The sequence below is a fragment of the Syntrophales bacterium genome, assembly GCA_023229765.1.
Lineage (GTDB): Bacteria > Desulfobacterota > Syntrophia > Syntrophales > UBA5619 > DYTH01.
Genome location: JALNYO010000010.1, coordinates 366 through 58,036, shown reverse-complemented (window position 1 = coordinate 58,036; position 57,671 = coordinate 366). Strand labels below are relative to the sequence as shown.

The following is a 57,671-nucleotide window of genomic DNA, read 5'->3' as shown; positions in this document are numbered from 1 at the left end:
CGGCAGCTACGTCGGGGTCAGAAGCCAGGGGAAACTCCGTCTCGAGGGCAAGGAGTATATTGTTCAGGACGGCGAGATCATCAATTTCCGGTTTAATGTGTAAATATCGATGCCGCACGGCGCTAATGAAAAATTTTCCTCCGGGCTTTGATACTGCATACAAAAAACTTGACATTATTTTTTAAATCTGTTTGTAAGTCCCGACCGAGTTTGGAGTGTTGGAATGGTTCTTATGTCATAAATCAGGTTTTTCCTTGGGTCGCTTTTCAAAGGGGCCGCCAGAGTTGTATTCGTTACTGAAACCATGGCATAAATATTAATGTAGCAAAGCTTTATAAATTTAACCAGTATTTAAGTCTTGGCCTTGTGCAGGCGCAGGCCGTTTTGCATGAAATGCATGATCCAGTTAGATAAGTATTTAATCTACAACGGGTTCAGGCAATCAAGAAGGGGGAAAAAATGAGGTACGGAGAGACAGGTTTTAATTTAGAGATTGATCTATCCCAGGGAAGCATTGACAGGGTCGAAACTGACCCGAAATTAACCGAGCTTTTTCTGGGTGGTCAGGGCACTGCCGACAAGATACTGTGGGACAGGGTTCCTGCGGAAGTTGAACCCTTCTCCCCCGAAAATGTATTAATTTTCAGCTCAGGTCTTTTAGTAGGAACCCCTGTTCCCGGCGCCAACCGCACCATTGTTAATACCTTTTCCTCCCAGACCAACTTGCATGCCCATTCATTATTGGGGGGATATTTTGGAGCGGAACTCAAGCATGCCGGTTATGACAAAATAGTCATCAGTGGCAGATCATCCGAGCTGGTTTATTTGTGGATAAACAATGACAAGGTGGAAATACGCGATGCCAGTCATCTGCGGGGTATGGGCTGCCAGGAAACTGCCGAACAAATTAAAAGAGATTTGAAGAGCGAAAAAATTCAGGTGGCGGCTATCGGCCCGGCCGGCGAAAACAGGGTCAATATGGCTTCCATCGATCACAGCCACTCCAGCGCGGCCCGCGGCGTAGGCTCGATCATGGGCGATAAACGGCTGAAGGCGATAGCGATTCGCGGGACGAAGGACCTGAATATCGCAAGGCCGACAGAGCTTTTTGAGATGTGCCAAAACCTAAGGAAGTCAATTGCTGAAAACCCGTATGTCGGAGACTGGATGGCGACTGATGAGGATGACAGTTTTCACCACAACAATTTTTCCTGGGGCAATGCGCGGGTGCGAAGAAGGGATTTCTGGAGCAAGGAACTCGAAGAGAGATGGCGCAATCTCAAATATAAGTATATGAACCGGCAGACAAGCTGCTATAACTGCCCCAAGGTCTGCCACAATGTGATCTCCTTTCCGGGAAAACCAACATTCTCCTATAAATGCTACGGGAAAGACACCTATCATATGGCGGCCTTTCAAGAGTTGGACTTCAGTTATGAGATACTCGGCATTTCTCAGGAGTACGGTTTGGACTCATACTCAACGCCGCAGGTTATCGCCTTTGCCCTTGAGCTGTACGAAGCCGGCATTTTGAAAGACCATGATTTTCCGGGAATGCCGGTAAACGTCAGGGAACGATTCTTCTATCTGCTGGAAAAAATTGTTCACCGGGAAGGGATCGGGGATATCTTAGCCAATGGCGTTTCTTTGGCGGCGCGTCAGATCGGCAACGGCGCCGAGGCGTATGATCATAACACCATCAAAAGATTTGAGCAGTTGCCTATCAAGCTGGGAAGGCTGAATCCCGTTTATTTTCTCATGTTGGCCACGGGTGAGAAGATGGCGATTACCCAGATTGAAGGCTCCTTCCCCCAGGATCCCCTTCCCACCATAGAGCAGAGAAAAGAGTTTGTAAATGGGTGGGTTTCGGTGCCTGATGAAAAGTTTAAAAAATATTTTATGGAATGGGAAAAGCGCGACACCATCTCCAATGAGGCGTCTTGCGCCATTTGCGATTGGAACGAGGCGATGCATTACCTGGATGATGCCACCGGGATCTGCGGATTTCTTTCATCATTCCGAGGCGGTCAGTTTGGCGGAAGGTCGGCTTACCATATCCATAATATGCCGCCTTTAATATCGTTTGCGACAGGGATAAAGATGGATGAAACCCTGCTGTGGGAAGTGTTTCAAAGGAACCGGACCCTGGTCAGAGCCCTAAATGTCCGAAGGGGCATGAGAAGAATTGATGAAAAGCCTCCTGAAGACCATTGGGCAATCAGAGACCATGATTATGAGCAAAAGCTGCTTGACGATTATTATGAATTCAAGGGATGGAATAAAGACGGTATTCCTACCAAAGAGACGTTGGACAAACTGGGCTTGGACTACGTCAGCGAAGACTTCCTCCAGAAGGGAATCCTGAAGGATAACGAAGCTGCTTCGGCCGGAAAAGAGAAAAAAGCGTAGCTTCATGTTCATCAATAAAGTCTATGGGGGTGCTAACCGTGAATGGTGGGGTAAAAAAGAAAACAGTTAAAGAAATAAAAGTTAATGTTGATAAGTGCACTGGCTGCCGGGCTTGTGAGCTTTCCTGCGCCGCATTCCACGCTTCGCCAAGATATAGCAGCATTAATCCGGCGAGGGCCCGGATTCGGGTTTTCATTTATGAACGGACTGATTTGTACGTTCCGGTGCGCGCCACTAATTATACGCCAGCCGAATGCAGCGGCAGACAATCTTATATTATCGATAAAAAAGAATACAGCCAGTGCAGCTTCTGCGGCGCTTCCTGCCCCTCCAGGGATCACTTTAAGGAACCCGATTCAGGTCTTCCTCTAAAATGCGATATGTGTGAAGACGAACCGCCCCTGTCGGAGCCGATGTGCGTGCAGGCTTGCACTTTCGGCGCCCTGACTTATGAAGAAACGTTTGAGGAAGAGGGGAAGGAAAAAGAGGCAAAGCCGGAAGATTTGAAAATAGGCTTGGAGTCCTTGGTAAACAAATATGGCTCGCAGAAGGTAACCGATGCCGTTGCCCGGATGTCCATGTCCCAGAAGGGCTGAAATTATTAAGGCGAAACAAGAGCATAGAGGAACGCAATGGAGACAGTAGCTCCTTACAGGGAGATAATAGACGTCATCAAGGAAAACGGCGGAGAGGTTTTCAAGTTCTGCTATCAATGCGGGATGTGCGACTCTGTCTGTCCGTGGAACCGGGTGATCAAGTTCAGCATGCGCAAGCTCATCCGCCAGGCCACCTTCGGTTTGACGGAGATCGAAAGCGACGATATGTGGCGCTGCACCACCTGCGGCCGCTGCCCGCAGCGTTGTCCCCGCGGCGTCAAGATCATCGAGCTGGGGGTTTCCCTGCGCCGGGTTGCCACGGAATACGGGGTGTTCCCCACTTCCGTCCGCCCGCTCCGCGGCATCAGCTCCAGCCTGATGGCCGAGGGCAATCCGTTGAATGAAAAGCGGGAGAAGCGGGGGGACTGGGCAAAAGGTCTGTCTGTAAAGACGTTTGCCGAGGGGATGGAGCTGCTTTATTTTCCCGGCTGCTATCCCAGCTATGACCCCCGGATGAAAAAGGTTGCGGTCGCGACGGTTAATATCCTCAACAAGGCAGGGGTTGATTTCGGGATTCTGGGTGCGCAGGCAGGCTGCTGCGGGGAGAGCATCCGCAAGGCGGGGGATGAGGAGTTATTCAAACGTCTGGCCCGGGCCAACATCAAGACTTTTATCGAAAACGGGGTGAAGAAGATTCTGGTTTCCTCGCCTCACTGCTACCACACCTTCAAGAACGAATATCCCGAATTCATGGTGCACTTTGAGCTGGTTCACAGCACCCAGTACCTGTTTGAGCTGATCAATTCAGGCCGGCTGAAGCTTGCGAAGGGTTACGAAAAGAAGGTTGCCTGGCATGATCCCTGTTACCTGGGACGGCACAACGGGATATACGACGAGCCGCGGGAGGTTTTGAAGAAGATAGACGGACTGGAGCTTTTGGAGATGGCCGATTACCGGCAGGACAGTCTGTGCTGCGGCGGGGGCGGAGGGCGGATCTGGATGGAGACGCCCAAGAGCGAGCGGTTCTCCGATCTGCGGTTGGCGCAGGCGGTGGAGGCAGGGGCCGAGGAGCTGGTAACGGCCTGTCCTTACTGCATCACCAATTTCGAGGACAGCCGCTTGAACATGCAGGATAGCGAAGCGCTGGCGATTAAAGATATTACGGAAATCATCCAGGAGCTGATTTAGGTAACCGAAGCAACCTGATAAGGACAGATAAAAATGGGAAAAGAAGCAGTGGCGGGACAGCCTTGCAAAAGTCTCACAGAAAGCAATTGGGGCGATGTGATGGTCGTCGGCGCAGGGATCAGCGGCATTCAGGCTGCCCTCGACCTTGCGGATATGGGGTTCAAGGTTTATCTGGTTGAGAAATCAACGACAATTGGCGGCAAGATGTCCCAGTTTGATAAGACGTTCCCCACGAATGACTGTTCCATGTGCATTGAATCGCCAAAGTTTATCGAATGCGACAGACATCCCAATATAGAGATCCTGACCTACACGGAAGTTGACAAAGTCAAAGGCGTAGCAGGGGACTTCAAGGCCACCCTGATTAAAAAGCCCCGGTACGTTGATGTGGACAAATGCACGGGCTGCACGGCCTGTTCAGAGTACTGTCCGGTGAAGGTCCCTGATCCATATAACCAAAAATTATCGTTGAGCAAAGCAATCCACATCCATTTTTCTCAGGCAGTGCCGCTTATCTCTTACATTGACCCGGAAGCCTGCCTTTACCTGAACGACGAAAAATGCAGCATTTGCCTGGGAATATGTAAGAACGGCGCCATAGATTTTACACAAAAGCCGGAGGAGCTGGAAATAAGCGTTGGGGCAATAGTTCTGGCGCCGGGTTATGAGATATTTGATCCCAAGCCACGGGGCGACTACGGCTACGGTCAGATGCAGAATGTAATAACCAGCCTTGATTTTGAGAGGCTGCTGTCTTCCACCGGGCCGTTCGCAGGCGAGGTTCTGCGTCCTTCGGACAGGAAGTATCCCCACAAGCTGGCCTGGATTCAGTGTGTCGGCTCCCGACAGGTTGTCCCGGGCGGACACAGCTATTGTTCCGCTGTCTGCTGCACATATACCCAGAAACAGGTAATTTTAACAAAAGACCATGACCCGGCAGTCGAGTGTACGGTATTTCATAACGACATCAGGGCCTATGGCAAGGATTTCGAGCGATTTTACCAACGGGCGGAAGGGCTTCCCGGGGTGCGATTTATCAGAAGCTATGTATCGATAGGAAAAGAAATCCCGGACAGCAAGAATGTAACGATCCGGTACTCGACTCTCGAAGATGGGGTAAAGGAGGAGGAATTCGATCTGGTGGTATTATCCGTAGGATTAACGCCTCCTGCCGGCGCCGTGGAATTTGCAAATAAATTCGGCATAGAGCTTAATGCCCAGGGATTCTGTAAAACCAACCCTGTTAACCCGATGGAGACCACTCGTCCGGGGATTTTTGTAAGCGGCGCCTTTCAGGGGCCGATGGATATCCCCGAATCGGTTATGGGGGCCAGCGGGGCTGCGTCCCTTTGCGGTCAAATTCTTGCCTTTCAGCGGGGGGACCTGGCCAGAGCAAGAATGTATCCCGTGGAAAAGGATGTCTCGGATGAGGAGGCGCGGGTAGGCGTCTTTGTGTGCCGCTGCGGGACCAATATCGGAAGAGTTGTGGATGTTCCCTCTGTGGCGGAATATGCTTCGACCCTGAAAAACGTTGTTCATGCTCAGGAAAGCCTCTTTGCGTGCTCTACTGACAATGCCCGGCAGATCTCGGATACAATCCGGGAAAAAGGACTCAATCGCGTGGTTGTCGCCGCCTGCACCCCCCGCACCCATGAGCCGCTCTTCCGGGATACGGTTCGTGAAGGGGGGATTAATCCCTATTTCTTTGAATTTGCCAATATTCGGGAGCATTGCGCCTGGGTGCACTCCCGCGAGCAGGAATCTGCCACCAAAAAGGCAAAGGATTTAATCCGGATGTCGGTATCGCGGGCTTCGCTTTTGCAGCCGCTCCAGGAATTTGAGCTGCCGGTTGACAAAAGGGCTTTGGTGGTCGGAGGGGGCATCGCCGGCATGACCAGTGCGCTCGCCTTGGCCAATCAGGGATTTGAGGTTTATCTGCTGGAAAAAGACAAGGAACTGGGAGGGGTGGCGCGCAGACTTGCATACACCCTGGAAGGTTTGGATGTTCAAGAATATTTGCGTGACACGATCCGCAAGGTTTATCAGCACCCCCTCATTCATGTATCCAAGGGCGCCGCCATCATGGAAGTTTCCGGGTTCGTGGGGAATTTTACAACCAGGGTAAAATCCGGGGGAAGCGTCAAGGAGCTACATCATGGGGTATCCATTATTGCTATAGGCGCCGAAGAATATAAGCCTGCCGAGTACCTCTATGGCAAAGACGACAGGGTATTGACCCTGCTGGAATTAGAGGAGAAAATCGTCAAAAAGGAAGAAAGGCTGATGAACGCTCAGAGCCTGGTGATGATTCAGTGCGTCGGTTGCCGACAGGCAGATCGCAATTACTGCAGCCGGGTCTGTTGCAGCCAGGCTGTCAAGAATGCCCTGAAGTTAAAAGAGATAAACCCCCAGATGGATGTCTATATTCTCTTTCGGGATATGCGAACCTACGGGTTCAGTGAGGATTATTACCGGGAAGCGGCCAATCAGGAGATAAAGTTCGTCCGCTATGAGGCCAATGACAAACCGGTTGTGGAGGCCGCCGAGGAGGAGGGCCGGAAAATCCTCCGGGTTACCGTCACCGATCCGGTTTTGGGAAAGAAGCTGGCTCTTGATGCTGATTTGCTTGCTTTGGCCGCTGCCGTCATTCCGGCGGCGACGAGTGAAGAAATATCACAATTCTTCAAGGTGCCTTTGAACCAGGACGGCTTCTTCCAGGAAGCCCATGTAAAATTAAGGCCGGTTGATTTTTCTACGAGCGGCGTTTTTCTGTGCGGGATGGCCCATTATCCCAAGCACATATCCGAGACGATCAGCCAGGCTTATGGGGCTGCCAGCCGGGCGGTAACTATTCTCGCGCGGGATACGCTTATCGCCTCGGGCGCTGTTTGCGAGGTGAATGAGAACGAGTGCATTGCCTGCGGGGCGTGTCTTTCTGCCTGTACGGACGGCGCTATAGAGTTTCATGAGACGCCGCAGGGCAGCAGGGTGCGGGTCAACTCCATCCTCTGCAAAGGATGCGGGCTTTGCAACTCAAAGTGTCCGGTAGGCGCTATCTCCCTGAAACACTATACCAATAAAGAGATACTTTCCCAGATTAACGTGGCATTCCCAGCTCCTGTAGAAGTGCAATAATGGGAAAAACAGGGATTACTGCCAAGGAATGGAGTTAAGAATGGCTATTGGGCACAAGTTTGAACCGAATATTTTGGGATTTTTATGCAATTGGTGCTGCTACGCCGGGGCAGACCTTGCGGGGGTTGCGCGGTATCAATATCCATCTAACATAAGAGTGATAAGACTGATGTGCTCCGGCAGAGTCGATCCGGAATTTATCCTTCAGGCCTTCGCCAACGGGGCAGATGGGGTTTTTATCGGCGGTTGCTGGCTTGGTGAATGCCATTATGGCGTGGAGGGGAATTACCATGCCTTGAGCATGATGCATATACTAAGAAAATTGCTGAAACTGCTGGGGATTAACCCTGAAAGGCTAAGGATCGAGTGGGTCTCTGCCTCTGAGGGGATCCGTTTTGCCGAAGTAGTAACTGACTTTACGCATAAACTCAAGGAGTTAGGCCCAATCGGCGCGAGCGAGGGGATGGACAGGGATGAATTGAATTTCAAACTGGAAACAGGGAAAAATTTGGTTCCCCAACTCAAGCTGGTCGAAAGGGAACGGCTGAGGGTTCATTTTGAAACAGTTGAAGAATATGATGAGTATTTCGCCAGCGACGATGTCGAGATGATGTTTCGGGAGTTAGTTGCAGAGAAATTGGCAATCGCCCAAATTATGTTTTTGCTGCGAAAAAGTCCCCTTTCCGCAGCAGAAATATCCAGTACTTTAGGCATAAACCCCTCTGACGTATCCAGACACCTGAAGGTTTCGGCAAGACAGGGCTTAGTCCGGTTCGATGAAAGCCGGAAGCGCTTTTCTCCCGTCTTAAAGTGAAGGAGTATGCATAGGGATTATGGGAAGGAAGAAGGTGAAAACAGTAGTTATGGATGACGATAAAATCGATCAGATTGTTAATAAATATCAGGGTGATGCCGGCTCACTGATCCAAATATTACTGGATATTCAGAAAGAACATCATTGGCTTTCCAAGGAAGTGCTGGAGAAGGTCAATAAGGAATTGCAAACTCCTTTGCCGTTAAGCAAACTACAGCATATAGCAAGCTTTTATAAGGCCTTTAGTTTAATGCCCAAGGGACGTCATGAAGTTCAAATTTGCATGGGCACTGCCTGTTATGTGCAGGGTGCGCCGCGCATCCTCGCTGCAGTTGAGGAAATGCTTGGCATTAAACCGGGGGAAACGGATACAGAGCTGAAGTTCAGTCTGGAGACAGTTAACTGCCTCGGCTACGGTGCGCCCGGTCCGGTAATGATAGTGGATGGAAATTATTACAGCAATATGACCCCCGACAAGGCAAAAGATATATTGAAAAACTACGATTAGAGGAAGATTATGCCGAGGATAAATTCACCTGCCGAATTGGAAGAAATCAGGAAAGGCGTCTTATCGAAAAGAAATCCCGATAAGCCTTTTCTTGCGATATATGACGGAACCGGCTGCATCGGCCTCGGTAACGATAGCGTTATCAGCGCCCTTGAAAAAGAAATTAAAAAACAGGATTTACAAAACAAGGTTGATGTCAAAAAAACTGGCTGCCCTGAATTTGGGGAAAAAGGACCTATCGTTATTATTTATCCCGAGGGGATCTGCTATCTGGGTGTAACTCCGGAAGATGCCCCGGAGATTATTTCTCAGACTGTAGTTGGGAAGAAAGTCATTGACCGGCTGCTCTATACTGACCCCCATACCGGCGAAAAAATAGTGCATCAGCAGGAAATACCCTTTTACAAAAACCAGTTGCCGCTTCTTATCGGCGACAATAACAAGATTGATCCTAAAAGTATCGATGATTATCTGGCGATAGGCGGCTATTCCGCTTTGGTGAACGCGCTCCTGAACATGTCGCCGGAACAGGTGATCGCCGAAATCAAGCAGTCTAACCTGCGCGGACGCAGCGGCGGCGGTTTTCCTGCCGGCATAAAGTGGGAAGCGTGCCGCAATGCTGAGGCTGAAACCAAGTATATTATCTGCAACTGTCATGAGGGCGACCCGGGCGCTTTTGTCGATAGAAGAATGATGGAAGGAAATCCTCACAGTATTTTAGAGGGGATGATAATCGGCGCCTATGCTATCGGGGCGAATGAGGGATATGTCTTTGTGGGGGATGAATTTCCCCTGACTGTAGAAAATACCCAGACCGCCATTAAGCAAGCAGAGGAGTACGGCCTGCTGGGTAAAAATATTTTAGGTTGCGGTTTTGATCTCAATATCCGGATTAGCATCGATGGCGGGGGCTATGTCTGCGGAGAATCGACGGCGCTTATGGCTTCAATGGAGGGCCGGGTAGGCGAGCCCATCACAAAGTATGATCACGCGACGGAAAGGGGTCTGTGGGCTAGCCCGACCGACCTGAACAATTTACAGACATGGGCCAATGTTCCGCTTATAATCAATCGGGGCGCTGATTGGTATGGGAAGATAGGAACCAGCCGCAGCAAGGGAACAAGGGTTTTTTCGCTGGCCGGGATGATTAACAACAGCGGCTTGGTGGAAGTGCCGATGGGAACGACCTTTAGAAAGATTGTCTTTGATATCGGCGGCGGCATTCCGGGAGATAAAAAATTCAAGGCAGTCCAGGTAGGCGGCCCCTTGGGAGGTTTCGTGCCGGAGAGCATGCTTGACTTGCCGGTTGATTTTGAGGAATTGACGAAAGTCGGCTTGACAATGGGGCCTGGTTTGATTGTCACGGCCGAAAATACCTGTATCGTTGATATGGTTAAATATTTTCTGAAGTTCCTGTCGAATGAATCCTGTGGGAAGTGTACCCCTTGTCGGGAAGGCCTCCGGCAGATGATAAAGATTCTGAATAACATTACCGAGGGCAAGGGGAAAAAAGGCGACATCGCGCTTTTAGAAATGATAGCTGCGGCTCAGCAAGGGGCGGCATTATGCGCTCTGGGCAAAGGCGCCGCTAACCCACTGCTCAGCAGCCTTAAATATTTCAGGGATGAGTATGAGGCTCATATTGAGCAAAAACGCTGCCCAGCGCTTGTATGCAAGGAATTGATATCTTCTACTCCATCATAATAGACAAGTGAGGTAAAAAAATGGGTGCAGTCACCTTGAAGATTGATGACAAAGAGGTAAAAGCAAAAGAGGGCATGACCGTTCTTGAAGCGGCGCTCAGCGCCGGCATCGCCATCCCTACCCTTTGTCATCATGAGAAGTTGAAACCCTATACTGCCTGTAGAATTTGCACGGTGGAAATAGAAAAAAAGGGTAGAATAAATCTCGACACTGCCTGCTCCTGCCCGGTAGAAGATAATTTAGTGGTAAGAACAAAATCGGAGAATGTAATCAATATTCGCAGAACCATTCTGGAGCTGATGCTGGCACATGCCCCTGATGCGCCGGTTTTGCAAGCATTGACAACGGAGTATGGGGCAGACAAAAACCGCTTTGGGAAAGAGCCTTCTTTTTGCATTCTTTGCGGCCTATGTGTAAGATATTGCGCTGAAATAAAGAAGAAAAACGCTGTTACTTTTGTTGACAGGGGGACGACAAGAGAGATAGTTTTTGTGCCGGAGATAGCCTCTAAGGAGTGTGATAGCTGCAAGGAATGCTTCTCGCTCTGTCCTACATCGGCCTTGCAGTCCGCTTTCGTCTTAGCCGAAGCGTTTGCGTTTCCCCAGATTTCCCAGGCGTCGGCTGCGGATAAATAGGAAACAGTCTCTATCGAGTTTTTTTAAAAGCGGTGTGAGACAAGACCCGGGTTAGGGTGTCTGTCTCACGCCGCTTTTATCAGGTTTATCAAAAATCCCTGGCGGCAGGAGCGGTTGGATGCCGACCATTGAAGATCGACATCCGCCTTCCGCTTTTCTAAATCTTTCTTATTGAACACATCAGTGATTTCATATCCGGATAGCCCATGATGGGCTCCAGACATTTAACATCCGTAAGCAGATTGACGTTGGCCTTACCGGTCCAGCCGTGCGGCACAATCACCATTCCTTCTGCAACCCTTTCGTCCACGTGGGCTTTCATCGTCACTTTACCCCGATTCGTTTCAACCTCCACTCCATCTCCATCCATAACCCCATACTGCGCAGCGGTAAGGGGACCCATTTCAAAGAAGGGCTCCGGATTCTTTTCATGCAGCTCCGAAATTCCCCGGTGCTGGCTGTGGGTGTAATAGAGACTTCTTAACCCGGTAGAAAGTATCAGCGGATATTTCTTCAGCGATGCCGGGGAACTGTTCACCGGACTTCTCAACGGCTCCAGATAGGTGGGGAGCGGGTCGAACCCGACCTTCTCCAGTGCCTCGCTGTAGATTTCTATCTTTTTCGAGGGGGTTGAAAACTGGTCGCTCTTGAAGCCGTATTCCTTCTGTTGATAGTAATCTCCTTCGGGCTTTTCATGAAGCAGGTAATCGAAGGAAAGGCCTGTCTTGGAAAGTTCAAAAGCCACAAGCTCTTCTTCCGTCTTCCAGGGAAAGAATTCGTCCAAGCCCAGTCTCCGGGCAAGTTCGGTAAGAAGCTTCCATTCCGACCAGCTGTCGTAATACGGCTCAATGCATTTCTTCCGCAACATCAAAAAAGGCAGGCAGTGGCAAACATTGTAGGTATAAGCCACTCCCCATTTTTCGAGATGGGAACAGGCCGGAAGCACATAATGGGCCTCCCGGGCGGTATCGGTCATGAACAGGTCGTGCACCACTAAAAGATCCAGCTTCCGGAAAGCTTCCGTGAAGGCATTTGTATCAGGCATGGAGACAAGGGGATTGCCGCCTACCACAATGAATGCCTTCAGCTTGTCGGGGATGCTTTCGGGAACCAGCGTCACCACCCCATAGGGGCTTTTGCGGCCCCATACCTCAAAGAAGAGAGGATACTTATGTGAACCTATCGGATCTCCATCCACACGAATCCCCGCGTTGCCAAAGGCAATGCGCGGGCTGATTGTCCAGGCGCCGGGAACATTGATGTTGCCCGTAATGATTTGCAGGATCGCAAAGGCGCGACTGTTCTGCGTGCCATTGGCCGTCTGATCCTGCGTGCAGGTGCCCTGAAAGATGCTTGCCCCTTTTGTGCCTGCGAACATTCGGGCTAACTTCCGGATATCCTCCGCCTTGACCCATGTGATCTTCTCTGCCCATTCCGGGGTGTATTGCTGCACATGCGGAACCAGCTTGTCGAATCCCATCGTGTACTTATCGATGAAATCCTGGTCATAAAGCTTCTCATTGATGATTACATTCATCATTGCCAGGGCCATGGCGCCATCCGTTCCCGGCCTGATCTGCATATACATGTCGGCGCGGTCGGCAAGCTTGATGCGCCTGGGATCAATGACAACCAGTTTGGCGCCCTTGGCTAAATTCTCCTCAAGGGCAAGCTCGAGTGGAAAATCCGATTGCTCGGGGTTGTGTCCCCAGATAATGTAAAGCTTGGAATCCAATTCTTCAGTAGGGTATTTGCCAAAGGTGATCTGTCGGGTGCGAATGCGCATCCGGTAGCAGACGCTTTCCACCGAGAAAAAATTGGGCGATCCGAAAGCGGCCTTAAACAACTGCACCAGGCTTGCCATCTCCAGATTCTCCACGCCGATCGAACCGGAGAAAACACCCAAAACCTGGGCGCCAAACTGCTCCTTGAGACCCTTAAGTTTAGCCGCAATCTCGTCCAGGGCTTGATCCCACGAAATCTCCTGAAATACCCCTCCCACCTTCTTCAATGGGTGCTTTATCCGTGCCGGGCTGTACACATTATCCAGCGTGCCTAATCCCTTCGGGCAGAGCTGACCATGGTTGAGAGGATGCGACTCCAGACCCTCAACCTTTACTGCCTTCCCATCCTCCACGGTGACTTTGCACCCGCAGCTATGATAACATAGACTGCAATCCGTGAGCACTTCAACTGTTTGCGCCAATTTCCTATCTCCTTTCTATCTCTGTTGGTTTCCGAAACCCTGCCGGGAAATATCTCTCCTGAAACGACACCCTCTCAGACAAAACAGGCTTTGGGACAGGGGTTCCTTTATGCCTTACGTATTAACGCTCTCCATCTGCTGCAAAGAACCTTCCTTTTCTAAAAACAATTCCATTATATTTAAAGCAATAGGCATGCCCATGGGAGAAAATAATTTTTTTGCATTTAATTTCATATAATTATGAAATAATAAGCATTGAATAAACTTAAAACTAAGTCGTAAATATATGATATGCTATCATCATGATACATAATACGCTATCACTTTGATAATTTTAATGTGGTCGTACGCTAACCGCCGCATCTGGGCATAATATTATTCCCGTCCGCCGCAATTGTACAGAAAAAAGAGGTAATTGCAAAACTCCCCATTCTTGTCATGCCCGCAACGATTCTGAGCGGGAATCTGGTTCTAACTGCTTGAAAAACCATATTATGAACATTAAGCTTCGCTTTCCCGATAGAGACATTCGGGAATGACAAATGGTTTTGCAATTGCCTCGAAAGTAAATTTACTTTTTGCTTGCATTTGAAGCGGGGGATATACTACTCATAAACAAAGTAAGGTCTTCACGAATTAACTGCCGTGATATTTATATTTTCTTAATTCACAAAAACCGTTTTTTTGTAGTGCTGAGCAGATGCTCCCTGCAGAGGCAGAACCCTTATGGCATACGACTATAATTTAAAAAAAATGACCACACCTTCGAATAGCTCTGTTCCGGAAGCGGAAAAATTTGAGGCGGCAATGCCAGACGTCGAGGGAAGGCAGCAGGCGGTCCTTCAGAATATTGAAGAGGGTTACATAGAGGTTGATCTTAAGGGCAGACTGGTATTCTGGAATGATTCGTTTCGCGACATTATCGGATATCCGGAGGAGGAGCTTCTTGGCCTTGATTTTCGCAAGTACATGGAAGAAGGTATGGCGACAGTCGTTTATGACGCATACAATAAAACCTTCCGGACGGGAATGCCCAACAAGTCATTCACATACGAAATAAATAGAAAAGACGGGATCAGCCGAAATATCGAAAACTCAATCTCTCTGATAAAGGATTCGCAAGGCCGGCCGGTTGGGTTCAGAAGTGTTGTGAGGGATATTACAGAGCGGAAGCGGACCGAAGAAGATTTGGAAAAACACCGCAATCTCATGCAGGCAATTTTTGGAAGCGTAAAAGATGCGATAATTACCGTAGATAAGGACGGGGTGGCGATTGAGGCAAATGATGCCACCAATAATATTTGCGGGATAGAGCGTAAGACGATTATTGGGGAGCGATTCAGCGAATGCCTGACAGACTGCAATAAATCCTGCCTGGAATTATTTAATCAGCCGTTCAGGAAGGATGCCAATGTCAAAGAATACAGAATTGAATGTGAACATGCAAAAAAACCGCTCCAGATAGTCGTCGCAACAAGTTTGCCGCTGCTGGGAAGGAAAGGTGAATTCAATGGGACGGTTCTTGTCATAAGGGATATAACCCACCTCAGCAACCTGGAGCGTGAGCTCAGAGAGAGACACCAATTTCAGAATATTATTGGCAAGAGCAAAAAGATGCAAAACATCTATGAACTGCTGGAAGATCTGGCTAATTTAGAAACCAATGTCCTGATTACGGGAGAGAGCGGAACGGGGAAATCATTGGCGGCCAAGGCCATCCATTACAGCGGCAATAGGGTTCTCAAGCCCGTGGTAACGGTGAATTGCTCCGCGTTGCCGGAAACATTACTGGAAAGTGAGCTGTTTGGCCATGTCAAAGGGGCCTTTACAGGCGCCATAAAAGACTCCCAGGGTCGCTTCCTGTCTGCGCAGGGCGGGACGATCATTTTAGACGAAATAGGCGACGTTTCACCCAGAATACAGTTGAAGCTTTTGAGAATCCTTGAAGAAAAGGAATTTGAAAGGGTTGGAGAATCTATCCCCATCAAGGTTGACGTGCGAGTTATTGCCTGTACAAACGCAAACCTGAAAGAAAAAATCAGGTTGGGGGAATTCCGGGAGGACCTTTATTATCGTCTGAAAGTAGTCGAGGTGCCGATGCCGCCGCTCCGGGAAAGGCTCGACGACATTCCTCTGCTGGTTGGCAGTTTCTGTAATTTGTTCAACAAGAGATTCCACAAGAATGTAGAAGGGGTTTCGGACCGGGTGTTTAAGGCATTTATGAGCTATCCCTGGCCCGGAAACGTTCGAGAGCTGGAGCATAGTTTGGAAAGCGCTTTTGTCATTTGCCGGGGACCGCTGATAGTTATTGAGAACATCCCACCCGAAATAACAGCATATTTGACAGGCAAGATGTCGATACTCAAAAAAGAGTCCAAAGAGGGACCGGGAGCGATTATCGAGGCGCTGCACAAGACCGACTGGAACAAAGCAAAAGCTGCCCGTCTTTTAAGAATGGATCGAAGCACCCTGTACAGAAAAATCAAAATGCATCATATCTCAAAACCCGAGAATGTGTAGTATGCGACAAAGATGTAGTGATACACAATTGTTGCATGCGACATTATCCATCCCAATTGTGGTAATCCGCCGTTATTTTCTTTGTTTAATATCGTTCAATCATTAGATAAAAAAACTTACCGCTCCATATCTTTCTTTTGGTATTCCGATTGCATACGCCAGGCATGAAACGCTGTAAATTTACAAAATGAGCTGGAACCGGAAGGGAAAATGTCCATGAAAAGATAGCCTGTCAAAGCTGTGAGTGAATGCTCATGCCTCTGCAAGCCAGGAACGGCGAGAGATTAGATGATCCTTGTAGAAAAAACCAATGAAAATGAATTTTCAGACAGCGAAAAGACAATCGCTTCCCTTGGGTTGGATGAATTCGAGGAGAAGGTTCTTAAAGACAGCAACCCGGTATTGGTTTTATTTATGCGCCATGACCCAGAATTCAAAGAACAAATAGGCTCCATTAAAGATATTTGCACAAACTATGCAGGAAGATTGAAGGTATATTTGTTAGGGGATGAGGCTTTAAGAACATTCAGGGAAAGTTTTGCTGTCAAGGGGACTCCGACTTTCCTGCTATTTATGAATGGAATTGAAAAAGGCCGTCTCCTGGGGCAGGTGGACTCAACGGATTTGAACGATTTTTTGTCCCGAATGTTGCAACTTTAAAGAGGATGAGGGAAAGGCAATGGCAGAAAAGTTTATCAGTTTGAGAAATCTTCAATTTTTATTGCACGAAATGTTCGATGCGACCGCGCTTACAAAATATCCCTATTTTGAGGATCACAGCAAAGAAACATTCGATATGGTTATAGATACAGCGATGAGAATGGGAAAAGACTTGCTTTATCCATACTTGAACGAAATGGACAAGAAACCTCCTGAGTTCAGAGAGGGAAAGGTGTTTGTGCATCCTTTGGCCGCGCAGGTTATGAAGGCCTGCGGCGAGGGGGGGTGGATCGGCGCGCAGGATTCGTATGAACACGGAGGGCAGCAGATTCCCAATATAATAATGACATCCTTCTGGGGGATCTTTTGCGCGGCTAATTACTCGGCTTCCGTTTATCCTTTTCTGACAGCCGATGCCGCCCATCTTATCACCTCCTTCGGCTCTCCCGAACTGCTTAAAACTTATGTACCTAAGATGTTTGCGGGCGAGTGGCAGGGAACGATGGCCCTGACAGAGCCTCAGGCCGGCTCTTCGCTTACCGACCTCACTACTACGGCCTATCCTACCTCTGAAGGCTATTACAAAATCAAAGGGCAGAAAATATTTATCTCCTGTTCCGAATATGAATCAACGGAGAACATTGTAAATTTACTGCTGGCCAGAATTGAGGGAGCGCCTCCCGGTGTAAAAGGGATATCCCTTTTTGTTGTCCCTAAAAAGAGACCAGATGGGAACGGCGGGATAATTACCAACGATCTGGAATGCATAGGGATATACCATAAGCTCGGTTACCGCGGCGCCCCGATAACCCAACTTTCTTTGGGCGACAACGACGACTGCCGGGGCTGGCTGGTCGGTAAACCCAACAATGGATTGAGTTATATGTTCCAGATGATGAACGAAGAGAGAATCTATGCGGGGATGGGGGCGGCGGCGATCGCCTCCGCAGCCTATTACGCGTCTTGGGAATACGCAAAACAGAGACCTCAGGGCCGCCCAGTAATGGCCAAAGAGCCGCTGACGCCTCAGGTTCCGATCATAGAGCATGCCGATGTAAAAAGGATGCTTCTCTTTCAGCGCGCGGTCGTCGAAGGTTCGCTTTCCCTGACTCTCCAATGTGCACGCTATGTTGATTTGTCGTCCGTTACAACGGGGGAGGAGCGGGAAAGATATTCGCTCCTGCTTGATCTTCTCACGCCGATCGCCAAGAGCTATCCGGCAGAGATGGGCATTCTCTCGGTCAGCCAGGGTCTCCAGTGCCTCGGCGGATATGGCTACTGCGACGAGTTTCCCTTGGAGCAGTACTACCGCGATGTCCGGATCCACCCGATCCACGAAGGAACAACCGGCATCCAGGGGATAGACCTTTTGGGACGCAAGGTGGTCATGAAAGACGGCAAGGCGTTCCTTTTGTTTCTGGGAGAACTCGAAAAGACCATCGCGGCAGGAAAGGCCATTCCGGAGTGCGAGAGTTGCGCCGCAGCCTTAGCCGAGGCGATGGAAACTCTAAGGGAAATCACGACAGCGTTGTTAGAGATAAGGTCAAAAGGCGAAATGGAGCTGTTCCTGGCGGACGCCACCCTTTACCTTGAACTATTTGGAATAATTGCAATATCTTGGCAGTGGCTGTTGCAGGCGGTAACGGCAGCCGGCGCCCTCCCTGCAGCGCCTGCCGAAGCTGACATCAATTTCTACAACAGCAAGCTCCATACCTGTCGCTATTTTTTTGCCTATGAATTGCCAAAAATCAAAGGCCTTGCTGCCTGTCTTCAGAATAGCGGCGATGGACTGACGGTGAAAATGAAGCAGGAGTGGTTTGAATGAAGCTGCTGTTTATTGAAGGTTGTCGGGGAAGGAAAAAAACGTATCGATAAGTTAACAGGGGCAAGGCAATGACCGAAAAAGACAAGGCAGTAAAATGCGACATCCAGCAAGGGATTGCTTATGTGGTTATTGATCGTCCCGCTGCTCTGAATGCCTTAAATAATCAGGTAATTAGAGAGATCGGGGAGATTTTTTCCGAACTGGAAATAAACCCTGCTGTTAGAGCGGTTATTCTGACCGGCGCAGGAACGCGGGCATTTGTCGCCGGCGCCGATATCAGCGAAATGAAACAATTTTCCGTCCTGGAAGCCCGGGAATTTGCCCTGCGGGTCAACCATGCTCAGGCAAAAATCGAATCTATTGCCAAACCGGTGATCGCTGCCGTTAACGGGTTTGCCCTGGGAGGCGGCTGCGAACTGAGCCTGTGCTGCGATATAAGAATCGCCTCCAGCGCCGCTAAGTTCGGCCAGCCGGAAATCAACTTGGGGATCATTCCGGGAGGAGGCGGAACCCAGAGATTTGCCAGGCTGATCGGGATAGGCATGGCGAAGGAACTGGTTTTTACGGGGGATTTAATTGATGCGCAGCGCGCTTATGAGCTTGGGCTTGTAAGTAAGGTAGTTCCCCCGGAAACACTGATGGAGGAGGCTCAGAAAATAGCCGCCAAGATTGCCCGGAAATCACTCCCCGTTTTAAGATTGGCCAAAGAGGCGTTTAACTATGGCTACAGTATGGATCTTGAAAAGGCCTTGAAATTTGAAATAGAGTGTTTTGCCAATTGTTTCGATGCGGAAGACCATAATGAAGGCATGTCGGCTTTTCTCGAAAAGCGAAAGCCTGTTTTTCGGGATCTCTGATGCAAAAGAAAGGGGGCAAGCAATAATGGAATTAAAGAAAATTGGCATTGTCGGAGCGGGAGCGATGGGCAGCGGCATAGCCCAGGTTTGTGCCGTCGCCGGCTACCACGTCATCATCCGTGATGTCTCAACGGAAGCCCTGGATAAGTCCAAAGCTTCCATTGAAAAAAGTTTGGGGAAGTTGGTTGGCAAAGAAAAGATTACCGAAACGGAGAAAAATACGGTTCTTTCTCGAATCCACTGGACAATAGACTTGGCGGAAGCGTGCAAAGAAGTTGATTTAATAATCGAAGCCGTTTTCGAAAACCTGGGACTCAAGCAGGAGATGTTTAAACAATTTGAAAAATTATCCGCGCCGGAGACCATTTTAGCCACCAATACCTCAGCGCTGCCCATCACAGAAATCGCAAGTGTCACCAACCGGGGGGGGAAAGTCATAGGCATCCATTTTATGAACCCGGTCCCGCTTATGAAAGGGGTAGAGGTTATTCCCGGCCAGTTGACCTCTGATGACACCTTGAAGACAGCTCTGGAATTTGTCAAGACAATCGGCAAAGAGGCTGTACTCGCTGTTGATTATGCGGGATTTATTGTGAGCAGGCTGCTTGACGTGCTTATGAACGAGGCCGTCAAGTTGGTGGAGGAAGGCAATAAGCCGGAGGAAATTGACAAGGCCATGGTTATTTGCGCCGGCCATCCCATGGGACCGTGCCGTTTGCTCGACTTGGTCGGCGCGGAGATTGCCATGCATGGGATGGAGACCATGGAAGGAAATTTTGGAGAGAGGTATAAACCTCATCCCTTGTTGAGAAAAAGGGTGATGGCCGGGTTGTTGGGCCAAAAGACGGGACAAGGTTTCTACAAATATTGAATATTTAACGTTTTTCACAAGGGCAGGGCGGGCTTAATCTCATGAGACATATAAGGGAATTATTTGATTTGTCTGGTCAAGTGGCCATTGTGACGGGGGGCGCTACCGGAATAGGGCGGCAAATAGCGTATGCCCTGGCGGAAGCGGGGGCCCATCTGGTGATAGCCTCAAGGAAATTAGAGCAATTGACCGATGCAGCTAAAGCCATGGAAAAAGAGACAGGCGCCAAGGTGGTTCCCCTGCGCTGCGACATCTCCATCCCCTCAGAGATAGATAACCTTTATGCTCAGGTTATGAATGAATTCGGCAGGGTTGATATTGTGGTCAATAATTCCGGCGTAACATGGGGCGCGTCCGCCTTGGAATATCCGCTGGAAGGCTGGCAGAAGGTGCTCAATACAAACGTGACCGGCGTCTGGCTGATGTGCCAGGGGGCAGGCCGGATTATGGCTAAGCAGAAGTATGGAAGAATTATCAATATTGCTTCACTGGCGGCTTTTGTCGGCACCTCTGCGGAATTTATGGATGCGGTAGCCTATCAAACGAGCAAGGCCGCTATTGCCGGTCTAACGAAGGACTTGGCTGTTAAATGGGGCCAATACAGGATTACAGTCAATGCTATAGCGCCTGGCTGGTTTTCGTCAAAGATGTCCCAATATACTTTAGATAATCACAGTCAGGAGATGTTGAAGTTCATTCCGGTCGGGCGCTTCGGGGGAGAGGATGAGTTAAAGGCCGCTGCCCTTTTTCTGGCGTCGCCCGGTGCGGGCTATTGTACAGGCGTAATATTGAGCGTCGATGGCGGCTGGGTGGCCATGTAATTTTTAAAGGAGCTGGATATATGGATTTCCAAAAAAGCAAAAATGATATCGTGTGTGTAAGCGCAGTAAGAACCCCTTTTGGACGTTTTGGCGGTTCCCTGAAGGATATTGATATTTTTGATTTAGGCGCCGTTGCAATGAAGAGCGCCCTGGATAAAATCACAATGGCGCCCGAATTGATTGATGAGGTATGGTGGGGCAATGGGGATACCACCAATACAAAAGATCCTTATACGCCGGTTGTGGCCAGGCAAACCATGATGAAAGCTGGGATCCCGCCGGAAAGACCGTCGGTCAGCTTCGATCAAGCCTGCATTTCTGCAATGAATGCGGTAAATTACGCGTCAAGGAGCATTAAATTAGGGGAAGCAAAAATTTGTATGACCGGCGGTTCAACCAGCTTCAGCACGGTTCCGTTTCTACTGCGCGGCATCCGCTGGGAGGGGAGGCGCCACTCCTCATTTCTTGTGGAAGATCCCATTATCCCCTTGGGATATAAAGACTATGCCCCCGTTGCCCTGGATTCAGGCAATGTTGCGGTTGAATATGGAATATTGAGGGAAGAGCAGGATGAGTTCGCTTTCCAGAGCCATAGGCATTATGGAATGGCGTGGAATCGTGGCTTTTTTAAGAAGGAAATGGAACCTTTCCAGATAATGACAAAAGGGAAAAAGGATTCCCCTGCCTCGGCAAGGATGCTGGAAATTGATGAGCAGTATCGCCCGGATATTTCTTTAGAGGCCCTCGCCCGGTTAGCGCCGGTCTTCGGCAATCCTACCTGCACCGCCGGCAACTCCCCGGGGATGAACGATGGAGCGGCGGCGCAGATTATAACCAGCAGGGAACAAGCTGATAAATTGGGGCTCAAGATTATTTACACCATCGTGGCTATGTCAACGGTTGCCCTTCAGCCGCGCATTATGCCGGTGGCGCCAGGTTTTGCGCTGAAAAAATGTCTTAATGAAACAAATTTGAGCATTGACGACATGAAGTTTGTTGAGATCAATGAGGCCTTTGCCTGCATCCCCCTCGTATCCTCCAAGCTGCTGTCGAACGAGAGATTTTTGAAAGCCGCATATGGCGATATGGTCAAAGAGGCTTCTTTGCAACCCATCATGGACTACGATGAACGGCAATATCAGGATTTAAAGCAGCGGCTGAATGTTAATGGCGGCGCTGTTGCCACCGGCCATGCTAATACGGCAAGCGGCGCACGGATCATGATGACTGCCGCCTATAACCTTATGGAAAATGCTGGAGGCTATGCGGCCGCTGCAATCTGCGGCGGCCTGACCCAGGGAGCGGGGGCCATTATTTGGGTGGAATAATTATTTAAAGGGATTTAGCCGTCAGCTTTTATTCTATCCCAACACCGGGGCGTATGTGGCATGCGACATATATGTAGTGCCACATAACTGTGGCGTACTACGCTATTTTTGCGCTCCGAAGGATATTCCGGCGTTTTTCGTTTGTTAACATTATTAAACCATTAAACAAATGACTTTCAGCTTTATACCTTCGGGTTGGCACTCTAGTTGCGTACACTATAAAATTACAAATAAATGAGGTAATTGCAAAACTCCGTGTCATGCCCGAATGCTTTTGTCGGGCATCCATGATTTCAAATAGTTAAAAACTGGATTATGAACATTAAACTTCGTTTTCCCGCTCAGAATCGTTGCGGGAATGACAGTAATGGGGAGTTTTGCAATTACCTCGATAGATATTAAAAAATGGAATAGAAATATTATGAGCTTCCGATCATAGGTTGCCAGATCAAGAATACTGAATAAGGAGGCGTAAGTATGGAGGAAATGCGGGATAGGCTGGTCGCATCCGTCTCGACGGTTGAACTTGAAAGAAGATGGAAGGCGGCCCGCGAGATGATGCGCGACCGCAAGATCGACGTTCTATTGATGAGGCAGGATGAAGAATACTTTGGGGGTTATGTGAGGTGGTTCAGCGCCATTGTTCCTCGCCACAGTTATCCTTTTACCGTGATTTTTCCCTTAGACGAAGAGATGACAACTATTGCCAGCGCCCCGCCGAACGAGGGCAAGCCCCCCGAGTGGGCGGTGCGCGGGGTAAAAGAACGATTGGGCGCCCCATATTACCCTTCCCTTCATTATACAAATACCTATGATGCCGAGTTGGCAGTCGGCGTGCTCCGGAAAAAGAAAGCAAAGACTATTGGGGTTGTGGGAATGTCATCCATGCATGTTCCCTTCTATGACTATTTGACAAAAAATCTTTCTGGGGTGACATTTGTTGATGCAACTGATCCAATTGACTGCCTGAAGGCGATCAAAAGTCCTGAAGAGATCAAACTGATAAAAGGCACTGCCGCGCTTCAGGATGCGGCTCTGGAGTATATAAAACCAAGGATTAAACCCGGGATGAAAGACCTTGATATCAATGCCGAGGCGGACTATATATCAACGAAACTTGGCGCTACGCGGCTTCAGGTTCTGATCAGCTCGTATCAACCCGGGGAACCGCCTGTGGGATTTATGGGGCGTCATTTCATGAACCGGACAGTGAGGGAAGGCGACCAGCTGGTCGTGCTGCTTGAAGGCAACGGACCCGGCGGTTATTACACGGAAATTGCCCGAGTCTTTTCACTGGGAGAGCCCAACCAGGAGGCAAAGGATGCCTTTGCCTGTGCTGTTAAGGCCAGGGAACTGACGCTTGGCATGCTGAAACCGGGGGCAAATCCGAAGGATATCTGGGACGCAAATAACGAGTTCCTCCAGAAGAACGGTTCCGGTCCCGAGGGAAGGCTTTATGCACATGGGGAAGGTTATGAATTGGTGGAGAGGCCGGCCATCCGCTACGACGAACCCATGAAGGTTGCGGCTGGCATGAACCTGGCCGTACACCCTATCTGGAAAAACAGCAGAGTCTGGATCATGCTCTGTGACAACTATCTTGTAACGGAAAAAGGCGTTACCCGCCTCCATAAAACACCTCAGGAAATCATCATCTTATAAGGAAAGGCGCCTATGTACACGCTCTTAGCCATGCCGGACGCGAATTCTTACAAGAATGATCTGGAAGCGAGATTCCCCGATATCTCCTTTTACACCGCCCTTTCCGAACCGGCGATCGGCGACCATGTAGAAAAGATGGACATCCTGATTACTGTTTATCGGGTTGCCGATGAACTGCTCAAAGAGGCCGCCCGCCTGAAGTGGATTCAAGTAACGACTTCGGGTGTCAACTACCTGCTCAGCCGTCCTTCGCTGAAGAGGCATGTAATTATAACAACCTGTCGCGGCGTTCACGGTCCCCAGATGTCGGAAATGACTTTCCTGCTCATGCTCGCGCTGAACCGGAATTTTCCTCAAGTAGTGCATAATCAGGATCAGCGGCTCTGGGAGAGATGGCCGGGCAGGCTTCTCTATGGTAAGAAAGCCGGAATCCTTGGCGTCGGGGTCATTGGAGAGGAAATTGCGCGGAAGTGCAAGGCCTTCGGGATGACCGTATTCGGTATAAACACGACTAAAAGAGAAGTAGCATCGGTGGATTTCTTTTACAGCCCCGAGGAACTGCTGCGGGTGGCCGGTGAGGTAGATTATCTTATCGTTGCGGCGCGTTCCACCCCGGAAAACGAAAAGATCATCAACGCCGAAGTGCTTGCAGCCATGAAACCGACCGCGTACCTGATTAATATTGCCAGGGGAGAGATGGTGGATGAGGAGGCATTGATTCAGGCCCTGGAAGGGGGTAAAATAGCCGGCGCAGCCTTGGATGCGCTATCCAGTGAGCCGTTGCCCAAGGACCACCCTTTGTGGAAAACAAAAAACCTGATTATCACCCCCCACGTAGGGGGAATGAGCGATAATTACAGGGAGCAGGTGATGCCGATTATCGAAGAAAATCTCCGGCGTTTTCTGCAAGGCGAGAGGCGAGACCTGATCAATTATGTGGAGCGATAGCGTCGGGGGAGTTTGAGCCATGAAAATGATTCCCCTGACCGTTTGGGGTGTGCCTGATTGGATGGCTATTCCAAAAGGCAGACGAAGAAGGGGGAAGGCCCCTTTACATAACAGCAAAATATAAGGAGGGTTGTGCAATGAAAAGATTTTTTTGTGCGCTGGCGGTTCTTTTGTCAATTACGCTGATCCCGCAGATGGGTTTCAGCGCGGCGCCCTTCTACGAGGGGAAGACGATAACCATCATGGTCGGCTACTCGGCTGGAGGCGGATTTGATAATGTGGCGAGGATTATCTCCCGGCATATGCCCAAGTATATACCTGGAAAACCTGCCATCATCGTTGAAAACGTCACAGGCGCCGGTGGACTGATCTGCGCCAACAGGCTCTATAAGGCAACGGAACCGGACGGTCTCACCATCGCCCATATCAGCGGCGGCATCCTTTTTGCTCAAGCCCTGAAGCAGCCGGGCATCGAATTTGATGCCCGGAAATTCGGATATCTTGGTTCTCACGCCGCGGAAAATGCGGTGCTCTGGGTGACCAAGGAAAGCGGCATAAAAACCCTCGATCAGTTAATGGCCTCAAAGACGCCCGTCAAACTGGGCGGTACGGGCAAAGGATCCTATGCCCCCGATTCGATAATTAATATCTGGAAAGCAGCTTCGCCGATCCCGGTTCAGTTGATAACCCCTTATAAAGGCGGATCGCAAGTCCGACTGGCCGCCGAGGGGAAAGAGCTGGCCGGAAGCGTTCTTTCCTGGGATGCCATGAAGTCGGCCTGGAAGAAACGTTTTGACTCCGGGGATGCTGTTGTGATTATGCAGGCAGTCTCAAAAGCGATGCCCGACCTGCCCAAGATTCCTACAGACATGCAGATTGCAAAGACCGATGAAGGGCGCCAGTTGATCGAAGTGGGCATACACCTGAACAATGTCTTTTCCCGGCCTTTTGTTCTCGGTCCCGGCGTACCCAAAGACAGGGTTGACATCCTCCGCACCGCCTTTGATAAGACAATGAAAGACAAGGAATTCATTGCTGAATGCGAAAAAGCAAGGCTTCCCGTCAGTGCCGTTACGGGACAGGAGATTGAGAAGGCAGTGATGGCCGCCTTCGATACGCCCCAGCCCATACTGACCAAATTGAGCGAGATCGTTTATAAATAATCTACGGCCATGATTTTGGCGTACGATAACGGAATAGTTGTTGTTCCTGGCGCATAAGAGGTTATTCATGGGTGAGTTATTCAGCGCGTTTTTTTCAGGCTTTTCCCAGATATTTGTTTGGTCCACCTTTACCCTTATGCTGGTTGGCATTGCAGTTGGTTTCACGGTGGGGATACTGCCCGGACTGGGAGGGCCTGCCTCTCTGGCGCTGATGCTCCCCTTCATCGTCAAGATGAGCGCAGTCGAGGCCTTTGCCATGCTCCTGGGCATGGCCTCGGTCCTCGGTACGACCGGCGACATTACCTCCATTCTTTTTGGCGTCCCAGGGGAGCCTACCGCGGCTGCAACGATTCTTGACGGACATCCCATGGCTAAAAAAGGGGAGGCAGGGCGCGCCCTGGGGGCGGTGTTGATGAGTTCCCTTGTGGGAGCAATCTTCGGCGCCTTTGTGCTGGCCCTTTTCATCCCCATAGTCCGGCCCCTGGTTCTCACGTTCGGTTCTGCGGAACTCTTCATGCTCGCCATCCTCGGGTTAACCTTTATTGCGTCTCTCAGTGGAGGCACGCCGCTCAAGGCCCTGCTCGGCGCCGGCATAGGGCTTTTTCTCGCTACCGTAGGAATGGATCCCCAATCCGGCATTCAGCGCTTCACCTTCGGCAAGGTATTTCTCTGGGACGGCGTCGGGTTGGTTCCCATTACCATGGGATTTTTCGCTATCCCCGAGATCATAGATCTAGGCATACAGCGGTCAAGCATTGCCACCGAAAAAGTAAAGAAACTGGGAGGGGTGTTAGAGGGGATCAAAGATACCTTTCGCCACTTCTGGCTGGTTATTCGCTGTAGCGCCGTCGGCACCTTTTGCGCCATCATTCCCGGCATGGGTCCTTCCGTTTCCCAGTGGCTGGCCTATGCCCAGGCTATGCATGGCGCAAAAGACAAAAGCCGTTTTGGCAAAGGCGCCGTGGAGGGAGTTCTGGGGCCGGGAGCGGCGAACAACTCATCCATGGGAGGGAGCCTGATCACAACGGTGGCCTTTGGGGTTCCGGCAAGCGTGCTGATGGCAATTCTCATCGGGGCTTTCCTGATCCAGGGACTGGTGCCCGGTCCCGATATGCTTATTCCCGAGGCCAGGGGAGGCCACCTTTCGCTTACCTTTTCCTTTGTCTGGATCATAGTTGTTTCGAATATCATCACCGTGGCAGTCTGCCTGATTTTTCTGAATCAGTTGGCAAAGGTCACCTATATACGGAGCGGCGTGCTGATTCCGCTTATCCTTTTGCTAGTTTATCTTGGCACTTTCGCCGAAAAGAATTCATTCCCGGATATATTGCTCATGCTCTTTTTCGGGGTGCTGGGGTGGATTATGGTAAGGATCGACTGGCCGCGGCCTCCTTTTATCCTGGGACTTGTTCTCGGCAATCTGGCGGAAACCAGACTTTTCCTCGCTGTGCAGAGTTACGGCTCATCCTGGCTGATGCGCCCTGCTGTATTGGTAATCATGGCGCTTACCGTGTTGGGCGTGCTTTATCCTTTGCTGCAGGCAAAATGGCAGAAAAAGCATGAATATCAGACTGCCTTAGTCGCACCGGATGCTCCTGAGCCCGGTAAGCGCTCAGGCATTCGCTTTGGCTGGGCGGCAGCCTTCAGCCTGTCAGTGGTCGTGATCTTTCTCTGGGCGCTCTGGCAAAGCAGGAAGTTCAGTTTTTCCGCTGGTTTTTTCCCCTGGCTAATCGGAACGGCCGTTCTTGTCTTTGCCACGCTCCAGTTTGTTTTAGAATTGCTGGGGCGTTCGGCGAGGATCGATTCGAATGAAAGGGACGTTACAGAGCCGGGGCTCCCTAAGGATGTTGTCAACAGGCGCACTGCAAGTGTTTTTGCCTGGACTTTCGGCTGGCTTGCAGGGATATGGCTTTTCGGGTTCACTTTTGGCGCCCCACTTTGCACCTTCATTCAGCTTAAACTTGGCGAGCGTGAGAAATGGCTTATCTCGGTCGTGCTTACCGCAACTGTCTGGGCTTTTGTCTATTTCATTTTTGTACGCTTCCTCCATGTGCCCTTTCCCAAAGGGGAGGTGTTCATATGGGTAAAACAGTTATCTGGATCGTAATATATACACTTAAGGAGTGAATATGTTTGATGCGCTTATTGAAGGATTGTTTATGGTATTGCAGTGGAAAGCCTTGATGTACCTGCTCATAGGCGCGGGGATAGGTTATTGGGTGGGGATTTTGCCCGGGATAGGAGGCGCAACTACCCTTGCCCTGATGATGCCTTTTATTTACAAAATGACTCCGGGTGAGGCCTTCCCCTTTCTTTTGGGAATGCATTCGGTTGTCCAAACTACAGGCGATATTACCTCCGTGCTCTTTGGTGTGCCCGGGGAAGCCACAACCGTAGCCATAATATTGGATGGCCACTCCATGGCAAAAAAGGGAGAAGCGGGCCGGGCTCTGGGTGCGGCCCTTACCAGCGCGCTTATCGGCGCCCTGGTTGGAGCGGCCTTTCTGGCTTTATGCATTCCGATTGTCCGCCCCCTGGTCCTCTCCTTCGGATCGCCGGAAATGTTCATGGTCATTATCCTCGGGCTGACCTGCATATCTACGTTGAGCAGCCATGGCAAGCATGCCTTGCTTATCGGACTCATGTGCGCAGCCCTCGGCTTTATGCTTTCCCTTGTGGGACAGGATCGCCAGGGGGGGATCCTCCGTTTCACCTTCGGGCTGCTCTATCTATGGAACGGAATCCCACTGATACCACTGGTAGTCGGCCTTTTTGCGATTCCTGAAATAATCGAGTTGGCGATTCAGGGTTCGGCTATTGCGGGAGAGCTTCCGGAAGGCAAGCTCGGCAAAGGCGTCATGCAGGGGGTAAAAGACACCTTTACTCATATTTTTCTTACCATACGCTGCAGCCTGATTGGCACCTTTATCGGGGTCATGCCGGGTCTCGGCGGCGCTGTAGCACAGTGGGTATCCTACGCTCATGCTACCCAGAGCGCCAAAAGTTCCGAAGAAAGGGACGGATTCGGCAAGGGAGACGTGAGGGGCATTATCGGTCCCGGGGCAGCGAATTCGAAGGAGGGCGCGGGTCTGATCCCGACTGTGGCCTTTGGCATTCCCTCAAGCACAGGGATGGCCGTGCTCCTCGGGGCCTTCCTCCTGCTCGGAGTTGTGCCCGGTCCGGAAATGCTCACCAAGTATCTTCCCCTTACCTTTTCCATGGTCTGGACTATCGTCATCGCAAATATTGCCGTAGTTGCGATAAGTCTGCTCTTTATTAACAAACTCGCAAAAATAACAACTATCAGGGGGAATCTGCTCATTCCTTTCCTGCTGCTCTTGACCTTTATCGGGGGATATACGGCAAGCAACTCGATCGGCGATCTGATAGTGACGCTGCTTTCCGGTGGTTTGGGCTACCTGATGGTGCGCTACGGTTTCCCCCGGCCGCCGCTCATATTAGGATTTATTCTCGGGCATCTGGCTGAAACCTATTTTTATATTTCCACCACGCGATATGAGCTGACCTGGTTGTACAGGCCCAAGGTAATAGTAATATTTCTCTTCGCCGTGGGAATTGCCCTTTACCCCTTCATCCAGAAATGGAGACTAAACCAAAAGGAGGCAGCCCATGCATCTCACCGGTAGATCAGTAATGAGCGGGTGTATCACGTTGGTCGGGGCCGGCGTTATCATCCAGGCGCTTCAGTGGCCTTTCGAAACGGCCCTTTTCCCTATTATTGTGGGGATTCCTCTCTTTCTGCTGGCTTTGACAGATTTTCTTTTTAATATCTTTGAAAAGGAAAAGAAGGATTCCGCGACAATAGATTTCAAATTCTCCGGGGGAGTCGACAAGGCTGTGGAGAAACAACGCACCTTGGCGATCTTTAAATGGATACTTGGGTTTTTCTTGCTGGTATTGCTTACGGGATTTCCCATTGCTGTGCCACTCTTCGTTTTATTTTATCTGAAAATGGAGGCTCGCGTGGGCTGGGTGCTTTCCCTTGTAAACACGGCAGTAACCTGGGTCATATTCTATGGGCTTTTTGTCTGGTTTCTGAATGTGCCCTTCATGGAAGGTTTCATACAAAAGGGTCTAAGAGTTCTGGGAGTGCTTTAAATATAGAGGGGAAGACGCTATGAATGAAGAATTGAGGTTCAAACTGGAGCAGGCCCATAGGATAGCATATATGGAAGGTCTTGCGGAGGATGCAAGCCGGGGTCATATCACGGCCAAAACAGCCGATGGCCGGATCTACATCAAGCCTTGGGGTGTCGGGTTTGAGGAGGTTAAGGCGGAGGATTTTCAGGGGGTGGATTTGGATGGGAACCTGCTGGAAGGCAAGGGGAGGATTCATTCCGAATTGATATTGCATCTCGAAATTTATCGAAAGAGGAAAGATGTTTTTTCTATTGTCCATGTTCATCCCTATAATTCGATACTCCTTTCGTCGGTTTTCAGGGGAAAGATTCGCATAATCAGCCAGCATGGAGCCCGCTTTACCGGAAAGCTCCCCTTGTACAGGTCCGCGGGGCTGATTCAATCAAAAGAGCAAGGGGCGGAGCTGGCTGAAACTCTGGCCGGCGCCCCGATTGTTTTGATGAAAAATCACGGAATTACTACTGTTGGAAATTCGGTGGAAGAGGCAGTCTTGATGGCCCTTCATTTCGAAGAGGCGGCAAAGGAACACCTGCAGGCAACGCTGTCCGGCAATCCGAGCGGAATGCCCGAGGCCGCGGCAAAGAAAATAAGCGCGAACAACTATGCCACGGCTCAACTCAGCATGTTGTGGACCTATTACTGGAAAAAATTTAGCAGGCGATAAGGGCAGGCGTCTGGGGCGGTGTTTATGAGTGAGATTCTTGCAGGATTTGAGGCGGAAAGTGGCAATATGATGTTTATTCTAAAAGGGAGGAAAAAATTATGAAGAAAAAGATGTTGTACTTACTGGCTGTATTTTTTATTTTTGGGGCGTTTTTTGTCTGCCGGGATTCCTTTGCAGCGGCCCCCTATTATCAGGGGAAAACAATCACCCTGATAGTTGGGTTCTCGCCTGGGGGTGGGTATGACCAACTTTCACGAATTCTGGCAAAATATATGCCCAAACATATTCCAGGGGAACCGGTAATCCTTGTTCAGAACATGACCGGCGCGGCCGGTATGGTTGCCGCCAACAACCTTTACAACATAGCCAAGCCGGACGGACTAACATTCGGAATTTTTAACCGGGGGATGCCTTTTGCGCAGCTTTTAAAGGCCCCGGGGGTCCAGTTTGATCTGCGGAAGTATGCATGGCTGGGGTCAGCCGCGGAAGAAAGCGCCACACTCGCCCTGCGGGCCGACCTTCCCTTTAAGACGCTCGATGATGTTTTAAAATCGAAGGAACCGATCATGATTGGCAGCGCGGGAGGACCGGCCGACAGCAATACCCAGTTTGTCGTTCTCCTTAAGGAATATCTTAAAATGAATGTCAAGACGATAAATTACCCGGCAAGTTCCGAAGTCATGCTGGCTATTGAGCGGAAAGAGGTTGACGGAAGGGGGGCTTCCTCGACCTCCATTAAACGCTATGTTGACCGAGGGCTGGTGCGTCTCTGGATTCGAGGTAAATACGCAGGGGAAGGCACGGAAAATCTGCCGGTTGATGAAGATCTGGTAACGGATAAGATTGGCAAGACCATTATGGCCATGCGCTCGGCCACCGATGGCGTTGGCCGTCCCTATGTGGCGCCTCCGGGAACCCCGGCCAATGTAATGAAAATATTGCGGGAAGGCATGGCCAAGGCCCTCAAGGACCCTGAGCTTCTGGCAGCCGTGAAGAAGGCCCAGATGGAAGTTAAGTACGTACCACCTGAGGAATGTTTGAAACGGATCGACTTTGTCCTCAATCAGCCGCCGGAAATAGTAAAAGAAGCAAGCAAGTATATCAGGTTCTAAAAACAGTTTTCGTAATATTATAGACGAAAAAACATACATCTCCCGGTCACATGTTTCGACATTTGCCCGGGAGATGTTATGGATATTTGCTAATTATTAACGAAACGTTACGATGAATATGAGGAAAAATTCTTTTCACCGCCGGGACATATGTTGCATGCAACATATGTGTTGCGAAGCATAACTGTAGTATGCCACATGCATGTTTTACATGACGAGCAATATCTCCGCTCTTTTATCTGCTCAACAGCATTTAACCATTAGGAAAGATACTCCCAAATTTACCCCCTTCTTTTGGCATTCGATTTGCATTCATTATACAGAAAGATTATAAAGTTAAAAATAAAGAGGCAATTGCAAAACCATTTGTCATTCCCGAATGTCTCTATCGGGAATATGGTTTTTCAGGCAGTTAGAACCAGATTCCCGCTCAGAATCGTTGCGGGAATGACAAGAATGGGGAGTTTTGCAATTGGCTCTAAAGAAACAACAATAAAATAATTTAAGCTACCCGGTTAAGAATATTAAAAAGGGTTGGGAGGAAAGTGCATGGGCGACATTTTAGAGGTGATCAAAACCAGAAAGAGTATAAGACGCTATAAAACGGACCCGATACCAGATGAGATAATTGACAAGGTTTTGGAAGCGGCGCGCTGGGCGGCAACAGGTGAAAACTACCAGCCTTGGCGGCTTATCGTCATCCGGAAGCAGGAAACGAAAAACAGAATTGGGGATCTTGCAAAGCTGGGGAGCGGTTCCCGCATGACCGCCTGGCAATGCTTGGGAGAAATGCAGAAAAGGTTTGAAAATATTGAGGATCCCCTAAAAAGGGCTGAAGTTTTGCGATTCATGTATTCGGGAGAGGTTTCAGAGTTTGCCAAGCAGGCGCCGGTGATTATCGCTGTGATCGGGAGTCTCATGGAGGGATCGGTTGATGTTCCCTATGACCTCTCGGCGTGCGCTGAAAACATGCTTTTGGAAGCTCACTCGCTCGGGCTGGGCGCCTGCTGGGTGCACGGGCCGGTAGCCAGCACCAGGGATGCGGCCAAGTTCAAAAAGATATTAAAAATACCAACAGGAATGGGGGAGTACAAGGTCATTGCCTACATCGCTTTAGGTTGGCCCGCAGAAGCACGCAAACATCCGCGACCCAAAAAAAGCTTGGCAGAGATTGTCTATTGGGAAGAATTTGGGCAGAAGGAGAGAATGTAAATGGATAAATTAGAGTATTGCAATAATATGTTGGTCAGACTGGAGGAGCTTCTCTATCACGAACTTTCGGGCTGTGCCGCTTGGAAGGTGGAACTGGTGGGCGTTGATTTCATTCAGGCGAAGAATATCCAGGGAAGCAATGAAGACGAGGTGATTGCTCACTGCATTAAAGAGATCATTGCCGGTGGTCTGGTTGAGAAAATGGATTACTTGATAGCCGGGGAAGGCATTCTGCTTAGCCTCAAGATCAAAGGATGCATTCACCTTCCCAAGGAGAGCCGGCTAAAAAAGGACGGCATCAAACCCTATATTTGTCCTGTTGCCAATATGCTTTTGGATCAATTAATAGAAAAACTCAGCTATGAGACAACATATATGGCAAGCCTCGATATTGATGAAAAGGCAGGGGAGTGCAAGGTGAAATGTGCTATCTATAAAACCCCTGAAAAAATTGGTTTGATATCAGATTGGAATAAAGTAAAGTTGTAGAGCAAGGGGCAAGGCGGTGAAATGATATCCGTCAAGAGTCCGCGGAAAAGAGTTATTTCAATTATTTCTAAATAAGAGGAGGACCGGTATGAAAAATAAAGGAATCTTTGTCTCTCTGGTGTTAATCGCTGCATTGGCGCCTTCGATGGTTTGGGGCGCCGTACAATTAAAATTCTGTAATTACTTTCCCACTCCCTCTCAACAATCCAAAATCGGCGAGGTCTTCATTAAGGATATTGAGGCTCTCTCCAAAGGCCAATTGAAGATTACTTATTTCCCCGCGCAGACCCTGTTAACTTCCCCGAAAATGTACGATGGCGTATTTCAAGGCATTGCCGACATGGGCATCTCTCACATTGGCTATACGGTCGGGCGCTTTAAGGTAACCGAGACGCTTAACCTGCCGCTTGGCTTCCCCAATGCGTGGGTAGCAAATCATGTAGTGGACGACTTCTATAAGCAATTCAAGCCCAGGGAATGGGATAAGGTCCATGTGATTGCCCTGCATGCAGCGCCCGTTCAGGTAGTCATTTCAGCCAAGAAGCCTGTTTATAAAATGGAAGATTTGAAGGGGATGACGTTAAAAGGCCAGGGGTATGTGGGCGATGTCGTGACTGCCTTGGGTGCGACACCCAGACCTATTGGCGCGCCAGGAAACTATGAAGCCTTGCAAAAGGGAGTGCTTGACGGGTCGATTCTTCCCATGGAGACGCTGAAGGTGTTTAGATTAGCTGAAGTCGCGAAGTATGTGACTGAATCATGGGGTATCGGCCAGGTTGATGTTTTTTTCCTGGTGATGAACAAAGACTCATGGAACAAACTTTCCCCGGATATTCAGAAGATCTTTAACGAATATCCATTTCAGGAAAAACTTGCCGCCATGTGGAATGAAATAGATATTGTCGGGAAAAATTACGGCAAGGAGAAGGGGCTGCAATTTATAGAGTTGTCGAGTGCGGAGATGGCGAAATGGAAAAAGGCGGTTGAACCAGTGTTTGAAAAATATGTAAAAACAATGGTCGCCGAAGGACATCAAGAAAAGGATGTCCGGGAATGGATTAATTATGCAAGGATGAGAATTGATTATTGGACCAAAAAACAGATAGAATTAGGGATCAAATCATCTACCGGTCCGTCAGAGATTCGGATAAAGTAATTGTCGCCTAAGCTGTGTGCGGAAAATTCTTTTGATCATGAATGACAAGATAAACGAAATCGTTCATCCTCAGGTTACAAACTTGAGGATGAACGATAATCACTCTTAGCAGGCAGGCGCTGGCAAAGGGGAAATATTAGCTATGGCAAAGGAGCGGACATAAATGGGAAAGGGTGTCTTTATAAACCGGATGGATAAATTTACGAGGGGATTCAGTAGTTCCCTTGAGTGGATTGGAGTCGCAGGTTTTCTCTTGATGTTTCTTGCCAATTTTGTAGATGTGGTCGGGGCCAAGCTTTTCAAATGGCCTCTGCCGGGGGTTATTGAAATCATCAGCTTTTCTCAGGTCTTAGCCATTGCTTCTGCCTTGGCTGTTACCCTCGTCATTGGTATGCATATAAGAGTGGAGTTTATCGTTGACAGGTTCCCAAAACGCACCCGGGGGGTGATCACAGCTATCGGTTCATTTCTGTCATTGCTTCTCTTCGTTTTGCTTCTCTGGCGAAGCTATCTTTATGGCCGAACTTTGCAGATAGGGGGAGAGATAGGATCATCTATACCGGTTCCTTTCTATCCTTTTGCTTACTTTATTGCCTTCTCGTGCATTCCGGTCTGTTTGGTCCTGTTGATGGAAATCATCAAATCCTTAAGGGAGGCATTCGGCAATGGATCCAATTAGTGTAGGCATCATAGGGGTAGGCGCTCTCATTTTTCTCCTTTTGTTCAAGATGCCCGTTGCCTTTGCCATGGCTTTTGTAGGATTCATCGGGTTCTCTTATTTGAGTTCTTGGGATGCCGGTCTCAAAATTCTGGCCATGGACTTCTTCGAGCAATTCTCCAACTTCCAGATGAGTGCGATTCCGATGTTTGTCCTGATGGGCTCGTTTGCCTTTGCGGCGGGGATTGGAAAAAGGCTTTTTGATGCCGCTTATACAATCTTAGGTAATCTTCGCGGGGGGTTGACTTTTGCCACGGTTGTCGCCTCGGGCATGTTTGCTGCCATCTGCGGGTCGACAGCGGCTACTGCCGCCACGATCGGGAGGGTCGTTCTGAAAGAGATGAAGAGGTATCATTACGATGATTCCTTTGCCACGGGATGTGTTGCCAGCGCCGGCACGCTGGGTATTCTCATTCCTCCCAGCACGATCTTTTTAGTCTATGGGATCATGACGGAACAGTCCATCGGCAAGCTTTTCATGGCGGGTATTATTCCTGGCATCATTCTCCTCTTGCTGTTTCTTGTCGTGGTGGCTTTGATGGTCTGGCGGAATCCGGGCATTGCTCCGGCCGGGGGCGCAACTGATTTCAAGACAAAAAGGAAGGCTCTGTCCGGTATTATTGAAGCCCTGATTCTCTTTAGCCTCGTAATTGGCGGACTGTTTTTCGGATGGTTTACGCCGACCCAGGCGGGAGGCATTGGAGCCGCCGGGGCTCTGGTGATTGGCTTGGCAAGGCGGCAACTGAGTTGGCGGATATTTACCGAGGCCACGAAGGATGGATTATATATATCTTGCATGATTATCAGCATTATTACCGGTTCTATCGTATTTGGCCATTTCATGGCTGTGACGACGATTCCTTTTGTTTTGGCGGATTGGATTGAAACCCTTCCCCTGCCGCCCATGGTTATCATGGGGGTAATCATTTTCATGTACTTTGTAGGTGGTTGTTTCATGGACTCCATGGCTTTGATAGTGCTGACTGTTCCTGTCATATATCCGGTGGTGATGCGTCTTGGCTTTGACCCGATATGGTTTGGAGTCATTATTGTTTTGATCGCGGAGATGGGGGTAGTTACTCCGCCGGTAGGGGTCAATGTCTATGTCATCAAGGGAATTGCTCCGGATATTCCCCTCGAAAAGATTTTTAAAGGAATACTCCCCTTTCTGGCGGCCATGGTCGTTAACGCATTTATCATAATGGCTTTCCCCCGCTTGGCTCTCATCTTGCCCAATCTCATAAAATGAGCAGGCGGATATGCAGATAACTTCAGAAAGGACAACATGATGATCAAAGGCGTTTCTCACATCGGCATTGCGGTCGAGAATCTTGAAAATGCGATAGAACTCTATGGAAAACTTTTTTCCCGGGAAAGCTCGGCGCCGGAGAGTTTTGGAGAACTCCGTTTTTCTTTTATTTCTCTGGGAAATGCAGATGTTGAATTGCTGGAATCAACTGCCCCTGGGGGGGTAATGAGAAAGTTCATCGATAAAAGGGGAGAAGGGGTTCATCACCTCTCCTTTGAAGTGGAGGACATCCATGCAGAATTGGCGGAGCTGAAGGCGAAGGGGGTCCAACTCATTCATGAAAAGCCCTATTTGAACGCCCACAAGGATTTAGTGGCTTTTATCAATCCCAAAAGCGCCGGGGGGGTTTTGGTGGAACTTATACAATATATGGATAAGAAGGAGTTTGCAGAAAAATGACCCATAAACCTATGGATGAAGCGGTGCTAAAACTCGCCGCAATGGAGGAGAAGGCCCGGCTGGGGGGTGGGGCGGATAAGCTGGCGCAGCAGCGCAAGCTGGGGAAGTTGACTGCCCGGGAGAGGATTGAATACTTTTTTGATCCAGAAAGCTTTGTGGAGCTGAATATGCTCGCCGAGCACCAGTGCAACGATTTTGGCATGGAGAAGAAGCGATTCCTCGGAGACGGGGTGGTGACAGGTTATGGAACCGTCCAGGGGCGGAAGGTTTTTGCATACTCGGAGGACGCTACAGTGCTGGGCGGTTCGACTGGAAAGGTTCATGGCGCGAAGATTCATTATATTCTGAAGCTCGCCAGGGAAATGATGGTTCCCGTGGTCTGCCTTAACGACTCAGGCGGCGCAAGGATTCAGGAAGGGATGGATAATGTATATGGGATTACCCAGATATTCTACCAAAATGTGATGAATTCAGGCGTTATTCCGCAGATTGCCGCGATTATGGGAGATTGCACGGGAGGCTCTGCCTATTCAGCCGCGCTCTGCGACTTTGTGCTTCAGGTTGAAAAAACGTCTCATGTCTTTATCACGGGCCCCGCCGTAATCAAGGAGGTAACCGGAGAAGCGGTATCTTTTGAGGATTTGGGCGGAGCCAAGGTTCACAGCACCCGCTCCGGCGTGGACCACTTTACTGCGGCCAACGACCAAATTTGCCTCGATCTGATCAAGAAAATCCTCAGTTTTCTTCCCCAGAATAATAAAGAACGTCCCTCTTCAGAACCATCTTCGGATCCAAGCGATCGCAAAACTCCAGAATTGTTGGAGATTGTCCCCACGGATATGAAGAAATCTTATGATATGAAAAAGGTGATCAAGGCAATTGTTGACTCAGGGGATTTCTTCGAAGTTTCAGCAAGTTATGCTAGAAACATCATCATTGGCTGGGCGCGGATGGGCGGCAAGGTGGTGGGAATCGTCGCCAATCAACCCAGAATATTCGCCGGATGCATTGATATCGACGCCTCGGATAAGAGCGCTCGGTTTATCAGAACCTGCGATGCCTTTAATATCCCTTTGGTGAGCCTGGTGGATGTGCCTGGTTTTCTTCCCGGAACAAATCAGGAATATGCAGGGATCATCCGCCATGGAGCGAAGATGCTTTATGCCTGGGCGGAAGCCACCGTCCCCAAAATATCCTGTATTATCCGTAAAATGTACGGGGGGGCCATTCCCGCCATGGGTGTCCATCAAATCGGCTTCGATCAGGTTTTTGCCTGGCCCTCTGCCGAGATGCAGATGGTAGGCGCCGAGGCTGCCGTACAGATCTTGTACGGGAAAGAACTTAAGACGCTAAAAGATCCAGGTAAATTTCTCGCGGAGAAGATAGCGGAATATCAGGAAACTTATTTAACCCCCTATCATTCTGCTTCGCGATCGGTCATTGATGCGGTGATCCATCCGCAGGATACCCGCAAAAGAATAATCAGCGCTTTAAATCTTCTGGAAACGAAGCAGGATACAGGCCGCGCCTGGAAAAAACATGGCAATATGCCTGCCTGAGGGCAAAAAGCAGCCATCCTCAGGCTGCGGCGATGTTTTTCGGGACTTTTTTTAAATCAGGGGAGGTAATTGCAAAACTCCGTGTCATGCCCGAATGCTTTTGTCGGGCATCCATGATTTAAAATAGTTAAAAACTGGATTCCCGCCCAGAAGCGTTGCGGGAATGACAGCGTTGGGAGTTTTGCAATTGGCTCAGGGGATATTTTTTTAAGAGGGTCCGCTGAGCAAAAGACAGATTGCAGGCAAGGTGAGATTTATGGATGAGATAAAGAGAGAAAAAGAGCTATGGGAAAAGGATAAGCTCGCCAAAAATCCTGTTTCCCCGGCAAAAACTTCATCGGGAATTGAAGCAGCGGTGGTTTATACGCCCGCGGACCTTGAAGGTTCAGACTATCTCCAGGACCTGGGATTCCCGGGACAATTCCCCTTTACCAGGGGCATCTATCCTTCGATGTATCGCGGAAATCTTTGGTCCATGCGGCAATATGCCGGCTTTGCCGATGCAGAGGAATCAAACAGGCGGTTCAAATATCTTCTGGAGCAGGGACAGACGGGACTGAGTGTGGCCTTTGATCTCCCTACCCAAATGGGGTTTGATTCCGACAATCCGCTGGTCCGTGCGGATGTAGGCCGGGTGGGTGTGGCGATAGACACGCTGCGGGATATGGAGATCCTTTTTGAGGGCATCCCCCTCGATAAAATCACCACATCCTTCACCATAAACGCGACTGCGGCCATTATTTTGGCAATGTACCTTGCCGTGGCGGAAAAACAGGGAGTCCCTCTGTCCAAAGTGGGAGGAACCCTGCAGAATGAGATTCTGAAAGAATATATTGCCCGGGGGACGTTTATTTTTCCGCCCACACCCTCTATCCGGCTGGTTGTTGACATAATCGAATTTTGCAAAGACCGCGTTTCCCGGATGAATACCATTAATTTTTCAGGATACCATGTGCGCGAGGCAGGCGCCAATGCCATCCAGGAGGCAGCGTATTGTCTTTCCAGCGCGATAACCTATGTCGAAGAAGTGCTCAAACGGGGGATCGGCATCGATGATTTTGCCCCCCGGATTGCCTTTCATCTCATTGTGGGGTTGGATTTCTTTGAGGAGATTGCCAAGATCAGGGCAACCCGCCGATTGTGGGCAAGGATCGCTAAAGAAAGATTTAAGTCAAAGAACCCTAAATCGATGATGCTGAGGCTTTTCTGCGGTTCGTCAGCGCGGGAAGCAACATCCAAGGAGCCTCTTAACAATATCATCCGGGCAACAATTGATATGATGGGGATTGTTTTTGCCGGCGCTCAGTCAGCCAGCATCCTGAGTTACGATGAAGCCTACACGATTCCCACAGAGGAATCGGCGCTGCTCAGCCTGAGAACGCAGCAGATCATCGGCTACGAGACAGGAATTGCCAATGTGGCTGACCCCCTGGGAGGTTCCTATTATTTGGAGAGCCTTACCAACAGGATGGAGCAAGAGATCAAAGCCGTGATTGATGAGATAGATGCGGCGGGAGGCATGCTGCGCTGTATTGAAACAGGGAAAATTCAGATGGATGTACTGAAAAGCGCATACGAAATTGAGAAGAAAAAGCAAAGCGGGGAGAGGGTAATTGTCGGTGTGAACAAATTTGTCGATGAGCAGAAACAGGATGAGGAAATTGTCCTGACAAACATAGATCTCAATATGAGCAGGCAGCAGGTAGAAAGATTGAAGCGGGTAAAGGCGGAAAGGGACAACAAGAAGGTAGAAAGGGCATTGCTGGTTTTGGAAGAGAAGGCAAAAAGTGCAGAGAATCTGGTTCCCTTCATTCAGGACGCCGTCAAAGAATATGCGACAGTGGGGGAGATCAGCGACACGCTGAGGAAGATTTTTGGAGAGCATCAAGAGTCGGTTATTCTGTAATATAGCAAGGAGAGTGAATCCATGATTCGAGTTCTCATCGGGAAACCTGGACTGGATGGTCATGACAAAGGCGCCAAAACAGTAGCCATGGCGCTAAAAAATGCCGGTATGGAAGTGATCTATACCGGTCGCCACCAAAAAGTGGAGCAAATCATTAACGCCGCCATTCAGGAAGGCGTCGATATCATAGGTTTGAGCATCCTGTCGGGCGTTCACTTGGAGGTTGCCGAAGAACTGCTGGCCAAGTTGAAGGAAAGAGGCGCCGAGGGAATCCCTTTGGTCATAGGCGGAGTGATTCCTAAAAAGGATATTCTTTTATTAAAGGCGCTGGGAGTGGCGGAAGTATTCCCGATAGGCTCTTCCTTTGATGAAATCATAAATAAGGTAAAAGCGATCGCAGGCAAGGAGGAATGATGAAATACTTAGCGGGATTTACCCCTTACAACCAAGAGGATGCGGAAAAATACACCCGTTTGCGCTGGTGGTCTGGGCTGACTTTGGGCGACATACTGGATAAGGCGGCAGATATTTATCCGAAAAAAGAAGCATTGGTGGATGATATGAGTCGGCTTACCTATTCCCAGGTCAGGGAGAGGGTCAACCGGTTGGCTGTCAGCCTACAGAAACTTGGGATAAAAACAACGGAGCGGGTATTGCTCCAACTGCCGAACTGGCAGGAGTTCGTTTATTCCTATTTTGCCCTCCAGAAGATCGGTGCTATCCCGGTTTTATTGATCGACAAGTATCGGCCCTATGAAATTAATCACCTTTTCCGCCTCACCGGCGCAACCTCCTGGATTGTCCCCGAGAAATACAAAAAGACCGATTATATACCCGTGATAAAAGATGTATGGAAAGATAATCCGCAAATTAAAAATGTTATTCTCGTGAGGGGAAGAAAACACGAGAATATGTTTAATCTCGACGAGATGATGGAACAAACCGAGCTCACAGAAGAAGAGCTTGTCAGTTTGGCAAAGAGTCGGCCTGATCCCATGCAGGTAGCCCATATGGGGCCTACGGGAGGGACTACCGGTTTGCCTAAAGTCGTTCCCCGCACCCATAACAGCCTGATCTGCGGCATCGAATACGCGGCCAGAGCATGGGAAATGGATGTTCATGACACCTGCCTGCTTGCAGGTCCAATCGGGCATGACCTGACATTCACCAAGGGCCTCGGCGGGAGTATTTTCACTTTTGGAAAAATGGTCTTTTTGGATTCCCTGGGCATGGAGGATGTATGCCAAAAGATTCAACAGGAGAAAGCGACCGCAATTGTCTGGGTTCCTACCTTGGCCAAAAGATTAATCGATTCCGAGTGTCTCAAGGATTATGACTTAAGTTCGTTAAAAAAGATGCATTGCGGGGGCGGGGTGAGCATGCCGGAGATCATCAAAGGGGTGCGGGAAAAGCTCGGGGTTGTCTTTTTTAACGGTTATGGCGGCACAGAGGGTCAGTCCACGATAACCCGTTCCGATGATGATCCCCAGATTTCCCTCCACACTGTTGGCAGACCCACTTGCCCCTATGATAGTTATAGGGTAGTTGATGCAACCGGCAAAGAACTTCCTCCGAATACTTCCGGAGAGCTGCTCATCAAAGGGCCGGGCGTGTTCACCGGCTACTATAAGGCGCCCGAAGAGAATAAAAGGGCTTTTAATGAAGAGGGATGGTTTGGAACAGGCGATGTTGCCAGGATTGACGAATCAGGAAACGTTACGATCACCGGGCGTCTCAAGGAGATGATTAACCGGGGCGGCGAAAGCATCAGCGCTACCGAAATCGAAAGCCTGCTCGTTGGTCACCCCGGGGTTGCCGTTGTTGCAGTGATTCCCATGCCTGATCCGGTGATGGGCGAGAGGGTTTGCGCCTATATTCAACCCAGGCAAGGGGCCGATCTAACATTCGATCAGATCATTGCGTACTTGAAAGAAAGAAAGGCGTCTGTCCTACAATTCCCTGAAAGAATTGAATTCATAGCGGAAATGCCGTTCACGAAGGCGGAAAAACTGGACAAAAGCTCATTAGTGGACGATATTAAAAAGAAGCTTAATTACGTTTCGGCCTGAGAGCTTCAACGATGCCAATAGAGTGCTGGTTGTGAGCGCTGCATCGCTATTATTCATGCGTTAAACTTAATGAGGGTCGGAAAGCCTCATTGCGAATTTAAAGGGAAAGTATCAGTTTGGATACGGAATGCAATAAAGCAAAATTTAAGGAGATGAAAGGAGATAATTTATCACTGCTGTCCCAAGGCTAATCTAATAGATTCAGCTGGCCGCTGGGGCAGTCCACCTGAATAGGGGATTTTCCGTTTTAAAGTACTCAATACAATGGTTTTTTTCGAAAAGGGTAAGCCTTAAAATCTGTATAATAGTGGTGATATTTTAAGAATAGATTGACAAGAAGTAGCCGATCATCGGAATAGATGGATTTAGAGAGGCCTTTTTGTTTTAGTTAGTGAGGTGTTTACAGGAATGGTTTCGGGATTGACTCATTATTAGAAGAATATAAGGAGGAAAAAATGATTATTGATGCACATATGCACTTGAGTGGACCTGGCTGGGTAAGAAGCAAGTATTTAAAGTTTGTCTGGACGATGTACATTACTGAGTATAACCGGGTGCATCGTACAAAAAAGACTGCTACCGATTTCCGGGATATGTTGATGAAAATGGAGCCGTCGGTGGTTGATCCCGAAGGCGATCATGTGGTTGAAATGATGGATAAGGCAGGGGTTGATAAGGGAGTCATTTTCGCTGTGGATTGGGCTGCTATCACGGGAGAGCCAAAAGTTCCCGTAAGAGAGCAGAATAAAGCCCATGCCGATGCCGCAAAGAAACATAAGGGGCGGTTCATTCCGGTTTGTGCACTTGATCCCAGACGCGGAAATGCTCTTGACCTCGCGAAAGAGGCCATTGAAGATTGGGGGATGAGAGGCTTTTACTTCATGCCGCCCTCCGGATTTCGCCCTGATGATCCGATTTGCTTCCCCATTTATGAAAAATGCATCGACTGGGGAGTGCCGATGATCATTCACTCAGGAAAGGAAATCGCCCATTGGGACTACAATCATCCTGTGATTATCGCCAATACAGCCCTCAGATACCCTGAACTCAAGATTGTGATTGGCCACGCAGGTACAAGAATATACAGGCGTGAAGCGATCGAGGCTGCCGTAATACCCAATGTCTATTTAGATTTTTCGGAGTACCAGGGGTTCTGGCGCTTAAACCCTGACAATTTTTATCAATGGTTGAGAGAGGCAATCGATAGTGTGGGGCCCGAAAAGATTCTGTTTGGCAGCGGGTTTCCTAATCCGAACGTTATGACTCCAGAAGCGGAGTGGGTGAGCGCCATCAAAGAACCGAAAACCGATATTAAGTTCACGGAAGAGGAGTTGGAGTTTGTATTAGGAAAATCTGCAGAAGCCGTCTTTGAAACCAAATAAAAAGAATGGATTCAAGATTCGGGGATGAGGCAGCCTGGCCGCCTCATCCCCGAAATTATCCCTGACAACCCTGCGCCTTGTCGTTGAAACGCTGAACGGTGGCTTGCGATGTTCGGCACGACGTCGGCCACCCGCATCTATCTGTTCCGCGGTGTCTGCGACATACGCAAATCATTCGAAGATCTGTGTGGCATTGTCCGTTCCGATCCGGATGAAGACCCCCTGTCCGGTTCCCTGTTCGTCTTTGTCAACCGCACCCGCGGGATGGTCAAGTTCCGCTACTGGGATCGGGACGGCCTTGCCCTCTGGGACAAACGCCTGGAGCGGGGCCATTTCACTCTACCCAAAATATGCCCTGCTGATGGCCTCATCGAGCGGCGGGATTTGTCCATGCTACTGGCGGGGGCGTGCCGAAAAAAGTGGGGAAAAGATGTCCAATATTAACATAAATTACTAATATAACATATCTTATGTGCTATAAATACAAAAATGATATCGACACTCTCACAGGCCATGGAGCTCATCACGCAAAAAAAATTACAGCTCCTCGAAATCACCGTGCAGAAGGATGCCCATATTGCGGAGCTCACCCGTAAGCTCGAAAAATTACCCAGGTGGCAGTTAACCAAACTTCAGAATCAGATGGAACAAATGCTCCGGCGCTTTTATGGCTACAAATCGGAGCGGATCGATTCCAACCAGTATTTGCTGTCAACGGTCTTTTCAAAGTGAGCCATTTGGGTGGTCAATTTTGGGTTATCACTACTCCCCTTACCTGGTCAATTTTCGGTTATCATAACCAAAGGCGCCAAGCCCGCTGATTGCTCTGCCCGGTTTGCCGGTAAGTGTTATATTTTTTGGCTTGACAATAGGAGGGATAAGCTAGATTAATAAGACCGAGTATTTATAAACTTTCCGAGTAATTATAAGGAGGCCGCACTATGGGAGAGAAAACCATCCTGGTAGTAGAAGACAACGCAATGAACATGAAACTCATGCGGGCTGTTCTCCAGACGGGAGATTATCAGATACTGGAGGCAGAGGACGCGGAAACCGGACTTCGTCTGGTAAGGGAACATCATCCGGATCTCATTCTTATGGATATTCAGCTTCCGGGCATGGACGGCTTGAGCGCTGCCAGGATCATCAAGAATGACCAGGAATTAAAAGACATTCCCATTTTCGCTTTAACCGGCTTTGCGATGGAAAGCGACAAAGAAAAAGCAATCGATTCAGGGCTTGTCGGTTATATCGTAAAACCATTTTCCGTAAAGGGATTATTGGACACCATCGCCAATTATTTCAATGAACATGCGGATAAAGAGCAAGCTTACGGGCATTAAATTTTTGCCGTTTTACCGTTAATATGTTTATCGATGGCTTCATTGAAGCGGCAGGGTAAAGCGAAAAGTTGAGCCCTTTCCCAGACCCTCACTTTCCACCCAAATCCTGCCACCGTGCATTTCAACCAAGTTCCTGGTAATGCTCAATCCCAAACCCGTTCCGGGATACTTGCTGCTCAACGGACTTTTTAATTGGGAAAAAGGCACGAAAATTTTCTCTATATCCTCTTTCCGGATGCCTATGCCGGTATCAGCCACGCTTATTTCCAGTTCACGGCGAACAGATTTTTCCACTGCTTGATTTTGCCCCTCTTGAGCGGCAATTCTTGTCCTGAGATAAATATTGCCGCCATCATCGGTAAATTTGACGGCATTTGATAAGAGGTTGTAAATAACCTGTTTCAATCGGAATAAGTCGCCGGTTATCGTTTCGGGAATTTGGTCTATTTCTACCGACAAATGAATATGACGATGCGGCGTTTTATCAATAATGATTTTAGCACTTTGTTCCAGCAGGTCTTTTACGTTTATTCCGGTGGGATTCAGCTCGAGCTTGCCGGCCTCAACCTTGGATACGTCGAGAATATCGTTGACTAAAAAGAGCAGGTGCTGGCTGCTTTGATAAACATCCGTAAGGTATTCTTCCTGTGTGCTGTTCAGGTCGCCGAAATTTCCCCCCAGCAGCAACTCGGTGAATCCCATGATGTGGTTCAGCGGCGTTCTGAGTTCGTGACTCATATTCGCGAGGAATTTACTTTTTGCGGCATTCGCAGCCTCTGCAGCGATTTTTGCCTGATAGAGCTGTTCAGACCGTTTCCTTTCCGAAATGTCACGGGTTACGCCCAGCAGCCCAACAGCCTTTCCTGCTCCATCTCTCAAAAATGATACCCGCACCTCCGCCCAACTGCTTGGGCCATCTTTACAATTTTGCAACAATTCAAGACTTACGGATCGATTGGGATCATAATGGCCCGCAGTCTCTTTTGCCAGCTCCTCGGCCAGCAGCCGGGAGACTCTCTCTAAGGATTCCGGCACCAGGGTTGCTTCGATAGGCATTGCCTGTGCCTCCTCCACCGAATAGCCTCGCATCCCCTGCACCGAAGGGCTGACATAGGTAAACTGCAAGGTGTCGAGACTCATTGTCCAGATCGTATCCGTCACATTTTCGGCAAGGAGGCGATATCTGAGTTCTGAAGACTGCAATTCAGCCATATAGCTCTCCAACTGCTGCTTTGATTCTCTAAGACTGTTGTTGGCCGTCTCCAGTTCCAGTGCCAGTTTTCTTACTTCATCGTATTTTTCCTGAATCGCCAGGTTTGTCTCCTGGAGATCATCGATCGCTTTTCGGTAAACATTGTATCGCTGAAATATGCGCTTCCAGAGGGGCGGCAGGTCTTTTGACGCCCAGCTTACCCGGTAGAGACATCCCTTGCTGCCGTACACCGGCTTGTCAGGCCAGATTCTGTCCCCATATTTTCCCGACGTCACCTGACATTCGATTTCCTCGACATCAGCCAGGGGCATGCCAAATATGGTAGGGATGCCGGCCAGAACCCCCCGGGTGTAGTCGCAGTCATGACGGGTTTTTTGCGCGCTGTCATGGTATCGGTCTTCCAAAACAACACAGGAATCGCCAACTTCATGGATATAAACATCACCGTTGGCTTTAAGGAGTTTGTTGTACTTGGGGGCCTGCGTGTAGATTAGTTTCGGATTGCCGATGAGCCGGGCAATCCAGTCCAGAAGGCCCAGGGATTGGAATTTTTTTGAGGCCAGCGCCATTTTGTACACCGGGTTCTTATCCCCGAGGATGTCTATCATCCGAGCGTAGAGGATGTGCAGGAATTGATGGGAGACCCAGTTGTTTGTATCGGAGAGATATTTTTCATCCAGTTCCAGACCGTCCAGGAGGTTTCCCAGTGACTTGTTGACATCCCGGACATACATGAGCAAAGTGCGCGTTATCCGACAGCTTATCTCCCTGGGCATCGCTAACTTCAACTCCATTTTATCAAACCCCGCTCCCTTCTGCCAATCGCCATTCGCGGCGCTCACCTGCGGAGCAGGCGGCGAACCGCAGGTTCGACGGCTGAGCCGACAGGTGAAGTGCCTTGTTCCGGCGCAAGGCGACGGGACAAGGCCGAACGAAGTGAGCGCCGCGATTCCTGACGACGCAGTCGCCAGGAACAAGGGATTATATAGATCCGGCCCAATACCGTCCTTCGCTATTACACGGCAACATTTATCTAAGGCGGGATGACGCCCGCAACCCCATGACCAGAAAATTACCACCGGCAAAGGAATGTGTAACAACTCAATATACAAATAGTTTTCGCCATACATGAAAATTTGCTTGTTTTTTATATCAGGTTTTTGGGATTAAGTCACTAATCGATGCTGGCCGTAACGGTTTATGACCTGTATAAAAACGGCGCCGTCTTCTCCGTCTCGCAGCTCAATTACCTGGCAGTCGGGTTTTTGACCTCCTTTATCGTCGCTTTGGCGAGCATCAAATTTCTGATCCGCTTCGTACGGAACCATACGCTCATCCTCTTTGGCATTTACCGTATCGCCCTTGTCCTCGTCTGGTTTGCGATCTTTTGACCGGTCATTTTTGACGAGCTCGTCAGTCTTTGCAGCGATATTTTCAAATTGATTGATCTGAACGGACCCATCGGGAACGGTGGCCATGATTGCAAATACAAAAAAAAGAAATCAATTTTATCAAATTTTATCGATTATCGGTGGAAATATGCGACAGCCAATGCTCAAATTTCACCATGCGCTGTCCTTGACTCGAAGATCCGGAACAAAAAGTTTTGGGATTAACTAACCTGTCAAAAAATCGTCGCGGATTACAGGCGTGAGCTCGTGGATGAAAGCGCTCCCTGCACTACCTGATCGGCGGGCACCTCAGTTCTATCCTCGTGCCTCCCCCCGCCTCAGCACGGACCCTTATGCCGTTCTTCTTTTGATCACGTCCACATTGCCACTCGGCAAAGTAATCCTTCGCGCAACCAGTTGCCGGATCACCTAAAACTCTATAATCAATTATGTACTCGCACGTTGATTTTCCATTACAGACCTCGGCAAGTTGATTGGTCACATTCCCGTAAGGAGCTCTGCAGTTCTTTCCGTAGGTAGCAGAGATAACATTTATGCGGGCATCCTTCCAGTCGTCGTGGTCACCCCCTCGGCCTTCGCTAACGAACACCCTTCTGCCTTTCTGGAATTCAATCTGCTTTATCGATTTGGACGGTCTATCTAATTCAACTCTAATTCTTTGGGTAGCCCCATCATTATACAGTAAAACCATGGAATCATCGGCGGCCATCACTCCCGAAGCAGGAAACACCAAAGCTGCCAAAACCAAAGCGCAAGCGGTGAACATTTTAAGATAAGTCATAATAGACACTCCTCAGTTACCTCCTCCGAATGAAGAAGGATTATTTTCGTACATGTTGAGCATATAAAAAAGGTGGTAAGTCTGTCAACAAAATTAATCCAGGCAGAGTAGACCATCTGGGATTTTTGAGTGCATCATTTCCTTTCGGTCCAACTTACGCCCATCCACGATAAAAGTTCCATCGCCAACTGCGTGAACAGTTCGCTTCTCCTTTCGTGAATTATCAAAGTACGCCGCAATGCCTTCGAGGACGACGATATTGTGCTTCTTGACGATGTCGACAACTTTGCACTCGATATTCGCCATGCATTCTTTTATCAAGGGCGCTTCGACATGCTTTCCCTTCACAGGGGTCAGCATGAACTTTTCAAATTTGTCTGTATCAGCGCCGGAACATGTTCCCACTCCAACGATCTTATCAAGCATGTCAACAGTGGGAATTGCAATAACACACTCCTTCGTTTTACTAAGAGCAGCAAAGGAATAGTTCCAGGAACCAGTGGTCATGGCAAATATCGGCGTAAAGTCCACCACCATTGTCCACGAGATCGTCATTATATTGTTCTTCTTCCCGTCATGTGTCGTAACAAGAACAACTGGACCAGATTCGATCAACGTAAACACTTTACTGATCTGCATTTTTCTCATGTGCGCACACGCTCCTCTCCTTGCCCAACGCTTGAGCTAAGCGGCGTGGCGGCAGTTCCGCCACGTCCGTTCTAAGCGATTTGTCGGGCGGGTATTTATTTCTTCAGTCGTTCTATTTCCTTTCGAATCTGTTCAATCACTTCTATATTCCCGATTTCTCCATCCAAGCTGAAGACTATAAATACTTTGCCGCCGTATTGCTCTTCAAATCCTGCGAAACTGTTTTTCATTCTTTCAGTTGGAGAATAATTGCCGAAGTTTGCTTTCGCTGTCAATGGCTTGATTTGAATTCCAAATGCTCTATTATCAACTTTTGCCACATAGTCGATGTCGCCCGCGTGGTCAAGTTCAGAATCTGATTCCTCAAAAATTATGTCTGGAAATATTTTGGCTAATCCGTCATTAACAACAGACTTTTCCCGAAGGAAACCGTCAAATGTCCTATTGACGGTAAGATTGTAAATGTAATCAATGCAATCCTGAAGCGTCAGTTAACTGAAGGCCGCTTGCCATTCAGGAATAACTACTTCTGTTATTTTCTCGTAAAGCCATTCGCCAAGTTCCCGCAAAGACTCTGGGGAAATTTTGGTCGGCGCCTTTGAGACTGTATATGCGTTTTCAAAATACCATCGTTCCCATTCTTGAATTGTTTTTGGCTGGCATTCCCTAATAAGGGCCCTCACCACTCCGACTTTATTGGGCCTTGATAACTGGTAAGTTTGGTTGGCATAGTTCAGGACTTTTTCCTTTTTGCCAAATTCCATGGAATATCTTTGTTTTTTTACCATTTAATGCCTCTGCAGGTTTAGAAATTTATCTTTGTATTTAAAGTCAGTTAAACTGTCAACGTCAACCAAACCTTCCTTGATTATATGGGCATTGATAAAAGTCTTGTTCTGCAGATATAGATAACAAAGAAGGTTGTTCCCTTCATCATATTTCTGATTGTCGAACTTTATAAATACTTTTTGGCTCCTTGTTTTTTCGATAAGAAATCTGATCGCCTGTCCATTGGTCGCCCCGTTTTCTTTTACACCGATAAGGCGAACAGACAAATCATTATCCAGCTTCAACAACTCCGGACTGATTACTTCTTTTACGGAATAGTAAACTTCTCTTTCACCGCTGTCTTTATCAATTTTTGAACCGAATAGAAGCTTCTTCGGGTCCATCTTCTTATCGAGTTTGTGAGGGTCTTTGAAGATATAGGGGAGCTTTTCGATTTCCTGATTCAGGTTGTTTTTAACGCTATCCTTGAGAAATACGTATTCGGTAGATGCAATATCGGATTGCCCCACATTCAGCCTATTTTTAATTATTGGAAGAAAGGCCGAATTGATTTCATAGCCGACAGAATTACGACATAGATTTCGGGCGGCAAGTGCAGTTGTCCCACTGCCGAGGAACGGGTCCAAAACCGTCTCACCGGAAAAAGAAAACATCTTTATCAGGCGGGCAGGCAACTCTTCCGGAAACATGGCAATGTGTCCGTCCTGCTTTGCCCCTGCAAAGTACCAATGTCCCGAAAAAAAAGTATTCCAGTCGTCTTTTGTTATTATTGAATACTCTTTTTGTTCCTTAGTCGGCGCTGGCGCAATGCCTTGTTTCTTGAAAAGCAGAATAAATTCATAATCGAGCTTCAAAATGCCATTTCGGGGATATGGAAAACTGCCCATTATCGTGGCGCCGCCGGTCGTATTGCAGGTGGTGACTTTCTGCCAGATGACGGCCCCCATATAGTCGAACCCTAAGATTTCACAAAATTTAATTATTTCGGTTCTTATTGGGATCACTTTATACCGCCCATAATAAACTGCCCGGGCGAACTGGTCTCCGATATTGATGCAAAGTCGGCAGCCGGGGTGTAATACCCGATGGCACTCCTTCCAGACGAGGTTCAGATTATTGATATAACTTTCATAACTTTCGTGATAACCGATTTGATCTTCAGTCCCATAGTCTTTTAATTGCCAGTATGGCGGGGATGTGATTACCAAATGAATTGATTTGTCGGATAGGCAGTTCATTTGTCGGCTGTCGCCGTTTATTATTTTATGAATAGTTTTCAATGAGTTCTCCATTGCCTATAGTGCAATATAATCTGTTTATGTCTTGCGCCCAACGAAAAAATCAGCGGGAGCCGGGTGCAACCCGGCGATCCGCTGGATTGCCTCGTTAGCAATTTTTCATTATTTTTTGGTTCTTTGTTGAGCTTGCCTGTAAACTTCGCCTTTGTCTCTTTTCCCAACTGCAATAACCATAACACATATTTCTTGGTCGATTACCTCATAAACAAGGCGATATCCGCTTGCTCTCAATTTTATTTTATAGTGGTTCTCAAAGCCTGAAAGCTGGCTCGCTTTGATATGTGGCTCTTGGAGACGTTCTTTTAATTTTTTCTTAAATTGTGACTGAATGGAGCCGTCGAGTTTTTCCCATTCCTTTAGGGCTGTGGGAATAAATTTGAGCTTGTATTTATAATTCATCAACTTTCACTTCAATGGCAGAAATTTTTTCATTTTGCCTTTCTTTTACAATCAGACCCAGTTGATAGTCCTCGATTTTTTCCATAAGTTGCTCATAAGTTTCAGCCGGAATGAGATATGCCGTCGGTCTGTTATGATTGAGAATGGCTATTGGTTCGCCCTCTGCCAGGTCAATAAGGGCACTCGGATTCTTTTTTAATTCGGAGATACTTGCTGAGCAATTTGCTAGAACGGTTTTCATGTTTGCACCATAGTTGATTTTAAATGACGAGATAAATTATGGTCATATTTTAGGTCTTAAATGCTTAATAGGTCAAGTACTTTTTTTATTGCTAACGATTGAGCTCGCTGGTTTTTACGGAGCGCAGCGGAGTAAAAATCCAGTGTAGTGATTTGTTACACGATTATTGATATATTTTCCCACCATGATTTAACCAACCACCCTCATGACGACCGCTGGGGTCATGGTGGGTCCAATGTACCACCCCACCTTTAGAGTTCCATTCGTATTCGCCATAGAAGTTAATATGATCGCCTACGTTAAGAGTGCCAATTCTTGGTGCAATATCAATATTATGCGCAATTAAAAGAGTTTGGCCGGAATTTAGCTCAATAATAAATTTTTGGTGCCGACTGCCTTTTATGTCATCTGGCAAAATTTTTACTACTTTACCTGAACCGCCAACTTGAATGTTACTTTGGTTATTTTTGAAAGCCTTCTCAATAGATAGGTCACTCGTAGAAATTTCAGAACCAAAAGACGTACCAATAGAAAAGAACTTTGGTGCTTTTTGTGCGAATCCGTAGACTGCTATAACAACGATAAAAATGAGTAAGAGTTTTTTCACTTTATGTTCCTACCTGATTTGTTAAACGCTTTTATTTCCTTTACCCGCTTTTTGTGGCAATCCGAAAGCGAGTATCAGCGCTGATAAAAGTGAGAGGCTTGCCCCTAACGCGAAAGGAACCACAGAGCCGAATGTATTCCAGAGAAGTCCGGCTATGATACTTGCCGGAAGGAGTGCAATTCCCACAATCGTTGAATGAAGACCGAGCATGGTTCCTTTCAATTCTTTTGGTGCGATTTCTGAAACAAAGGCACGTTCGACACCTGCCGTCATCGCGGTGAATATTCCGTATAACGCGAATGCGGCGACTATGATTGTCTTATTCGGAGCCCAGGCAAAGCCGGCATATACAAGCGCGAAAGTCAGGTAACCGGCAACTAATAGATGTTTCCGCCCGATGCGGTCTGATCTCTTGCCGAACGGTATGGCGAACAGTGACGATACCATGTTATATACGAAGTAGAGAAGCACTATAGATGCAGGATCGAAGCCCACGTTCCCGGCCTTGAGGAGCAGGAAGGCATTCGATGAGTTCCCGAGTGTAAATACGAAGACAACTACAAGATAAAGTTTTAAACGCTTATCAAGATTCTTTAGCCCGTGGAAAACATGAAGCGGTTCCCTGGCTTCACATGATTCCCCTGTTTCTTTGATAAAGATAAACATGACAAGCGAAGCAATTGCCGGAATGCACGAAAGCAGGAATAGTTGTTTGTAGGCGTACTCTCCCTTCCATGTCATCATGATGAAGAAAGCTATCAGTATTCCGGCAGCAGAACCGGCCATGTCCAGCGCTTTATGAATACCGAACGAATGTCCAAGTTTATCTGAGTCACAGCTTTCGCTCACAAGTACGTCACGAGGTGCTGTCCGTACGCCTTTACCAAAACGGTCTATCATCCGCGCTGCAAGGATACCCTGCCAGGAACCGGCAATGACAAGAGCCAGCTTGTACACCAGACCGGCTGCGTAACCGAAAAATGCAATGGGCTTTTTCTTCTGGTACTTGTCTGTAATATAACCGCTGAATACTTTAAGGATGCTCGCAAGGCTTTCCGCAATTCCTTCGATCACGCCGACAAGGGCGGGTGTTGCACCGAACACTGTCGTCAGATACAGAGGGAGCAATGGATAAACCATCTCCGTGCTTAAATCCGCAAAAAAACTAACTAACCCGAGTAAAATTACATTATATTTAATTTTCATTTGTCCTGTTTAACGCTGCTAATCAGCCGCGTGTCTTTGCGTCGGCTGTATTAGCCTTGTTGGACATTGATAATTTTCTATCGAAAGATAATTCCTCTGGCAAAGATATTTCTTTCATACATTTTAGGGCATATAGGTCTGTCATGCCGGCAACGTAATCTCGAACTATTATAGTTGCACCAGCCCTCTCCTCATCATATATCTTTTCCATCTTTTCCAAATACCACCCAAACCTTACATCAAGAGGACATGGGCTATTATAATAAGATTGAATATTAGAATCCCATTTATCGTAAAGATTGAGTAGATAATCAAAAATCTCAGTTATTATTCTCTCACAATATTTTCCATATCTTGTGATTTTTTCATTAGAATATATTCTAGCAACACTAAATTTATACAGTTCCAACAAAACTTTGTACTTCGAATCTGAGAAAGCTATTTGCTCTTCCTTTTTTGAATTTGTTATTACATCAACCACCAAATTATCAATAATTTCCCCGTTTGATTCTCCCAATTCATTCTGTATGATTTCTGGTATCTCTTTCTTTTCTAAAAAACCGCCATCAATTGAATCTTCTAAGTCCCTTCCTAAATATGCGATACGATCTGCCATACGAGTGATACAGCCTTCCCAGCTTGAAGGCAATTTATCCCTCTTTTTGATATTGATAAGATCCAATACTTCGGATCTTGGTTGTATTTTTTGATCTGGTGCCTCACCACAATGACAAATTATACCGTCTCGCACACCATATGTAAGGTTTAAACCTACTCCTCTGCTACCAAGGACATCAGCAACTCTTAACCCATGTATTTCATGAATAAAGCCACCGATATCCTTACATTTTGAGTTCAAAGCAGTTTCGCCCGCATGCCCAAAAGGAGCATGACCTAGATCATGTCCCAAGCCAATTGCGTAGGCCATATCTGCATTCAAACCCAAACCTTTTGATATCGTTGCCGCAATAGTGGCTACATGTAAGGAATGCTCAATCCTAGTACAGATGTGATCATTATTGGGTGAGAAATATACCTGCGTTTTGTGTTTTAGCCTCCGATATGGCATCGAATGAATTATAGCTGTTTGATCTCTAAAGTAATCTCCGCGCACATCTTCATCTCTAGCATGGAGCCTTTCTTTATACTGCTCCTCTTTTAATGGATTTTCAAAAGGCATAGTCACTCCTTAAAATCTGATTAGTGTCCCTAACGCCGGAGGTCAGCGGCAGGCGCTTTTGCCTGTTCGCTGTAGTGATTGGTTATCTATCTTTTTAACATACTTTTAACATAAGGAGGCAATTTACATGAAGGAGAAAAACATTAAAAAGTTTAAGCTAATAATCCCCATTTTTGTTGATGGTAAAAAAATTAAGACAACAAAAGTTAGGGTTTCAAAACAGAGGTAGATTTTGTAACTTTTCCATTATCTACAGTTAGGACAAGATTAACAATGGCGGAAGTTTCAAAATTAACTTGGAATTCAATGTCTAAACTAATTGTACCACTTACATTATTGGGGAAAGTGTGTTGTAAGTTTACTAAATTAATTCCTGTATTAATAGTTACATCCATTTTGTTTCTCCTTTTGTTTGTTGTTGGTTCAATTATTCTTTAGATAACGAAAAAATCAGCCGGAGCGCAGCGATCGGCTGTATTGATTTTGTTGGATGTTTATTTGCGTTCAGTAGATGTCGGGACAATTTCTAAGGATTCTCCAAATTCAAAATGACCATCAATAACATCTTCTTTACAATATGTTACTTGCTGAACAACAGTTGTACCGCTCACAGCGTCCGAGACTCTCAGAGTTACAAGTATTCTTTGATTTGAATGCGATAGTAATTCCATAACATCAAATTCTGGTTCAGATCGATATATCTGTTCTGGTGTAAGCCCCCAAGGACGGGACGTTTGCCTCTCAGGAGTAAGCGTAGCGGTTTCGGAATTGGAGATTGGAAATATATATAGCGCCCTTGAAATCTTACCGCCAGGCACTTCTAGAAGATCACAGACCCAGGCCTTAAACGTTATGCCAATTACTTGGTTCTTCCCCTTATTTAGAATTTTAAACCGGACTATATGCTTTCCTGTCGCTGCGTCTTTCGTCATAGAGACTTTACTAGCAATCGCTACTTTAGGTCGCTGCCAGCGGAGATACAGCCAGAATACCCAACAAGCAATTACGCCGAATATGAAACCTAATAATATGCTAATTGCCAATTCCATTTTATTCCTTTTAATCCAACATACGGCTCACTGGGAGCCGGCTTTTTCGGCGATCCAGTGCAGCCGATGGTTGGACGAAGCCGCTACGCGGCGGAAAAACATTTTAAATAAGTGTATAACTCCCAGCGTTGCCCAATTCCGGGTGCCATAAAAACAAGGGAGGTATACCATGAATCAAACGGAAACGAATCGATTTAACGAACTTTATCAACATCATCTGCGCATGCTCAAGCTCCAGGGCAAAAGTCAAAAGACCATTGATGCCTACGCGCGCGCCGTGCGCCGGATGAGTGAACAATTCGATTGTTGTCCCGATCAATTGACCCCGGAGCAACGAGAACAATATTTTTCCGACCTTGTCAAGTCCCATTCCTGGAGTACCGTCAAAGTTGACCGCAATGGCCTGATGTTTTTCTGGAAACATGTCCTTAAACAAGACTGGCAGTGGGTTAATATCGTCAAAGCCCCCAAAGTATGTTCACTGCCCGATATTCTCACCGTCGCCGAAGTTGAGCGACTGATCGGCGCAACCCGTAATATGCGCTACCGGGTCTTTCTGCTGGCAACCTATTCCATGGGTTTGCGCCTCTCCGAGACCCTGGCCTTGCAAGTAGGCGATATCGACTCTAAGCGCAAACTGGTTCATATCCGCCGCGGTAAGGGACTCAAGGATCGTTTCGTCCCATTGCCGGATCTGACCTATCAAGGATTGCGCGCCTTGTGGCGCAAACATCGCAACCTCTGCTGGTTATTCCCCAATGCCGTTGGTTCACCCGAGCGGATTCGCAACGCTACCACGCACATGGATCGCGGCGGCGCCCAAGCTGCCATGAAAGCCGTGGTGAAGCAGTGCGGCATTAAAAAAAAGTCTCGATTCACTCCCTGAGGCACGCCTTCGCAACCCATCTGCTTGAAAATGGCTTAAGTCTTCGCCATATCCAGGCCCTGCTCGGTCACAGCAGCCCCACCACTACAGTACGCTACGCACATTTAACCGACACTGCCGAACAAAATGCATTTGCCACCATCAACGGGCTGATCAATACCCTCCACGTCGATTTAAGGAGGATATGATCATGCACATCGCCTCTATCCTCGACCAATATCACGATGCCTTTCAGGCTAAATACGGCTCACGGCTTTTACCCAGCCATCTTTACGCAATCGCAGCGATCAGCCGATGCCGGACACCGCAAGCCGGGCAGATGCTCGTGCAGTGCACTGACTGCGGTTACACCACATGGCGGCCCCGTTCCTGCGGGCACCGCAACTGCCCACAATGCCAGAATCATGAGACTTCCCTTTGGCTCGATCGCCAACATGACAAGCTCTTACCGGTTGAATACTTCATGGTTACCTTTACGCTTCCCTATGAGATGAGACTCCTGGCGTGGGATAACCAAAACCGCATTTATGACCTTCTTTTTGCATGCGCTTCCAGCACCCTGAAAGATTTTGGCTTAAATCCCAAAAATCTTGGCGCCGACATCGGCATGACCGCAGTGCTGCATACGCATAG

The 57,671-nt window shown here is 48.3% G+C and carries 53 protein-coding genes and 2 pseudogenes (1 of these 55 only partly in view); 42 read left to right on the top strand and 13 right to left on the bottom strand.

The genetic code is table 11. The features are described 5' to 3' along the window. The 10 genes and pseudogenes from M0P74_07490 to M0P74_07445 form a co-directional block, all read left to right on the top strand. Positions 1–103 carry the end of a YchF family ATPase gene (locus M0P74_07490; GenBank protein MCK9363424.1) on the top strand. The gene continues 929 nt to the left of window position 1, outside the view, so the window shows 103 of its 1,032 coding nt (coding positions 930–1,032); its start codon lies beyond the left edge, outside the window; its stop codon occupies positions 101–103. A gap of 356 nt (positions 104–459) precedes the next feature. Beyond that, positions 460–2,409: an aldehyde dehydrogenase gene (locus tag M0P74_07485; protein ID MCK9363423.1), complete on the top strand. Its 1,950-nt coding sequence runs from the start codon at positions 460–462 to the stop codon at positions 2,407–2,409. Positions 2,410–2,447: 38 nt separating this feature from the next. Next, positions 2,448–3,005 carry a (4Fe-4S)-binding protein gene (locus M0P74_07480; GenBank protein ID MCK9363422.1) on the top strand — a complete coding sequence of 186 codons (558 nt, stop codon included), beginning with the start codon at positions 2,448–2,450 and terminating at the stop codon, positions 3,003–3,005. A gap of 36 nt (positions 3,006–3,041) precedes the next feature. After that, positions 3,042–4,193 (top strand): (Fe-S)-binding protein, encoded by a 1,152-nt coding sequence (locus M0P74_07475; GenBank protein ID MCK9363421.1) that lies wholly within the window; start codon positions 3,042–3,044, stop codon positions 4,191–4,193. Between the two features lie 33 nt (positions 4,194–4,226). After that, a complete protein-coding gene (locus tag M0P74_07470) occupies positions 4,227–7,328 on the top strand; it encodes an FAD-dependent oxidoreductase (protein MCK9363420.1) in 3,102 nt (1,033 codons plus the stop codon). A 46-nt stretch (positions 7,329–7,374) separates the two neighbouring features. Next, positions 7,375–7,773: pseudogene (locus M0P74_07465) on the top strand (hydrogenase iron-sulfur subunit). A gap of 210 nt (positions 7,774–7,983) precedes the next feature. Next, positions 7,984–8,142, top strand: a complete 159-nt coding sequence (locus M0P74_07460) for a helix-turn-helix domain-containing protein (GenBank protein MCK9363419.1) — start codon at positions 7,984–7,986, stop codon at positions 8,140–8,142. 34 nt (positions 8,143–8,176) lie between these two features. Continuing rightward, positions 8,177–8,650: an NAD(P)H-dependent oxidoreductase subunit E gene (locus tag M0P74_07455; GenBank protein ID MCK9363418.1), complete on the top strand. Its 474-nt coding sequence runs from the start codon at positions 8,177–8,179 to the stop codon at positions 8,648–8,650. A gap of 9 nt (positions 8,651–8,659) precedes the next feature. Then, entirely contained in the window at positions 8,660–10,354 is a 1,695-nt protein-coding gene (locus M0P74_07450) for an NADH-quinone oxidoreductase subunit F (protein MCK9363417.1), read from the top strand. Positions 10,355–10,374: 20 nt separating this feature from the next. Then, entirely contained in the window at positions 10,375–10,989 is a 615-nt protein-coding gene (locus M0P74_07445) for a 2Fe-2S iron-sulfur cluster-binding protein (protein MCK9363416.1), read from the top strand. 157 nt (positions 10,990–11,146) lie between these two features. Here M0P74_07445 and M0P74_07440 read toward each other — a convergent pair whose 3' ends face one another. Further along, complete coding sequence (locus M0P74_07440; GenBank protein ID MCK9363415.1) at positions 11,147–13,195, bottom strand: molybdopterin-dependent oxidoreductase; 2,049 nt, start codon at positions 13,193–13,195, stop codon at positions 11,147–11,149. 726 nt (positions 13,196–13,921) lie between these two features. On the opposite strand from M0P74_07440, the gene M0P74_07435 reads away from it, so the two are divergent. The 29 genes from M0P74_07435 (at position 13,922) to M0P74_07295 (ending at position 45,329) form a co-directional block, all read left to right on the top strand. Further along, the gene (locus M0P74_07435; protein ID MCK9363414.1) at positions 13,922–15,715 is read left to right on the top strand and encodes a sigma 54-interacting transcriptional regulator; all 1,794 of its coding nucleotides are present in this window, start codon (positions 13,922–13,924) and stop codon (positions 15,713–15,715) included. 288 nt (positions 15,716–16,003) lie between these two features. Next, positions 16,004–16,375, top strand: coding sequence for a thioredoxin family protein (locus M0P74_07430; GenBank protein MCK9363413.1), 372 nt, complete (start codon positions 16,004–16,006; stop codon positions 16,373–16,375). Positions 16,376–16,394: 19 nt separating this feature from the next. Next, complete coding sequence (locus M0P74_07425) at positions 16,395–18,200, top strand: acyl-CoA dehydrogenase (GenBank protein MCK9363412.1); 1,806 nt, start codon at positions 16,395–16,397, stop codon at positions 18,198–18,200. A 68-nt stretch (positions 18,201–18,268) separates the two neighbouring features. After that, positions 18,269–19,057 (top strand): enoyl-CoA hydratase-related protein, encoded by a 789-nt coding sequence (locus tag M0P74_07420; protein ID MCK9363411.1) that lies wholly within the window; start codon positions 18,269–18,271, stop codon positions 19,055–19,057. Between the two features lie 25 nt (positions 19,058–19,082). Then, positions 19,083–19,928 carry a 3-hydroxyacyl-CoA dehydrogenase family protein gene (locus M0P74_07415; GenBank protein MCK9363410.1) on the top strand — a complete coding sequence of 282 codons (846 nt, stop codon included), beginning with the start codon at positions 19,083–19,085 and terminating at the stop codon, positions 19,926–19,928. 41 nt (positions 19,929–19,969) lie between these two features. After that, entirely contained in the window at positions 19,970–20,749 is a 780-nt protein-coding gene (locus tag M0P74_07410) for an SDR family oxidoreductase (protein ID MCK9363409.1), read from the top strand. A gap of 20 nt (positions 20,750–20,769) precedes the next feature. Next, entirely contained in the window at positions 20,770–22,077 is a 1,308-nt protein-coding gene (locus tag M0P74_07405; protein MCK9363408.1) for a thiolase family protein, read from the top strand. Between the two features lie 477 nt (positions 22,078–22,554). Further along, the gene (locus M0P74_07400) at positions 22,555–23,739 is read left to right on the top strand and encodes a M24 family metallopeptidase (protein ID MCK9363407.1); all 1,185 of its coding nucleotides are present in this window, start codon (positions 22,555–22,557) and stop codon (positions 23,737–23,739) included. Between the two features lie 12 nt (positions 23,740–23,751). Beyond that, positions 23,752–24,687, top strand: a complete 936-nt coding sequence (locus M0P74_07395) for a D-2-hydroxyacid dehydrogenase (GenBank protein MCK9363406.1) — start codon at positions 23,752–23,754, stop codon at positions 24,685–24,687. 137 nt (positions 24,688–24,824) lie between these two features. Continuing rightward, the gene (locus tag M0P74_07390; protein ID MCK9363405.1) at positions 24,825–25,850 is read left to right on the top strand and encodes a tripartite tricarboxylate transporter substrate-binding protein; all 1,026 of its coding nucleotides are present in this window, start codon (positions 24,825–24,827) and stop codon (positions 25,848–25,850) included. Between the two features lie 67 nt (positions 25,851–25,917). After that, the gene (locus M0P74_07385; GenBank protein ID MCK9363404.1) at positions 25,918–27,957 is read left to right on the top strand and encodes a tripartite tricarboxylate transporter permease; all 2,040 of its coding nucleotides are present in this window, start codon (positions 25,918–25,920) and stop codon (positions 27,955–27,957) included. A 22-nt stretch (positions 27,958–27,979) separates the two neighbouring features. Next, complete coding sequence (locus tag M0P74_07380) at positions 27,980–29,497, top strand: tripartite tricarboxylate transporter permease (GenBank protein MCK9363403.1); 1,518 nt, start codon at positions 27,980–27,982, stop codon at positions 29,495–29,497. Further along, on the top strand, positions 29,481–29,969 hold the full coding sequence (locus M0P74_07375) for a tripartite tricarboxylate transporter TctB family protein (protein MCK9363402.1): 489 nt from the start codon (positions 29,481–29,483) through the stop codon (positions 29,967–29,969). Before M0P74_07380 ends, M0P74_07375 begins: the two co-directional genes overlap by 17 nt. A 19-nt stretch (positions 29,970–29,988) precedes the next feature. Then, positions 29,989–30,675 carry a class II aldolase/adducin family protein gene (locus tag M0P74_07370; protein MCK9363401.1) on the top strand — a complete coding sequence of 229 codons (687 nt, stop codon included), beginning with the start codon at positions 29,989–29,991 and terminating at the stop codon, positions 30,673–30,675. Between the two features lie 98 nt (positions 30,676–30,773). Continuing rightward, positions 30,774–31,787, top strand: coding sequence for a tripartite tricarboxylate transporter substrate-binding protein (locus M0P74_07365; GenBank protein ID MCK9363400.1), 1,014 nt, complete (start codon positions 30,774–30,776; stop codon positions 31,785–31,787). A 549-nt stretch (positions 31,788–32,336) separates the two neighbouring features. Further along, positions 32,337–32,999, top strand: a complete 663-nt coding sequence (locus tag M0P74_07360; protein MCK9363399.1) for a nitroreductase family protein — start codon at positions 32,337–32,339, stop codon at positions 32,997–32,999. Further along, complete coding sequence (locus M0P74_07355) at positions 33,000–33,488, top strand: hypothetical protein (protein MCK9363398.1); 489 nt, start codon at positions 33,000–33,002, stop codon at positions 33,486–33,488. A gap of 88 nt (positions 33,489–33,576) precedes the next feature. Beyond that, a complete protein-coding gene (locus M0P74_07350) occupies positions 33,577–34,644 on the top strand; it encodes a TRAP transporter substrate-binding protein (protein MCK9363397.1) in 1,068 nt (355 codons plus the stop codon). A gap of 190 nt (positions 34,645–34,834) precedes the next feature. Beyond that, on the top strand, positions 34,835–35,323 hold the full coding sequence (locus M0P74_07345) for a TRAP transporter small permease (protein MCK9363396.1): 489 nt from the start codon (positions 34,835–34,837) through the stop codon (positions 35,321–35,323). Beyond that, positions 35,310–36,611, top strand: coding sequence for a TRAP transporter large permease (locus M0P74_07340; protein MCK9363395.1), 1,302 nt, complete (start codon positions 35,310–35,312; stop codon positions 36,609–36,611). The genes M0P74_07345 and M0P74_07340 overlap by 14 nt, the downstream gene beginning before the upstream one ends. A gap of 36 nt (positions 36,612–36,647) precedes the next feature. Continuing rightward, entirely contained in the window at positions 36,648–37,070 is a 423-nt protein-coding gene (locus M0P74_07335) for a VOC family protein (GenBank protein MCK9363394.1), read from the top strand. After that, on the top strand, positions 37,067–38,629 hold the full coding sequence (locus M0P74_07330) for an acyl-CoA carboxylase subunit beta (protein MCK9363393.1): 1,563 nt from the start codon (positions 37,067–37,069) through the stop codon (positions 38,627–38,629). The genes M0P74_07335 and M0P74_07330 overlap by 4 nt, the downstream gene beginning before the upstream one ends. 256 nt (positions 38,630–38,885) lie before the next feature. After that, entirely contained in the window at positions 38,886–40,535 is a 1,650-nt protein-coding gene (locus tag M0P74_07325; GenBank protein MCK9363392.1) for a methylmalonyl-CoA mutase family protein, read from the top strand. A gap of 21 nt (positions 40,536–40,556) precedes the next feature. Beyond that, the gene (locus M0P74_07320; protein MCK9363391.1) at positions 40,557–40,949 is read left to right on the top strand and encodes a cobalamin B12-binding domain-containing protein; all 393 of its coding nucleotides are present in this window, start codon (positions 40,557–40,559) and stop codon (positions 40,947–40,949) included. After that, complete coding sequence (locus M0P74_07315) at positions 40,946–42,604, top strand: AMP-binding protein (protein ID MCK9363390.1); 1,659 nt, start codon at positions 40,946–40,948, stop codon at positions 42,602–42,604. The genes M0P74_07320 and M0P74_07315 overlap by 4 nt, the downstream gene beginning before the upstream one ends. Positions 42,605–43,059: 455 nt before the next feature. After that, positions 43,060–43,986 carry an amidohydrolase family protein gene (locus M0P74_07310; protein MCK9363389.1) on the top strand — a complete coding sequence of 309 codons (927 nt, stop codon included), beginning with the start codon at positions 43,060–43,062 and terminating at the stop codon, positions 43,984–43,986. A gap of 108 nt (positions 43,987–44,094) precedes the next feature. Beyond that, positions 44,095–44,430 carry an IS66 family insertion sequence element accessory protein TnpB gene (tnpB, locus tag M0P74_07305; GenBank protein ID MCK9363388.1) on the top strand — a complete coding sequence of 112 codons (336 nt, stop codon included), beginning with the start codon at positions 44,095–44,097 and terminating at the stop codon, positions 44,428–44,430. Positions 44,431–44,475: 45 nt separating this feature from the next. Next, entirely contained in the window at positions 44,476–44,718 is a 243-nt protein-coding gene (locus M0P74_07300) for a hypothetical protein (protein ID MCK9363387.1), read from the top strand. A gap of 209 nt (positions 44,719–44,927) precedes the next feature. Next, positions 44,928–45,329: a response regulator gene (locus M0P74_07295; GenBank protein ID MCK9363386.1), complete on the top strand. Its 402-nt coding sequence runs from the start codon at positions 44,928–44,930 to the stop codon at positions 45,327–45,329. Between the two features lie 39 nt (positions 45,330–45,368). On the opposite strand, the gene M0P74_07290 is transcribed toward M0P74_07295, so the two are convergent. Then, on the bottom strand, positions 45,369–47,336 hold the full coding sequence (locus M0P74_07290) for an ATP-binding protein (protein MCK9363385.1): 1,968 nt from the start codon (positions 47,334–47,336) through the stop codon (positions 45,369–45,371). 387 nt (positions 47,337–47,723) lie between these two features. Between M0P74_07290 and M0P74_07285 the strand changes: the two genes are divergently transcribed. After that, positions 47,724–47,933 carry a hypothetical protein gene (locus M0P74_07285; protein MCK9363384.1) on the top strand — a complete coding sequence of 70 codons (210 nt, stop codon included), beginning with the start codon at positions 47,724–47,726 and terminating at the stop codon, positions 47,931–47,933. Positions 47,934–48,222: 289 nt separating this feature from the next. Here M0P74_07285 and M0P74_07280 read toward each other — a convergent pair whose 3' ends face one another. The 11 genes and pseudogenes from M0P74_07280 to M0P74_07230 all read right to left on the bottom strand — a co-directional run bounded on the left by M0P74_07280 (position 48,223) and on the right by M0P74_07230 (position 56,152). After that, a complete protein-coding gene (locus M0P74_07280) occupies positions 48,223–48,735 on the bottom strand; it encodes a hypothetical protein (GenBank protein MCK9363383.1) in 513 nt (170 codons plus the stop codon). A 93-nt stretch (positions 48,736–48,828) separates the two neighbouring features. Then, positions 48,829–49,383, bottom strand: a complete 555-nt coding sequence (locus M0P74_07275; protein ID MCK9363382.1) for a flavin reductase family protein — start codon at positions 49,381–49,383, stop codon at positions 48,829–48,831. A gap of 95 nt (positions 49,384–49,478) precedes the next feature. Then, positions 49,479–50,147 (bottom strand): annotated as a pseudogene (locus tag M0P74_07270) (MjaI family restriction endonuclease). A 24-nt stretch (positions 50,148–50,171) separates the two neighbouring features. Beyond that, positions 50,172–51,410 (bottom strand): thermonuclease family protein, encoded by a 1,239-nt coding sequence (locus tag M0P74_07265; protein MCK9363381.1) that lies wholly within the window; start codon positions 51,408–51,410, stop codon positions 50,172–50,174. Positions 51,411–51,572: 162 nt separating this feature from the next. Further along, positions 51,573–51,869: a type II toxin-antitoxin system RelE/ParE family toxin gene (locus tag M0P74_07260; protein MCK9363380.1), complete on the bottom strand. Its 297-nt coding sequence runs from the start codon at positions 51,867–51,869 to the stop codon at positions 51,573–51,575. Next, entirely contained in the window at positions 51,859–52,110 is a 252-nt protein-coding gene (locus M0P74_07255; GenBank protein ID MCK9363379.1) for a type II toxin-antitoxin system Phd/YefM family antitoxin, read from the bottom strand. The genes M0P74_07260 and M0P74_07255 overlap by 11 nt, the downstream gene beginning before the upstream one ends. 163 nt (positions 52,111–52,273) lie before the next feature. Next, positions 52,274–52,717: a DUF3465 domain-containing protein gene (locus tag M0P74_07250; GenBank protein ID MCK9363378.1), complete on the bottom strand. Its 444-nt coding sequence runs from the start codon at positions 52,715–52,717 to the stop codon at positions 52,274–52,276. A 21-nt stretch (positions 52,718–52,738) separates the two neighbouring features. After that, a complete protein-coding gene (locus M0P74_07245; protein ID MCK9363377.1) occupies positions 52,739–53,923 on the bottom strand; it encodes an MFS transporter in 1,185 nt (394 codons plus the stop codon). Positions 53,924–53,945: 22 nt separating this feature from the next. Further along, positions 53,946–55,103: an HD domain-containing protein gene (locus M0P74_07240; protein MCK9363376.1), complete on the bottom strand. Its 1,158-nt coding sequence runs from the start codon at positions 55,101–55,103 to the stop codon at positions 53,946–53,948. A 206-nt stretch (positions 55,104–55,309) separates the two neighbouring features. Beyond that, complete coding sequence (locus M0P74_07235; protein ID MCK9363375.1) at positions 55,310–55,498, bottom strand: hypothetical protein; 189 nt, start codon at positions 55,496–55,498, stop codon at positions 55,310–55,312. 99 nt (positions 55,499–55,597) lie between these two features. Next, positions 55,598–56,152, bottom strand: a complete 555-nt coding sequence (locus M0P74_07230; GenBank protein ID MCK9363374.1) for a hypothetical protein — start codon at positions 56,150–56,152, stop codon at positions 55,598–55,600. Between the two features lie 169 nt (positions 56,153–56,321). Here M0P74_07230 and M0P74_07225 point away from each other — a divergent pair, with 169 nt between their 5' ends. Both M0P74_07225 and M0P74_07220 read left to right on the top strand, forming a co-directional pair. Then, positions 56,322–57,038 carry a site-specific integrase gene (locus M0P74_07225; GenBank protein ID MCK9363373.1) on the top strand — a complete coding sequence of 239 codons (717 nt, stop codon included), beginning with the start codon at positions 56,322–56,324 and terminating at the stop codon, positions 57,036–57,038. Positions 57,039–57,222: 184 nt separating this feature from the next. After that, on the top strand, positions 57,223–57,671 hold a 449-nt coding region (locus M0P74_07220; protein ID MCK9363372.1), incomplete at its 3' end, for a transposase zinc-binding domain-containing protein.

Bases quoted from the DNA above. Each gene is read 5' to 3' on its own strand.
- M0P74_07485 (MCK9363423.1), top strand. From the start codon at position 460: ATGAGGTACGGAGAGACAGGTTTTAATTTAGAGATTGATCTATCCCAG.
- M0P74_07475 (MCK9363421.1), top strand. From the start codon at position 3,042: ATGGAGACAGTAGCTCCTTACAGGGAGATAATAGACGTCATCAAGGAA.
- M0P74_07470 (MCK9363420.1), top strand. From the start codon at position 4,227: ATGGGAAAAGAAGCAGTGGCGGGACAGCCTTGCAAAAGTCTCACAGAA.
- M0P74_07460 (MCK9363419.1), top strand. From the start codon at position 7,984: ATGTTTTTGCTGCGAAAAAGTCCCCTTTCCGCAGCAGAAATATCCAGT.
- M0P74_07450 (MCK9363417.1), top strand. From the start codon at position 8,660: ATGCCGAGGATAAATTCACCTGCCGAATTGGAAGAAATCAGGAAAGGC.
- M0P74_07445 (MCK9363416.1), top strand. From the start codon at position 10,375: ATGGGTGCAGTCACCTTGAAGATTGATGACAAAGAGGTAAAAGCAAAA.
- M0P74_07435 (MCK9363414.1), top strand. From the start codon at position 13,922: ATGGCATACGACTATAATTTAAAAAAAATGACCACACCTTCGAATAGC.
- M0P74_07430 (MCK9363413.1), top strand. From the start codon at position 16,004: ATGATCCTTGTAGAAAAAACCAATGAAAATGAATTTTCAGACAGCGAA.
- M0P74_07425 (MCK9363412.1), top strand. From the start codon at position 16,395: ATGGCAGAAAAGTTTATCAGTTTGAGAAATCTTCAATTTTTATTGCAC.
- M0P74_07420 (MCK9363411.1), top strand. From the start codon at position 18,269: ATGACCGAAAAAGACAAGGCAGTAAAATGCGACATCCAGCAAGGGATT.
- M0P74_07415 (MCK9363410.1), top strand. From the start codon at position 19,083: ATGGAATTAAAGAAAATTGGCATTGTCGGAGCGGGAGCGATGGGCAGC.
- M0P74_07410 (MCK9363409.1), top strand. From the start codon at position 19,970: ATGAGACATATAAGGGAATTATTTGATTTGTCTGGTCAAGTGGCCATT.
- M0P74_07405 (MCK9363408.1), top strand. From the start codon at position 20,770: ATGGATTTCCAAAAAAGCAAAAATGATATCGTGTGTGTAAGCGCAGTA.
- M0P74_07400 (MCK9363407.1), top strand. From the start codon at position 22,555: ATGGAGGAAATGCGGGATAGGCTGGTCGCATCCGTCTCGACGGTTGAA.
- M0P74_07395 (MCK9363406.1), top strand. From the start codon at position 23,752: ATGTACACGCTCTTAGCCATGCCGGACGCGAATTCTTACAAGAATGAT.
- M0P74_07390 (MCK9363405.1), top strand. From the start codon at position 24,825: ATGAAAAGATTTTTTTGTGCGCTGGCGGTTCTTTTGTCAATTACGCTG.
- M0P74_07385 (MCK9363404.1), top strand. From the start codon at position 25,918: ATGGGTGAGTTATTCAGCGCGTTTTTTTCAGGCTTTTCCCAGATATTT.
- M0P74_07380 (MCK9363403.1), top strand. From the start codon at position 27,980: ATGTTTGATGCGCTTATTGAAGGATTGTTTATGGTATTGCAGTGGAAA.
- M0P74_07375 (MCK9363402.1), top strand. From the start codon at position 29,481: ATGCATCTCACCGGTAGATCAGTAATGAGCGGGTGTATCACGTTGGTC.
- M0P74_07370 (MCK9363401.1), top strand. From the start codon at position 29,989: ATGAATGAAGAATTGAGGTTCAAACTGGAGCAGGCCCATAGGATAGCA.
- M0P74_07365 (MCK9363400.1), top strand. From the start codon at position 30,774: ATGAAGAAAAAGATGTTGTACTTACTGGCTGTATTTTTTATTTTTGGG.
- M0P74_07360 (MCK9363399.1), top strand. From the start codon at position 32,337: ATGGGCGACATTTTAGAGGTGATCAAAACCAGAAAGAGTATAAGACGC.
- M0P74_07355 (MCK9363398.1), top strand. From the start codon at position 33,000: ATGGATAAATTAGAGTATTGCAATAATATGTTGGTCAGACTGGAGGAG.
- M0P74_07350 (MCK9363397.1), top strand. From the start codon at position 33,577: ATGAAAAATAAAGGAATCTTTGTCTCTCTGGTGTTAATCGCTGCATTG.
- M0P74_07345 (MCK9363396.1), top strand. From the start codon at position 34,835: ATGGATAAATTTACGAGGGGATTCAGTAGTTCCCTTGAGTGGATTGGA.
- M0P74_07340 (MCK9363395.1), top strand. From the start codon at position 35,310: ATGGATCCAATTAGTGTAGGCATCATAGGGGTAGGCGCTCTCATTTTT.
- M0P74_07335 (MCK9363394.1), top strand. From the start codon at position 36,648: ATGATGATCAAAGGCGTTTCTCACATCGGCATTGCGGTCGAGAATCTT.
- M0P74_07330 (MCK9363393.1), top strand. From the start codon at position 37,067: ATGACCCATAAACCTATGGATGAAGCGGTGCTAAAACTCGCCGCAATG.
- M0P74_07325 (MCK9363392.1), top strand. From the start codon at position 38,886: ATGGATGAGATAAAGAGAGAAAAAGAGCTATGGGAAAAGGATAAGCTC.
- M0P74_07320 (MCK9363391.1), top strand. From the start codon at position 40,557: ATGATTCGAGTTCTCATCGGGAAACCTGGACTGGATGGTCATGACAAA.
- M0P74_07315 (MCK9363390.1), top strand. From the start codon at position 40,946: ATGATGAAATACTTAGCGGGATTTACCCCTTACAACCAAGAGGATGCG.
- M0P74_07310 (MCK9363389.1), top strand. From the start codon at position 43,060: ATGATTATTGATGCACATATGCACTTGAGTGGACCTGGCTGGGTAAGA.
- tnpB (MCK9363388.1), top strand. From the start codon at position 44,095: ATGTTCGGCACGACGTCGGCCACCCGCATCTATCTGTTCCGCGGTGTC.
- M0P74_07300 (MCK9363387.1), top strand. From the start codon at position 44,476: ATGATATCGACACTCTCACAGGCCATGGAGCTCATCACGCAAAAAAAA.
- M0P74_07295 (MCK9363386.1), top strand. From the start codon at position 44,928: ATGGGAGAGAAAACCATCCTGGTAGTAGAAGACAACGCAATGAACATG.
- M0P74_07290 (MCK9363385.1), bottom strand. From the start codon at position 47,336: ATGGAGTTGAAGTTAGCGATGCCCAGGGAGATAAGCTGTCGGATAACG.
- M0P74_07285 (MCK9363384.1), top strand. From the start codon at position 47,724: ATGCTGGCCGTAACGGTTTATGACCTGTATAAAAACGGCGCCGTCTTC.
- M0P74_07280 (MCK9363383.1), bottom strand. From the start codon at position 48,735: ATGACTTATCTTAAAATGTTCACCGCTTGCGCTTTGGTTTTGGCAGCT.
- M0P74_07275 (MCK9363382.1), bottom strand. From the start codon at position 49,383: ATGAGAAAAATGCAGATCAGTAAAGTGTTTACGTTGATCGAATCTGGT.
- M0P74_07265 (MCK9363381.1), bottom strand. From the start codon at position 51,410: ATGAACTGCCTATCCGACAAATCAATTCATTTGGTAATCACATCCCCG.
- M0P74_07260 (MCK9363380.1), bottom strand. From the start codon at position 51,869: ATGAATTATAAATACAAGCTCAAATTTATTCCCACAGCCCTAAAGGAA.
- M0P74_07255 (MCK9363379.1), bottom strand. From the start codon at position 52,110: ATGAAAACCGTTCTAGCAAATTGCTCAGCAAGTATCTCCGAATTAAAA.
- M0P74_07245 (MCK9363377.1), bottom strand. From the start codon at position 53,923: ATGAAAATTAAATATAATGTAATTTTACTCGGGTTAGTTAGTTTTTTT.
- M0P74_07240 (MCK9363376.1), bottom strand. From the start codon at position 55,103: ATGCCTTTTGAAAATCCATTAAAAGAGGAGCAGTATAAAGAAAGGCTC.
- M0P74_07235 (MCK9363375.1), bottom strand. From the start codon at position 55,498: ATGGATGTAACTATTAATACAGGAATTAATTTAGTAAACTTACAACAC.
- M0P74_07230 (MCK9363374.1), bottom strand. From the start codon at position 56,152: ATGGAATTGGCAATTAGCATATTATTAGGTTTCATATTCGGCGTAATT.
- M0P74_07225 (MCK9363373.1), top strand. From the start codon at position 56,322: ATGAATCAAACGGAAACGAATCGATTTAACGAACTTTATCAACATCAT.